Source organism: Bacillus sp. FSL R9-9530 (assembly GCF_038008145.1).
Taxonomy (GTDB): Bacteria; Bacillota; Bacilli; order Bacillales; family Bacillaceae_G; genus Bacillus_A; species Bacillus_A mycoides.
Genome location: NZ_JBBOYO010000001.1, coordinates 1 through 57,671, shown reverse-complemented (window position 1 = coordinate 57,671; position 57,671 = coordinate 1). Strand labels below are relative to the sequence as shown.

Here is a 57,671-nt window from a genome sequence, read left to right as displayed (position 1 = left end):
GGTCATCTAAAACGACAGCTTTCTCTTGCATGCTCTACACCTCCAAGTTTTTTTCTTGCGTGAGAGTAATGGTATAAAAAAAGTCCTCTCAGCGTGTGCGAGAGGACTTTTGAAAAAAGGGTACAACATACCCTAAGTATTTCAAACCGTTACCTTCTCAACCTCACGGGGCTGTGTTAAAGGATCATTATTTAACTGTTGTCAGTATCTCAGTTTTCTTATGATTTGTCAATACTATTTCCGTAAAATATTTAGCGCTTCTTCAAACACTTCTGGAATCGGTGCCTCAAACTCAATATATTCACCAGTACGAGGGTGATCGAAACCTAAAATCCCTGCATGAAGTGCTTGTCCATTCATATCTAATGTTTTCTTCGGACCATACTTTGGATCCCCTGCAAGTGGATAACCAATATATTTCATATGAACACGAATTTGGTGTGTACGTCCCGTTTCTAAGCGGCATTCTACAAGTGTGAAATCCTTAAATCGCTCTAACACTTGGAAATGTGTAACTGCATTCTTACCATTTTCATCAACAGTCATACTTTGACGTTCTTTTTTATCACGACCAATTGGAGCATCAATTATTCCTTTATCATGTGGAATTACACCATGTACAATCGCTTTATAACGTCTTGTTACCGTTTTTGCTACAAGTTGATTTACAAGTGATTCATGCGCCATATCATTTTTAGCAACCATTAATAATCCAGATGTATCCTTATCAATACGGTGTACTATACCAGGACGCATTACACCGTTAATACCTGATAGGTCTGTACAATGATGCATAAGTCCGTTTACAAGCGTACCCTTCGTATGCCCTGGTGCTGGATGTACTACCATGCCACGCGGCTTATTTACAACTAGTACATCGGCATCTTCATAATAAACTTCTAAATTCATATCTTCCGGTTGAATATCTAACTCTTCTGGCTCGGGAATTGTTACTGTAATTTCATCATTTCCTTTTACTTTATAATTCCCTTTAACTGATTTCCCATTTACTGTCACAACAGCATCTTTAATCCATTGCTGCACTTGTGAACGTGACCATTCACTGTTTATTTCTGCAACGAATTTATCAATTCGCTCGCTTTTTTGTTCTTCTGCAACTGTTACTTGTACTACTTCACTCATTCAATTACTCCTTCGCTTTCTTTCCTTCTAATACTGTTTGAATAATAATTAATACAACTCCAATACATAATGCTGAGTCAGCTATATTGAATACCGGATAGTTGTACGAGAAAATATACACGTGAATGAAATCCACTACTTCTTGTCTAAATACACGATCAATAAAATTGCCAATTGCTCCGCCTAAAATTAGACCTAATGAAATACCTAGAAGCTTGTCCGTTTTCGCATATTTTTTCATATAAAATACGATAAATGCTACGAAAATGACTGTAATAATGTAGAAAAACCACATTTTATTTTCTAAAATACCCCAGGCAGCTCCTCTATTTCGATGAGATGTTATGTATAATACATTATCGATAATCGGAATGCTCGTACCCAATTCCATGTTCTTTACAATTAGCCACTTCGATATTTGATCGATGGCAATGACAAATAACGCTATTACATAATATATCATTTTCATTTCCCCCACAAAGACAGTGTACCTCAAAATTTTAGCATAGCTGCTACCTTTTCACAATGAACCTTTGTAGAAGAATAAAATAAATTAAAAAAAGGTAACATAATATCGTTGTGCGTATTTCATACATTTACCTTTTCATAGAAAAATTCATGAATAGTACGAGCAGTCGGCATTGTTTTCATTTGTTTTGTAGAAATCGCTCTTCCAGTTTCTTCACAAATACCGTACATATCTATTTCCATTTTAAACAATGCACGTTCTACATCTTTTAAATCCTCTTTTATATCATGTAATAGCAATTTTTTCTTTGTCTCTTCCTTTATTTCGTATCCAAGTTCTTGCCCAAATTCCATATAGTATGTGTGCATTACTTCTTTCGCCAATCTATCTTGCAACTCTTTTCTCATCAATTGTAATTCTTCTTTTATTTCCATATAAATTTCATTCACGTGTACATTCCTCCCAGCTGCAATGTACAATTAGTGTGTCCGAAATTTCCACGCTTACCTCACACACATTTTTCCTTCATAGGAAAGAGAGTGAAAGTTATTTTGATATATCATCAACAAAAAACTGACTGCTATTATGAGCAGTCAGCTTTTTTTCATTATTTTACATAATTTTCTTTAACAACCGTTGCACAACGCTCACATAATGTTTCATGTTCTGCATCTTTACCAATTGTTTCTGAAACAACCCAACAACGTTCACACGTCTCACCTGTCGCCTGTGCTACAACTACAGCTGTATGCTCATACTTTGGTGCATCTGTTGGTGCTTCTTCAATTGTACCACCAAGTTTATACTCAGAGACGATGAATAATTGCTTTAAGTCTTCGCTAATAGACTCTAACATAGCCTTCATTTCTGCAGTCGGATATAGCGTAATGCTCGCATTTAATGACTTACCAATTACTTTCTCATTACGAGCTACTTCTAACGCTTTTAAAACGTCATCACGTAATGTCATAAATGCATCCCATTTTGCTCTTAACGCTTCTGAACCCTCTACTTCTGTAGCTTCTGGCATATTAGTTAACTGTACGCTTTCTTCTTCTGCACCAGGAACATATGGCCATACTTCATCAGCTGTATGAGGTAAGATTGGCGTTACAAGTTTCGTTAATGCAACAAGAACATCATATAATACAGTTTGAATTGCACGACGATCCGCGTGATCTGCACCTTCAATGTATAAAATGTCTTTTGCAAAGTCTAAGTAGAATGAACTTAGATCAATTGTACAGAAGTTGTGAATTGCATGATATACAGCAGCAAAGTCATATGTTTCATATGCATCTTTTACTTTTGTAATTAAGTCATTTAACTTCACTAACATGTAACGATCTACTTCACGAAGTTCAGCTACCGCTACTGTATTTTCACTTGGATTAAAATCATCTAAGTTTCCTAATAAGAAACGGAATGTGTTACGGATTTTACGATACACTTCTGCTACTTGTTTTAAAATATCATCTGAAATACGTACATCAGATTGATAGTCAACAGAAGATACCCATAAGCGTAAAATGTCTCCGCCTAATTGATCCATAATTTTCTTCGGTACGACGATGTTTCCAATCGACTTACTCATTTTACGTCCGTCACCATCTAGTACGAAACCATGGCTTAGTACGCCTTTATACGGAGCTTTACCAGTTACAGCAACTGCTGTTGATAATGAAGAGTTAAACCAACCACGATACTGGTCAGATCCTTCTAAATATAAATCAGCTGGACGTTGTAAGTCTTCGCGCTCTTCTAATACCGCTTGGTGAGAAGAACCTGAATCGAACCATACATCCATGATGTCTGTTTCTTTACGGAATTCACCATTTGGGCTACCTGTATGTGTAAATCCTTCTGGTAATAAATCTTTCGCTTCACGCTCGAACCATACGTTAGAACCGTGCTCACGGAATAAATCTGCTACATGATTAATTGTTTCATCTGTAATAATTGGATCACCATTTTCTGCATAGAATACAGGAATTGGCACACCCCATGCACGCTGACGAGAAATACACCAGTCACCACGGTCACGAACCATATTATGAAGACGAGTTTCTCCCCATGCTGGTACCCATTTTGTTTCCGCAACAGCTTCTAATAATTCTTTACGGAACGCTTCAATAGATGCAAACCACTGCGCTGTCGCACGGAAAATAATTGGTTTTTTCGTTCTCCAATCATGTGGGTATGAATGCGTAATGAATGTTAGTTTCAGTAACGCGCCTACTTCTTCTAATTTTTCCGTAATTGGCTTGTTAGCTTTATCATAGAATAAGCCTTCAAATCCAGGTGCTTCATTTGTTAATACACCTTTATCATCAACTGGGCAAAGTACTTCTAAGCCATACTTTTTACCAACAACGAAGTCATCTTCCCCGTGTCCTGGTGCTGTATGAACACAACCTGTACCTGCATCTGTTGTTACGTGCTCTCCTAGCATAACTAATGAGTCACGATCGTAGAATGGATGTTTTGCAACTGTATACTCAAGTTCGCTACCTTTTACCGTTTTCACAACTTCAGCATTTTCCCACTCTAACGTTTTTGCAACTGTCTCAAATAGTTCAGAAGCGATGATATATTTCTCATCATTTACTTTCACAATAGCATATTCAAGTTCTGGGTGAACAGAAATACCTAAGTTTGCAGGTAACGTCCAAGGCGTTGTTGTCCAAATAATGTATTTCTCATCACCTTCTAATACGTTCTTTCCATCTTTTACAGGGAATGCTACGTAAATAGATGCTGATTTTTTATCTTGATATTCAATTTCAGCTTCTGCTAAAGCTGATTCACTTGTTGGAGACCAGTAAACTGGTTTTTGTCCTTTATAGATATAACCTTTTTTCGCCATGTCACCAAACACTTTAATTTGTTGTGCTTCATAAGCTGGCTCTAAAGTAATATATGGATTATCCCAATCTGCACGTACACCTAAACGCTTAAATTGTTCACGTTGACGTTCTACTTGCTCATATGCATACTCTGCACATAACTTACGGAACTCAGCAACTGTCATTTCTTTACGCTTTACACCTTTATTTGTTAAAGCTTGCTCAATTGGTAAACCGTGTGTATCCCAACCTGGTACATATGGTGCACAGTATCCAGTCATTGATTTAAAACGAACAATAAAGTCTTTTAACACTTTATTTAGTGCGTGTCCCATATGAATGTCACCATTTGCATATGGAGGTCCATCATGTAGTACAAATAAAGGACGGCCTTTCGTATGTTCTTGTACCTTTTCATAAATATTCATTTCAGCCCATTTTTCTTGCATTGCAGGCTCACGTTTCGGTAAATTCCCACGCATCGGGAATTCTGTTTTTGGCATTAGTAATGTATTTTTGTACTCCATGCTCAATTCCTCCTTAAATATATAAACGACAGACCTTAAAAAAGGGAATAAAAAAGAGACCTCTCATCCCCAAAAAGGGACGAGAAAGTCTCCCGCGGTACCACCCTAGTAGACCATATACAAATGCATAAGGTCCTCTTTATATTCTTAACGCGAATATACGCCTACGCTTACTAAATTTGTTCAGCGCGGAACTCCAGGGTGATATTCCCATTATCTCCTTATCCTGAGCTTACACCATCCTCAGTTCGCTATATAAGGTATGAAAAAGGTACTTATCCCTATCTTCGTTTTTCTTAATAAATATGCTGTTTAAAATTATATGTAATAATGAGAAAAACGTCAAGCTTACACTGTTTCTTCTTTTTTCAACAGTTCGTCCACTTCGTCTTCTAATTCAATTAGTTTATCCCAATCATCGTTGTTTAACATTTCAAGTTGTGTTTCTAATAACATACGGAAACGAGTTCGGAATACTTTCGCTTGTTTCTTCAACTCTTCAATATCAAAAGCAACTTTTCTTGATTTCACTAACGCTTCATTAATGATACGATCTGCATTTTTTTCTGCTTCACGTACAATTAATTTTGCTTCTTTTTGTGCATTACGCTTCACTTCTTCAGCAGCTTCTTGTGCGACAATGATAGATTTGTTCAGCGTATCTTCAATATTAGAAAAATGATCTAACTTTCCTTCTAATTGTGCAACCTTTTCTTCTAAAGCTTTTTTCTCACGAATGACTAATTCATAATCTTTGATGATTTGATCAAGAAACTCATTTACTTGATCTTCATCGTAGCCACGAAACCCGCGACCAAATTCTTTGTTATGAATATCTAATGGTGTTAACGGCACAACGCCACCTCCAAGTAGTTATCTAAATTTCCTCTTTCAATTATATCTTTTCTTCGACAAAATAAGAGAATTTCCTTCTAAAAAACCAATCATTTTAGTATACCATACAAAACTCTCCATTTGTCGCGCTTCGTTTTACCTTCTACAGAAAATAATTTACTTCGTCCATACCCTCTAACCGAGAAAACATCCCCTGGAAAACATTCATACGAAGTTTGCTCTACTGTTTTCCAATTGACTTTTACTAAGCCACCTTTTATAAGAGGCTGTACCTTCTGCCTAGATATATGTAGCATTTCAGCTAATAAAACATCTAGACGAAGTGACGAAACAGTCCCAGATTTTTCTCCCCATTTTTCACCTACACGCAAAATTTTCTCTACTTGTATAGGAGAGAGTGTGACTTTCATTTTCCCTATTGATTGTAAGTTCATTTCAATATACGATACAACTTCTTTGGCAACTGCAATTTGGGCACGGTCTTCTTGAAGCAAAATATCACCACATTTTTCCCTTGTTAAACCAAGCGACATGAATGCACCTAATATTTGCCTATGTTCTAGCGTAAAAAACTTGGAAGGATAGTCAATTTCTAATACTTCTACTTGAAATTCCTCTTCATTTAATTCTAGATAATCTGGATAAATTAGTGCTCTTTTCCGTTCGGCTTCAGGCATCGCACCATCAAACCGTACAGCTACATCTCCTTGCCCTATTACCATAGAAACAATTTGTTGCTGTCTTGGATCAAGAAAATCTGTTAACTTGACTTGATGGTACTCAGCAGCCTGTTTCCACTCTAATACTTTATCCACAAAGACCTCTTCATCAGGTCTAAAATGCTCATAGATGCTCATGTATTTAACCTCACACTATAAAAAATAGTTGAATAAACTCACTAAACCACCTCTAGCAAGTTTCAAGGCAACAATAGCAACAAGTGGAGAAATATCAATCATACCAAATGGTGGAATAAACCTCCTAAACGGCTCTAAATACGGTTCGCAAATACGCGCAAGAAAATCTCCAAAAGCTGATTCCTTTGCGCCAGGAAACCATGATAGGAGAATGTAAATAATTAGTGCCCACGAGTAAATCTCGATAGCAGTAAGTAACACTGTTAAAACTGTTGTCATGGCGTATTACCACCTCTTTATATTTGTCTCTTCTTCTTCACCGAATAACTCTGAAATCGCACCAACGATATCAACATTTTCAGGTGTACACATAAATGTTTTCGGGCCTATTTTTTGAATATCCCCGCCTATAGCGTATACAGTACCACTTAAAAAGTCAACGATACGTACAGCTTGATCTGTAGACATTCTTTGCAAATTAATTACAACAGCTCGTCTACCTTTTAAGTGATCCGAAATGCCTTGCGCTTCCGAATATGTACGTGGTTCTAGTAAAACAACTTTTGAAGATTGCTTCGCTGTTTCAATACTCACTACATTTTGCTTCGGTTGCACTTTCGCAAACGGAACATCTTGTTGTTCTGGGGGATCTTGTTGCTTTGTCATGTCTGTTTGCTCCTTTTCATAACTATATTGAGCTGCTTCTTTTTCTTCCGGTGTGTCAAAAAAGAAGTATTTTACTTTTGACCAACTCATAATAACTTTCTCCTTCCTCCTACGCTTTTCCTACTAAAACCGTTCCCAAACGAATATATGTAGCGCCTTCCTCAATTGCAATCGTGTAATCATTTGACATTCCCATTGATAATTCTTTACATGGTGCATGTAATAATTCTAGCTCCTGCACCTCTGTTTGTAGCATGCGCAATTCCTTAAAGCAGCGACGAATCTCTTCCTCTTCTCCTGTAAACGGAGCCATTGTCATTAATCCTACCACTTCAATCTTATCCAATTCTTGCAAACTTTGAATAAAAGAAATTGTTTCTTCTATCGCCAATCCTTGCTTTGATTCTTCAGATGATGTTTTCACTTGAATGAAGCATTTAACTTTCTTATCAGCACGTTTTTGAATTTCTTTTGCAAGCGAAAGACGATCTAATGAATGTAAATAATCAATCTCATTAATGATTTCTTTTACTTTTCTCGTTTGCAATGATCCAATAAAATGCCAATTCACTTTTGAACCGAAATGCTCGTATTTTTGTAAGAAACCTTCATTTCTATTTTCACCTAAATCAATAATTCCTGTTTCAATTACTTCGCTTGTTTTTTCAATCCCTACAGTTTTTGTAACTGCAACGAGCTTAATATCTTTCATCGAACGTCCAGCTCGTACACAAGATTCTTTAATTACTTCGTTTACATCTGCTAAATTCCCTTGCACTGTCACTTACTTCACTCCTCCTTAAAACCTATGAAACTCAACATTCTCCCCGTCTTACCTTGATCACGACGATGAGAGAAAAATAATTGTTCTTCACAGCTTGTACAAAGAGATGACATTACAATATGTTCTTCTTTTATGCCTGCTTGTACACATAATATACGATTAACTTCTTTTAAATTAATTGCATACTGACCATCAGAAATTACTTTATGAGGAACAGATCCGTTTACTACTTGCTGTGCTGCTGTTAATACACGATCATCAACAACATAACAACATGATCCGATTGCAGGACCAATTGCGACATGAATTTCATCACTTGAAACACCTTCTGCATTCCACTTTTGAATCATTTCTTTCGCAATCTCTGTTACAGTCCCTTTCCACCCAGCATGCGCAAGTCCTATCATATCATGTGATGGTGCATAAAAATAGAGCGGAACACAATCAGCGTAACAAGATGTTAAGAGAACATCTTTGTTAGTCGTATAAATGCCATCCGTTTTTGGAATACCGTCTTCATATGAATAAACGCCTTTCCCTTTTTCTTGCAGTCCTACTTTCTCAACATGATGGTCATGAACTTGTTCAGAGCAAATCCATTTTTCTAATGGTTTTTGTAACTTATTAGCTAAAATGCGTCTGTTTTCATGAACATTCTCCACGATATCATTCACATGTAATCCTAAATTCATCGCATGAAAGGAGCCTGTACTTACTCCACCATCTTTTGTCGTAAATCCAACAGTAATGTTTCCAAGTTCTTTCCACGCTTGTAAATACAGTATACCGTCCGCATATTTAAATGGTTCTCTCATAAAGCGACTCCTTTTAATTAAAATAACAGAAAAAAGTATGGTACTTCCTGTCTATTTTACCATACTTTTATTTTTTCATAATGACAACAGAAAAAAAAGAGGAATTTGTAATATTCTTTATGAAATTGTCGGTGTTTGTATTGATTCTGTTACAGAATTAACATGATCTACTTTTACAAGTATGACATCTTCTCCAATTTTCATAATTTGCTCCCAAGGAATCACAAATTCTACTTCCTTCCCAAAGAGTCCAAGCATTCGTGCCTGCTTAGAAATAATAACCGCCCTAATCTTTCCTGTGTCTATATCAATATCAATATCTCCAATATTCCCAAGCCTCTTTCCATCTGAAACATTTACAACATCCTTCATTTGAAACTCCGAAATCCGTATCATATTCATCCTCTCCCTTATATCATGAATCGTAAGTACGCTCTCAAATAAAGTGAAACCTTAATCAGTGGGATTATCCCCATCCCTACTGATTATTAACCCATGCCAATCGGACTTTTACGGGCAGTCCCGCTTCCATCTAACTTTTTACTTCAGCCTAATTTCGAAGCGGATAAACAGTATATAACCGCTACTAATAGAACATCCATTTTATTTTCATTATATGAACCTACCCAATCTACTATGAGCGCAAAATATTATATATAAAAAAGACCTCACCATAACTGGTGAGGACCTTATCCTTGAATCGTCTTATTCATTTGCTTAATAGCAGACTTCTCCAAACGTGATACTTGCGCTTGAGAAATCCCAATTTCTTCGGCAACTTCCATCTGTGTCTTTCCTTGAAAGAAACGTTTTCGAATAATCATTTTTTCACGATCATTTAAACGCTTCATTCCTTCTTTCAACGCCAGTTCTTCAACCCACTGCTCGTCCTTTTGTTTTTCATCCTTTAATTGATCCATAACAAAGATAGGATCTCCTCCATCGTTATAAATCGGTTCAAATAATGAAACCGGATCTTGAATCGCATCTAGTGCAAAAACAATCTCTTCATGTGTCACTTCAAGAACTTTCGCAATATCCATTGCTGTTGGTTCTTTTGAATTTTCAGCAATCAATTTTTCTCTTACTTGCAACGCTTTATACGCAATATCTCGTAATGAGCGAGATACACGAATTGGATTGTTATCACGCAAATATCTACGTATTTCTCCAATAATCATCGGCACAGCATACGTTGAAAACTTTACATTTTGGCCTAAATCAAAGTTATCAATGGATTTCATAAGTCCAATGCAACCAACTTGAAATAAATCATCAACATATTCTCCTCTGTTATTAAATCTTTGGATGACGCTCAGTACAAGACGTAAGTTTCCATTCACTAATTTCTCTCTGGCGCTTATCTCTCCACTTTGCATTTCACGAAATAATTTACGCATCTCTTCATTTTTTAGTACTGGAAGTTTAGCTGTATCAACACCGCAAATTTCTACTTTGTTTCTCGTCAAAGTGTTCCCTCCTATCGGGAGTTGCTGTACAGTGTAAAGTATTTCCTTTGAAGGGGATTTTATGCATACGGTTTTTCCATCATTTTTCACAAATATCATATTTCCTAATGCACAAAAAAAGAATAAGACCAGTCTAGATACCGACTGGTCTTATTCTTCACACCATTTTATTAAATTCTTTTCGTAATCTTTTTATAATTCTTTTTTCCAAACGAGAAATATAAGACTGTGAAATTCCAAGCATATCAGCCACATCTTTTTGTGTCTTCTCTTCACCACCAGCGAGTCCAAACCGAAGCTCCATAATTTGTTTTTCACGGTCATTTAATTGATGCAATGCTTTCATTAAAAGATGACGATCTACAGTAGCTTCTAAATCTTTTGTAATAATGTCATCATCTGTACCTAAAACATCTGATAGTAACAGTTCATTTCCGTCCCAATCAATGTTAAGCGGTTCATCAAAAGAAACTTCCGAACGATTTTTATTATTTCGACGCAAATGCATTAAAATTTCATTTTCTATACAACGAGATGCATATGTTGCTAATTTAATTTTCTTTTCTGGATTAAATGTATTCACTGCCTTAATAAGACCAATTGTTCCTATACTAATCAAATCCTCAATATTAATCCCTGTATTTTCAAATTTTCTTGCTATATATACAACAAGCCTTAGGTTACGTTCAATAAGCATCGACCTCGCAGCTTGATCTCCATTTGGTAATTTATTCAAAAGAACTGCCTCTTCTTCTTTCGTTAACGGCGGTGGCAACGCTTCACTTCCACCAATATAATAAATTTCATCGGTCTTAATTCCTAATTTCAGCAATACTTTATACCAAAGGTATACCAAATAAAATTTAAATTTCACCATATTATCCCGCCTCTCATAATTAAGCAATTACCATCTTTTGCGAAATCAACATTTTCGGATGTACAATGCATTGATACTCACCATTAGTAGATAATTGTTGTGTATTTAATCCAATCAGTACTTTGTTTACAACAACCGAACTACCTTCATGATAAACTCGCACACAATCTGGCTTAATTGCCCATAAAAATTGATTCTCTACTCCTACTGCTCGGAAAGGAATTAAACGTAGTTTCGTCGCCCATCCAGAATCATTTTCTGGTATTTGAGGAATTTCTGTTTTGGAATAAATTTGTTCTGTTAACCAAGCTGGCAAAAAATGTTCTAATGATGAAATATGCATAATCATAACGGGTGTTTTCGTTAACGGGTCATAAAGTTGGTTCCCACTATCAATTAGACCTGCTAATTCTAGTTCCTCTCCAGCTAATTGAATTTCCACTTTCACGATTTGATCATAGTGTATCTTTGTGACCTCTACGCTTTCTATACGCTTTTTAGAAAAATAATAAATTACTGGAAAACCAAAAATAACAAATACCCAACTAATTGGATCACCGTAAGAAACTGATTTAGATTGAACTAATCCATTTACCATTTCGTTCGTTTGCAAAAAGTAATGCGTTCCAATTAATCCTCCACCAACCATAAAGGTTACAAAATAGAAAGTAAAAACAGTTTGTGTATAATTTCTAAATGTCGAAAACCCAAATGCTGTATACACAATAAGTAACGAGTACAATAGTTTCATAATTGGATGTGTCATCATAGAAGCAAAAGGCGTAAAGGCGAAAATAACAATAGTTGAACCTATAAATGCCCCTAACACAAGCCTCCATCTTTTGATTCTCTTTTTTAACACGGTGGCTGTTAATAAAAGTAAAAGAAAATCAATGCAGGCGTTTAACAACCAGACAATGTCGGCGTAAACAACCAAACAATTCACCTCTTTTTTTAAGTTGAGACTAGTATAATGCATATCCAATAGGAAAGTGTGTCAATTGGTGGAGGGATTTTTTTGTTATTTTGTGATTTCTAGACATAATCTGTCGGTAAAAAATAAAAGTGTATTTTTCATAGAATAATATAAATTTTTTACTTGTATACATAATAATTGAATTATATATATACAAAGTTTATCTTGCTATTTGCGGGCAGTAAGACCTTGCCTCAAAATTCAGCTATAAAAAAGGACAGAAGTTAAGTGGGAGTCGGGCTAACAATCATTTTTGGATGAACACCCCCGACTAATTAAAGTTTCAATTTATCACAGCTTATGGCTTAAAAATAGGACTGGGCTCTCCATATGCAAAATAGTAAAAAAAGATCTGCTTAGCAGATCTTTTCCATTTAGACAACAAAAAAAAAGGAGCATGAAAGCTCCTTTTCTTTTATCGTCTACGACGGTTACGTAAGAATGCTGGAATATCGATGTCATCTGAATCTGTATGACGATCATGCACAACCGGCTCTTCACGTTTCATTTCACGCTTAACTTCACGTTGTTTTGAAGGTTGAGCTACTGGTTGTTGTTGCTGTTGTGTGTGATTCGCAGTCGGACGGATAATTGGTTTTGGTGGTTGTGTCGAAGCACTATCATCAAAACCAGTTGCAATTACAGTGACAACGATATCATCTTTTAATCCTTCATTAATAACAGAACCGAAGATCATATTTACTTCTGGATCCGAAGCTGAAGCTACAATGTCTGCTGCTTCTTGTACTTCATATAAACTTAAGTTTGCGCCGCCCGTAATGTTCATAATAACACCTTGAGCTCCATCAATAGATGTTTCTAGTAATGGACTAGAAATCGCTTTTTTCGCAGCTTCAGCAGCACGATTTTCACCATTACCAGAACCGATACCCATTAAAGCAGAACCTCTATTAGACATAATTGTTTTGACGTCTGCAAAGTCTAAGTTAATTAGACCTGGTGTAGCAATTAAATCAGAAATACCTTGAACACCTTGACGTAATACGTTATCTGCTTCACGGAACGCTTCTAACATTGGCGTATTTTTATCAACAATCTCTAATAAGCGATCATTTGGAATTACGATAAGTGTATCTACATTTTCTTTAAATGACGCAATACCAGATGCAGCTTGAGTTGCACGTTTACGCCCTTCAAATGTAAATGGACGTGTTACAACACCAACTGTTAACGCGCCTAGTTCTTTTGCAACTTGAGCAACAACTGGAGCTGCACCAGTTCCAGTTCCGCCGCCCATACCAGCAGTTACGAAGACCATATCCGCGCCACGAAGCGCTTCTTGAATCTGTTCTTTACTTTCTTCTGCAGCTTTTTTCCCTACTTCAGGGTTTGCGCCTGCACCAAGTCCACGCGTTAATTTTCCACCAATTTGCATTTTCGTTTCAGCTTTTGATAGATTTAATGCTTGTGCATCAGTATTCACAGCGATAAAGTCTACACCTTGTACACCGTGTTCAATCATACGGTTTACAGCGTTGTTTCCGCCACCGCCGACACCGATAACTTTTATATTCGCTAATTGATCTTGAGTAGTATCAAACTCTAACATGTCGAAATCCCCCTAGAACCTCATTTTTCGTGTCCAATTTTAATCCCATAAATAACGGAATGCACGTTTTACTTTTGACATCATGCGGTCATCATTTTGATTAGTATTGTTTTGATTACGAGTTTTTTGTTTCGCAGGTTGCTGTTGTACCGGCATTGGTGCTGGTACTGGTTCAAAATGTTCTTGCTTTTCCTGCACATTTTTCCCACGTAATTTAGCTTTTTGATAAGAATGTTTAATTAATCCAACTCCACTTGTATATTGAGGCTCACGAACACCAATATAATCAGGAGTTGCTATACGAACATTTTCATGTAAAATATCGTATGCAAGATCAAGAACACCTGGCATAGAAGCTATCCCACCAGTTAGTACATATCCAGAAGCAGCTTGCTTTACTCCTAACTTATGCACTTCATCTTGAACAAACATTAAAATTTCCTCTACACGAGCCTCTATTATATCCGATAATTCCAACTGAGAATATTGTTCTGTTTGATCGCTTCCCATAATAGGAACCGTAAACATCTCTTCTTCAGATGCTGTATCATAAAAAGCATGTCCATATTTCAGCTTAATTTGATCTGCATTTTCTGTTGAAGTTTTCAGCCCAATCGCTATATCCTTCGTTATATGATCTCCACCTAATGGCAATACGCTCGTTGCTTGCAACTCTCCATCTTTAAAAATAGATAAGGTTGTAGATCCTCCGCCCATATCAACAAGGGCTACCCCTCTATTTCTTTCATCCGAAGATAACGCAACTGTCGCTGCCGCTAAAGGTTGCAGACAAATATCAACAATTTCAAGACCTGCTTTTTCTACACAACGAAGTAGGTTATGTAGTAAAGTTCTCGAGCCTGTAATAAGTGTACCTTCCATTTCTAATCTTACACCGATCATCCCGCGTGGATCGTTAATCTCGTCAAGACCGTCTACAATGAACTGTCGAGGTACCACATCAATAAATTCACGTTCAGGAGCAATTGACACAACTTGCGCTGCATCTAGAACGCGTAAGACATCTTCATTCCCGATTTCACGATCTTCATTTGAAACAGCGACTACTCCGTGACACGGGAGCAACTGTACCTGGTTTGCATTGACACCTACTACAACTTGCTCAATGTGGATACCCACCATGCGCTCAGCTTGTTCAATTGCTTTTTTAATTGATCGAACAGTTTCATCTATATCAACTATCGATCCCTTTTTCAAACCATTTGATTTTACGTTTCCAACACCAATAATGTTTAAGCTATCATTAACCATTTCACCAATGATGACTTTAACATTGGATGTACCGATGTCAAGACTAACATATATTTCATTGCTGTTCATTCTTTGGCACCTCCTTCTTTATTTATACCATACAACTCAATATATGGAACAACAATCGCAACTTTACTATTTATAAGAAAAATATTCAACGTCTTTGTACGTTTCCCTTTTTTAACCCTATATTTTTCTTATTTTTATTTAACATTCATTTAAGAATATCGCAGTAACCTGTGAATAACTGCTCTATCTTGAAATAATTATATTTCAAGTGTAAAGATTACCGCCAAGTATAAGTCTACACTAAGATGTACTTGTAGAAAAGTGAAACTTGTACCAATCCTAGTATGAATCTAAGAAAATTTACATTTTTTTCATCAAATTAAGCATTCTTGCAAATTAGCATCCATATAAAAGAACGTTTGTTTCATTTCATACGTAATAACGCAGTAAAAACTATCATTCTATTCTTTCTTTTCTTCAGCACCTAGTTCCTTCGTATATGCACCCACTTCTAAGTCAATTAAAACCTTCTTACCAGGTTCAATTGTTTTTAAAATAAGTGGATAAGCTTCCATTCGCTTTGCGAAATTTTGAATAGTGGTGCTCACTTCATATCCTTCATTCATATATAAAGTAAGATGATCTTCATTTGCGTTCGTTGGTGTATAACGGATTTCAGAAATAGACCTTAAAATAGTTGGCGTTAATTTTTCTAGTTCTGCAATTAATTCCTTCATTTTTTCCTCTTTAAATGGTTCAAAAATTGGTGCTGCAACTGGAAGCTTTCCGTTCGGAAGTACATCGAGTGTTTTCCCATTTTCTAATAACGGTTGTAATTTCCCATCTTTGTTTATATAGCCAATTGTTAAATATTCTTCGATATGAACATCAATTTTGTTTGGGAAACGTTTTTTTACATTTACCTCTTTAATTTCTTTTCGTTTCGTTAAGTTTTCTTCTGCTTTATGTGCTGTTACTCGGAAATAACTCGTATCATATGTCACACCTGATTCCTTCATAACTTGTTCATCTGTCATATAATGATTTCCAAAGACACTTATCTTTTTTATATTACTAAGCGGAGACCGAAAATAAATTAAAAAGAGTACTAATAAAAATAAAATCGATATGTATAAAATTAACCGATGATTAACAGGTTTCTTATTTTTTTTATTTTGATTCTTTAATTTTGGTACACGATCTTGTAGTTTAATCACTTTACTATTTTTCATGTACGATCCCCCTATGTAACATAAAGAACGGCATGTTCCTCATGCCGTTCTTATCTTCTTATTATAACATAAATGATAATGAGCGGAACGAACAACCGTTATCTTCCAATTATTTCTACTTCTGTATGCATATCAACACCAAATTTATCTTTAATTGTACGCTTTACCAATGCGATTAAGTCTAATACATCTTGCGCTGAGGCCACACCAGTATTAACAATAAAATTCCCATGCATTTCAGAAATTTGAGCTCCACCTATTGTATAACCACGAAGCCCTGATTTTTCTATTAAATCTCCTGCAAAATAGGGGACTGGATTTCGAAATATACTTCCTGCACAAGGGTGATTCCAAGGCTGCGTTTCACGGCGATACTCTTTATTCTTTTGCATGCTTCTTACAATTCCCTCGCGTTCGCCTACCTCTAATTGGAATTCAGCTTCCAAAACAATACCAGGGCGTTTCATTTGCAGTACAGATGTGCGATAAGAAAAGCCCATTTCGGTATTCGTCAACCAATTAATTGTTCCATTGTCAAACAAAATACGAGCTTTCGTTAATACACTCGATATGTCGGACTTATGAGCGCCTGCATTCATATACACTGCACCGCCAACACTTCCTGGAATACCACTTGCAAATTCCAGGCCCGCTAATCCCTGTCGACTAAGTAAAGTTGACAATTTAATAAGGGGATATCCAGCACCGACTCTTACTCTATGTTTTTCGACTTCTAAATGGTCTAATCCTTCTCCTAAACGAATAACCACACCTTCTATACCTTGATCAGATACGAGAAGATTTGAACCACGACCAATTGCAGTCCACCTTGTCTTGTACTTCTTTACTAACTCTAGAGTCTTCTCAATACCAGCAACATGCTTTGGTACAATTAAAATATCAGCTGGTCCGCCTATTTTCATAGTCGTGTAACGCGCTAACGGTTCATTAACTAACACGCGACCAACATTTGCTTCTAAAAGCTCTTTTACTAATTGTTCCATAGACAATCTCCCCCATATCAAGTCTCCTTATTACAGTAATATGCGGGGCGTTCACCTAATGTTATTTTTTAATAAGCTTGTTCATTACTTCATATAGCTTATTTGCTGCATCTGGAATACCAAGTTGCTTAGTAGCCAGTTTCATATTTTGTAATGTTTGTGTATCCAATAAAATCTCATCAATGTCACGAATAAGCGTTTCAGATGTTAAATCTTTTTCAAGTAGCATTTTAGCTGCTCCTTTATCAACAACTGATCGTGCATTTTTTTCTTGATGGTTATTTGTTACGTACGGACTTGGAATTAATACACTCGGCTTTCCTAACGCTGTTAATTCTGCAAGCGTTGTAGCCCCTGCCCTTGAAACAACAAGATCTACACCCGTCAGCACCTCTGGCATATTATGAATAAAAGGTTTAATAATAACATTATTCGGATTCCCTTTTTGTTTCACGGCTTCCATAACTTTATCATAATGTACTTCGCCTGTTACATATAATACTTCGTAACTTTTATTCCCAAATTGTTCAATCGCTTCTACAAAAGCATCGTTAATCGGTCTAGCCCCGCGGCTCCCACCAAAAATAAGCACGGATTTTTTAGAAAGGGATAGTCCTACCGAACGTTTTCCTTTCATTCCATTTTGGTCCATTACTTCTGATGCACGTGGATTACCTGTCATAACCACTTTTGACTGTGGAAAATGTTCTGCAGCTGCTTCAAAACAAACTGCAACTTTATCGACATAACGACTTAAAAATTTATTCGTTACACCAGGTACACTATTTTGTTCATGGACAATAGTCGGAATACCTAATTTAGCCGCAGCATATACAACTGGCCCACATACGTATCCACCCGTACCAATCACAATATCAGGGTTAAAACGACGAATATATCGTTTACTATCTTGAACACCTTTTAGGAAACGCATCACGGTTTTTACATTATCAAGAGATATTTTTCGTTTAAATCCACTTATAACAATAGATTGGAACGGAATACCCGCTTTCGGTACGATGGTACTCTCTAATCCATTCTCTGTACCAATGTATAAAAATCTTGCTTCCGGATTTAGTTTTTTTATTTCTCTAATTAAAGCAAGAGCTGGATAAATATGTCCTCCAGTACCCCCACCACTTACTAATACTCGCACTACTGATTCCTCCACTTCCCTGTTCTTATTCAATCGTATTTATTTCTATATACATATTGTATTTTCACACACACACGAAAAACCCTGTCTTTTAAACAGGGTTTAATAGCGAGAATGGCGACTTATATTCAATAATACACCTACTGCCATTAACATTAAGGTCAAACTTGATCCACCATAACTTAAAAATGGCAAAGTAATACCGGTAACAGGCATCAGTCCTGTTACAACACCAACATTAATCATTACTTGAATCGCAATCATCGCCACAATACCTACTGCTAAAAACGTACCATATAAATCTGGCGCTCCTAATGCTATACGAATCCCACGCCATAATAATAGACTAAATAATAATAACACAAATGAACCACCAATAAAACCTAATTCCTCGGATAAGATTGCAAATATAAAGTCTGTTTGTGGTTCAGGTAAATAAAGAAATTTTTGTCTACTTTGTCCAAGTCCAAGCCCAAATAAACCACCAGGTCCAATTGCGAGTAACGATTGGATAATTTGAAATCCACTTCCGAGCGGATCCGACCACGGATCTAAATATGATGTGATGCGTTTCATTCGATATGGCGCTGATGCAATTAACCCTACAAATCCCGCTGCACCAAGCAAACCAAACATTGCAAAGTGAAAGACCCTTGCTCCCGAAATAAATATCATAATAATACATGTCCCAATCATTACCGTTCCCGTACCAAGATCTGGCTGTAACATAATTATCCCAAAAGCAAGAAATACAAAACTAAGAGCCGGTAGTAAACCTCGTTTAAAAGATGTAATTAATTTTTGTCGTTCCGCTAAAAATTTTGCTAAGAAAATAATCATCGCGAATTTCATAAACTCTGACGGTTGGATAGAAAATGCCCCGATTCCAATCCAACTTCGCGCCCCTCCACGAACGAGACCTACTCCAGGAATAAGAACGAGAATAAGAAGAACGAAACAAACTAGTAAAATTACTTTTGAATACGTACGCCATACCCAATAATCAATTTTCATCAGAAAAAACATAGCTACTACCCCAAGACTTGCAAATAACAATTGTCTTTTTGCAAAAAAGAATGAATCCCCCATTTTATAAGAGGCCCAAACCGCACTCGCACTATAAACCATAATCATTCCGATTGTTAACAACGCAAGTGTAACGATGATGAGAATAAAATCAGGCGTTTTCTTCATTACCCATGAACACCACCTCTTTGGGCAGAACCTTTGCCCTATGTAACAAAACATCAGTAGGTGTTAGCCTACTGATGTTTTGATTTACTTTATATAAGTTTATGCACAGCTTGTATAAAAATGTCTCCTCTTTCTTCAAATGTTTTAAATTGATCCCAGCTTGCACATGCTGGTGAAAGAAGAATTACATCACCATCGGTAGAATGAGCATAAGCTTTCACTACTGCATCATCTAAAGTATCGACACTTTCAATTACATCTAATCCTGCTTTTTCTGCCGCTCTTACTAATTTTGGTGCAGTTTGTCCAAATGTCACAATCGCTTTGACATGTTTAAAATATGGAATTAAATCATCAAATTCATTACCACGATCAAGTCCACCAGCCAATAATACAATCGGTTGTGTAAATGCAGATAATGCTTTTTCTGTCGCTAGCATATTCGTCGCTTTTGAATCATTATAAAATTTACGATTATTAATCGTTGTTACATATTCTAAGCGATGTTTTACACCTGTAAAACTTTTTAACACAGCAGTAATTGCTTCATTAGAAACACCTAGTAATTTAGCAATACTCATTGCTGCTAAAATATTTTCTAAATTGTGCTTACCAGGTAAAACAATATCACTTACTTTAACTACTTTTTCGCCTTTAAAATAAAGAGCGTTATCTTTTATATACGCACCATCTTCAATTTCTTTCGTCGTCGAAAATAATACTTTCTGTCCTTTACTATATGCCGATAACGCCATGACATCTGCATCATCTGCGTTAATTATACTATAATCTGCTTCAGTTTGGTTTTTGAAAATATTCGCTTTCGCCAAACCATACTCTTTCTTCGTCCCGTGATAATCTAAATGCGCTTCAAATAAATTTAAAAAGGCTGCAATTTTTGGTTGGAACGATTCCACTCCCATCAATTGAAACGATGAAAGTTCCGTAACGACAACTTCATTTTCCTTCGCCAATTGTGCAACTTCACAAGCTACAGTACCTATATTCCCCGCAATAACTGGGTGCTTTTGTCCTTCTTTTAACATTTCAAACGTTAACATTGTCGTTGTTGTTTTACCGTTAGATCCCGTAATCCCAACAAACGGTGCTGCTGAAATGGAATATGCTAATTCAACCTCAGTTACAATTGGAATTTGTTTTTCTTTCGCCGCCACTAAGAGTGGATTAGAATATGGAATTCCTGGATTTTTTACGACAAGTGAAATGTTTCTCTCCAGCAATTCTAATGGATGCCCACCACACACAACATCCATTCCTTCCGCTTGTAACTCAGCTGCAAGCACATTACCCGCTAATGGTTTCCCATCATTTACAATGACGTTTGCCCCTAACTTTTTTAATAAAGTAGCTGCTGCATAACCACTTTTAGCAATACCTAATACAAGAACATTTTTATTTTGATATTCAGTTACAGTTTTCAATTACATCCACACCCCGATATAAATTCCTAGCACAGCTAATAAAAATCCTACAGACCAAAACGTTACAACAACGCGCCACTCTGACCAACCACATAATTCATAATGATGATGTAATGGACTCATTTTAAAGACACGCTTTCCTGTTGTTTTGAACGAAATAACTTGGATAATAACAGATAAAGTTTCCGCTACGAATACACCGCCAATAATAACGAGTAACAATTCTTGTTTTAACAAAATCGCTACAGCTGCGATAGCACCACCTAAAGCTAGAGAACCAGTATCCCCCATAAATACTTTCGCTGGATTCGCATTGAATACTAAAAAGCCAAGTACAGCTCCTACGACTGCCATACAGAAAATCGCTACCCCAAATTGTTCTTGAGCTACAGCAATAATACTAAATGCTCCGAATGCAATAGCAGCTGTTCCTGATAATAAACCATCTAAACCATCTGTTAAATTAACCGCATTTGATCCACCAATAAGCATAAATAATACGAGAACAAAATACGCCCAGCCTAATTCAAATTTAACATCAGTTCCTGGAATCATGATATACGTGTGAAATGCTTGCCCTTTTCCAATTAAAAAGAACGCAATAGCAATTACAAGCTGACCAATCAATTTTTGTTTTGATGTTAAACCAAGATTTCTTTTCTTTACTACTTTTATGTAGTCATCTAAAAATCCGATTAATCCGTACCCAAATGTAACTAATAATAACAATGATACTTCTGCACCTAAATTGTTAAATTTAATCGCCATAATAAGCGTAGTCACCATCATAGATACATATATGACAATACCACCCATCGTTGGTGTCCCTGATTTCTTTTGATGTGACTTCGGTCCTTCGTCACGAATACTCTGTCCGAACTTTAACTTTCTTAAAAATGGAATAAATAATGGCGAAAGGGCAACAGAAATTAAAAATGCTACCCCAGCCGTTACTAATAAACCTTGTTCAAGCACATGTAGTCCTCCTCTCATGCTGTTACACTTCGTTGTTTAAACGCTCCGTGATTGCTTCTTTAGCAACTTCACGATCGTCAAAATGATGAACTTCTTTACCAATAATTTGATACGTTTCATGCCCTTTACCAGCAATAATAATAATATCTTCTGCTTTTACTTTCGAGATAGCGGAACGTATCGCTTCTTTTCGATCGACAATTACTTCATAATTATTCCCATTCACATCATTTACCATATCATCTAAAATAGCCTTCGGATCTTCACTTCTTGGATTATCTGATGTATAAATTGCATGAGTTGCATATTCGGTTGCGACACTTGCCATTATTGGTCTTTTCGTTCTATCTCTATCACCACCGCAACCAACGATACAATATACATCGCCTTTTGCAAACTGTTTTGCTGTTTTTAGTACGTTCTCTAAGCTATCAGGTGTATGCGCATAGTCAACAATAACTGTGTAATTTTGTCCACCATCTACAACTTCAAAACGTCCAGGAACGCCAGCAAGCTCTTTAATTACATCAATAATTGTTTGTAAGCTCACTCCTGAAACAAGACCTGCTGCTGTAGCAGCTAACACGTTGTATACATTAAACTTACCAATTAATTTCATCGTAACATTTACAGTTTCATACGGTGTTACAAGTGTAAATGTTGTACCGCCACTCGTCATTACGATATCTCGTGCCATAATGTCGCTTGCAACATCTATACCGTATGTTACAACAGTAGCTGCTGTACTTCTCATATACTCTTCTGCTACTGGATCATCACTGTTTAATATAGCGTATTTTTCACGATTATGATGATAACTATTGCCAAGCTGTGCGAAAAGCAACCCTTTCGCATGTTTATATTCTTCCATCGTTTTATGATAGTCTAAATGATCTTGTGTTAAATTCGTAAATACTGCAACATCATAATCGCACCCGTGTACACGGCCAAGATCTAAAGCATGAGACGAAACTTCCATTACTGTGCTATCCACACCTTGTTCAACCATTTTTGAAAATGTCTGTTGAAGTGTTAGTGCATCTGGTGTTGTATTTTTCACCTCAAATGTTTCATCACCGATTTTCATATTAATCGTTCCAATTAGCCCTGTTTTATGACCATGTGCGCGCATAATTTCATCCATAATATGCGATGTTGTTGTCTTTCCATTTGTACCTGTAATACCGATTAAATGTAACTTGTGTGTTGGTTGGCCATAAAAATAATCAGCTAAAACCGCTAGCGAACGAAAAGTATTTTTCACAAGTACAACTGGAACGTCAACATCAATTGGTCTTTCCGCAACAATAGCAGCCGCTCCTTGTGCGGCTGCTTGCTTAGCAAAGTCATGGCTATCAACCGTATATCCTTTCATACATATAAATAAGCTTCCCTCTTTCACTTTACGTGAATCCGCTTCAATAGATGTTATTTCTGGATTTTCTGTTGGAACAACTGGAAAATCATGCAAACATGATACAAGTGTATGCAACTTCATTTCACTAAACCCTCTCTACATTGTTTATTTATCTCTTATTTTAGCAAGTAACACGTTACCTCCTAGTTATATAAAAATAGGAGGTAAGTGCTACTATAGTCTAATCAATAGATTTATTTATTAATGAGACACTTATCGTCTCAAGTAAAGCAATTTTTCTATAAAGAACTCACTTCCACCAATTGTACCATAAAACACAATCAGTTACCTTTAATTCCCGAAGTAAATTCTAACTTTTGAACCCTCTTTTACTTTAGCTCCTGCTTCTGGCGATTGTTTAATTACTTTCCCACCATCACCACTTATATCAAGCTTCAAGTCTACAAGTTGCGTTTGTAAATCTTTCTTTTTCATACCAATTAAATTAGGAACTTCCACAGTTGGTGTATCGCCCCATTTATATTCTTTCTCAACTTGCTCTTTTCTCGGTTCCACTCCCATTACAGGAAGTGCGTCACGAAGAATATTCCCAACAATAGGTGCTGCTACAACTCCACCAAATTGAGTGACTCCTTTTGGATTATCCACTGCTACATAAACAACAATTTGCGGATCGTCAGCTGGAGCAAAACCGATAAATGATACAATATAGTTATTATCTAAATATTTTCCATCTTTCACCTTTTGAGCAGTTCCAGTTTTTCCACCTACACGATATCCATCAATATAAGCCCCTTTACCCGAACCTTTCGCTACAACATTCTCTAATGCGTAACGAACTTTCTCTGAAGTTTCCTTGGAAATAACTTCCCTTTTCGCAACAGGTGTCTTTTTGCTGACAACTTGATTATTCTTCGGATCAATAAATTCCTTCGCTATATATGGCTGATACAAAGTTCCACCATTTACAGCGGCCGCTACAGCTGCTACTTGTTGAATTGGTGTAACAGAAACACCTTGCCCAAATGAAGTCGTCGCTTGCTCGACTGGACCAACTTTATCTAAATTAAATAAAATCCCGCTACCTTCACCTTGTAAATCAATTCCGGTCTTCTGTCCAAACCCGAAATTGCGAATGTATTTAAACAATCGATCTTTACCAAGACGATCACCGAGTTCAATAAATCCTGGGTTACAAGAGTTTTGAACTACCTCTAAAAACGTTTGGCTACCATGGCCTCCAGCTTTCCAACACCGCAATCTAGCTCCACCAACTTCAGCTGCCCCATCATCATAAAATGTATCTTTCTCTAAGTCTACTAAATTTTCATTCAAGGCTGCAGCTAATGTAATAATCTTAAATGTTGACCCCGGCTCATACGTACTCCATACAGGTAAGTTTCTGTTATATACTTCCGGAGAAACACTTTGGAAATCTGCTGGATCAAAACTTGGTCGACTTGACATACCTAAAATTTCACCATTTTTCGGATTCATTGCAATTGCTATCATACCATCAGGATTATACGTTGATTCCGCAATATTCATTTCTCTTTCCATAATCCTCGTAATGCGTGAATCAATTGTTAATCCTAAATTCAAGCCGGCTTCTGGTTTTTTGAAATCATCTCCAACGTTAGGCATTCTCTGTCCTTTCGCGTCTGCAAAAAATCGCACATGACCTTTATCACCATTTAGCTCTTTATCATAATATTTCTCTAGTCCCATAAGCCCTTGATTATCACTGCCCGCAAATCCTAATACGTGTGATAAAAAATTACCGAATGGATAGTACCGGATAGAATCCTCTGCGATGTACACACCCTTTAAACTTAATCCGCGTACTTCTTTCGCTTTGTCATGCGATATTTTCCTTCCGCCTTTATCAAGCCTTACAATCGATTCTTTTTTTGTAATCCGCTTATAAACATCATCTTTTTCCACACCTAATACTGCAGCTAACTTCTCTGCAGTCTCTGCTGGTTTTTCAATTTGCCTCGGCACAACAAAGACGGTCGGTGCACTTTTATTCGTAGCAAGCTCCACACCATTTCGATCTAAAATTTTCCCTCGCTCTGGTTCAAAAGTAATATTACGACTCCATGAATCCTTCGCACGATCCGTTAACATATTTCCAAGAAAAAATTGCACATATCCAAGACGAATATCGATAATGGTGAAAATGAGTATACCCGATATAAGTATAAAAATAAGTCGTTTTCTAACTGTTACATTTGATACACGCATATTGGAACAAGCCTCCCTTACGCCTAGCTTGTTCCAATATATGCTTGTACTTATTTAATTAGAACTTCTTCCCTATTACCATTATGGCTTTTCTGCTTCTTGCTGCGGTTCAAGTGGTGGTACGAGTGTTACACCTAATTCTGTACCAGGTTGCAACAATGTCCCTTCCGCTACACTTTGCTCAGTTACATATCCTGTACCAGAAGGTTTTAAGTTAAGCTTTAATGTTTTTGCTAAATTCATAACATCACGCAGTGCCCATCCCTGTATATTTGGCATTGTAGGTTTATCTCCTACTAAGAAGACTCGATCACCCTTTAATGTTTGTTCAGTTGCTTTTGGCACTTGCTGCTGCACTTTACCTTCACCTAATACGATTGGACGAAGTTTTGCTTTATCAATTGCTTTTTTCGCTTCTTCCATCGTTTTTCCGGTTACATCTGGAACGACAGTTTGTTGTTCTTTCACATATTTTTTCGGGTCTTTTACTTCATTCGGCTTAATCTTTAAGTACTCTAAGCTATTTTTCGTTACATATTTAAAGATATCTGCTAAAGGTTTAGCCCCGTTTTCATCATCTTTTAATTTTGGTTGTTTAACGGACACATACACAACAAGTTGCGGATCGTCCATCGGTGCCATACCTAAGAATGAGAATATATAATTCTCTCTTCCCGTCATATAGCCACCTTTCCCGTCAGGAATTTGTGCTGTACCTGTTTTCCCCCCGACTGAGTACCCATCAACTTTATATGCAGTTCCTGTTCCTTTCGGTGATGTAACAACACGTTCTAGTAATTGCCTTACTTGCGCTGCTGTATCTTTGGAAACAGGTTTCCCTACTTCTTCTGGCTTATGCTCTAGCTGTACTTTACCTGTTATTGGATCCACAATTTTATCAATTGTATAAGGTTTCATCATTTTCCCATCATTTGCAATCGCTGTTGCAGCTTGTACAAGTTGAATTGGTGTAACTGTAGAACCTTGTCCAAACGCTGTTGTTACTTGTTGTATTTGTTGATCAAATAAAATTGTATTTGACCCTTCACCAAGTAAATCAATGTTTGTTTTTTCATCTAATCCAAAATTATGAATATATTTCCGGAAACGATCTGGACCAAGCTTTTGATCACCTAAAATTGCAAACGCTACGTTTGAAGAGCGCTCTACCCCTTCGTCAAAAGTAATAGAACCCCATCCAGCGCCGCCGTTATGATCTTTTATTTTGCGATTACCTACTTGATATGTACCAGACTGATAAAAGTCTTGTCCCTTGTATACACCTTCATTAACGGCCGCTGCTAATGTGAAAATCTTCATTGTTGATCCTGGTTCAAATGCATTTGCAATGGCATCATTATAAAAATATTTATTATTCTCTTGGTTCGGATCATAACTAGGTTTACTAGACATCGCTAATATTTTCCCTGTTTTGGGGTCTGCAACAATTCCTATTAAACTTTCTGGTTCATAATGTTTACTCGCTTCTTTCATTGCGTCTTCTAAATAACTTTGAATACGTTGGTCAAGCGTTAAATACACATTATCTCCATTTTTAGGTGCCTTTACATTCACTTTTCCACCGTCAAGAGATACTCCTTTACGGTCACCTGTATAAGCTACCTCACCATTAGAAGCCCCTAAATACTTATCCAAACTCTTTTCTAAGCCAAATTCACCTACTGCGATTCCATTATCATTAGGTCTGGCATGACCTATGACGTAAGATGCGAAATCACCGTTTGGATACACTCTCGCATTTTCGGTAATAAAAGTTATTCCCGGCAATTTCAATGCTTCTATTTGTTCTTTCTTTTCTTTCGTCAAGCCCTTACCCAATGTTCCAAATTCCACTTGACTTCTATCTTTATTTAAAGCGGCTAAGATCGCGTCTTCGCCCGTTCCGAGTACTCCAGCGATTTTCTTTGCAGTATCCTCTTTATCCTCAACAGGCTTAGCACCTTTTAATTCCGCTACCATTCTATAGGAATTTGCGTCTTGTGCTAGCACATGACCATTTTGATCATAAATTGTTCCTCGATTCGCTTCGAGAACTCCCTTTTTACTATGTTTCTGCTCAGCAAGTTTCTTCAAATCATGATTGTCCACTGTTCCTGTTGCTTGTATGTAAAAAAATCGGGCTAATAACAGCAAAAAGAGCAGGAGGAAAAATATCATAAAATAACCTGCTCCCTTATTGGTATGAAATTTGGTCATATTTCTCTTCATCTTTTCTTCACACCTATTTGCCTTACTTTAGGCCTTTCACATTATTCGCATTAATTTCTAGCCCGTGTTTTTTTGCAACTTCAGAGATACGTTCATAACGACTTAACTTCTCTACTTCAGCCTGCAATTCTTGATTTTCCTTTTGTTTTTTCACAATTTGTTCTTCTATCGTCGCTGCTTCTACATTAACTTGATATAGACCCGCTTTATTCCCAATAAAAGCTACACAAGCATATAATAAAAACCCAATAAACGTTACGTACAATAGCTTTTCAATTCTTGTAATTTTCGTTTTAACTTTTGGCTTAACCATCTGCTGTGGCGGCGCTTGAATTTGTACCTCTTCTTGCGCCTGTTGTTTATACTTTACAGCTAAATTAGTCATACCTCTCTCTCCTTTTTATCGTTTTTCAGCGATTCTCAACTTCGCAGAACGCGCTCGATTATTTTCTTCTAATTCAATGTCAGAAGGTAAAATCGGTTTCCTTGTAATAAGCTTTAATTTCGGCTTAAATTCATCCGGAATAATCGGTAGTCCCTGTGGTAATTGCGGCGTTGTGCTATTTCGCTTAAACGTCGTTTTACAAATACGATCTTCTAAAGAATGGAATGTTATAACACTAACTCTTCCACCAGGCTTGACCATATCAATTGCAGATTCCAACGCTTCTTCAAATACTTTTAATTCATCATTTACAGCAATACGAATCGCTTGAAATACTCGCTTCGCAGGATGTCCACCTGTTCTACGTGCCGGAGCTGGAATACCTTCTTTAATTAATTCCACTAATTCTCCTGTCGTTTCAATAGCCTTATTCTCGCGATAAGCTTCAATTTTCCTTGTTATTTGCTTTGAAAATTTTTCTTCTCCGTATTGGAAGAAAATTCTTACGAGTTGTTCATATGACCAGCTGTTCACAACATCATATGCTGTTAATGGGGCATCTTGATCCATCCGCATATCTAACGGTGCATCATGATGATAACTAAAGCCACGCTCTGGTGTATCTAATTGTGGGGATGAAACACCTAAATCGAATAAAATCCCGTCTACTTCTGTGATACCTAATTCATGTAGTTTTTCAGATAAATAACGGAAGTTGCTCTTCACTGTTACAAATTGTTCACCATAAGAAGAAAATTTTTCCTTCGCATTTTGAATCGCTATTTCATCTTGATCAAATGCTATTAACTTTCCACCATCTGTTAGCTGAGATAATAAATAAGAACTATGTCCTCCTCCACCCAGTGTACAATCTACATATGTACCACTCGGTTTTATATCTAAGCCATCTACTGTTTCTTTCAAAAGTACTGTTACGTGTTTGAACATTGCTGCACCTACTCTTTTTCCAATTAATTATGTTAAATACATTTCTCACTCTACAAACACAATTTACTACTAGAGGATGAAATGCTACTAAAGAACGACTCATTTAACTTCCAACAAGGTAGTACGCTATACAAATCGCTATTTTATTTTATTATATACTAAATTTTATCATTTTTTGCGGGAATTTAAACAAAAACCTGTCGAAAAAGATATTAATCCGTTTACATTTTGTGCTATTTTGTCATATATATATACCTAATACATAGCGATTCATTACATTAACATAAGATGGATAATTCAGAAATATTTCACTTCACAGTTAATTCAACAGAATAAAAATAAAATCCTGCTCAAAAGAGCAAGATTCTATAGTTTTATTACATGATGTTTTCCATCCCACGAAAAAGATTGTTCCATTACCCGGTCAACAAAATTAAGGCCGAACTGATTTAAATAATAACACACATTCCACACACGTTCTTGCGGTGCTCCTAATGGACGAAGCGCGAATTGTAAACGGCGGAATTTATTCAGTTGAACCTCATGTTTCTTCTCAACATTTCTTTTCAACATTTTTTCTAACAGTTCAATTTGCTCATTAATTTTCAGTTCATTTTTCCCCGCAAACTCATTTAACCCTGGATCTATTTTTTTCACGAATTGTTGTAATGATGTATGAATATCCATTATTTCTTTTTTCGCTTCTATAAATCGCTCGTCTATCGGTTCCTCTATTTGATTAGAAAGCCAATTGTCACGCAGATTATCTATATTATTTAGAAATGGATCAATTTCTTGCAAATCTAAATCATATAAATCTGTCGCTATATCTCGCTCCATATAAGTAATTGTAAGCCGCGGAACAACAGGTGGCATTTGGAAACCTGCCGTATGAAACACTTGTTGCAATTCACTCCAATAAGCTAACTCCCCTGGACCGCCAATAAACGCTAACGTAGGAAACACATATTCTTGCATAAGAGGGCGCGTTACAACATTATTACTAAAACGTTCTGGACTTCTTTCCATCTCTTCCATCAATTCTTCATACGAAAATGAATGCACTCCATCTTTTCCAATAAACTTCCCTTGATTCTCTTCAAGCAATACTCGCTCATTATCAATTTCCATAAATATATGCACTGCATTTGTCTTCGTTTCAATAATCGGTTTAAATCCTAATTCCTTAAGTACTTCCTGTTGATTACGAAGCCCTACTTGAATTTCTTTATATTTACTTATAATTTGTTGTAAAAACGGCACTTCTAATTTTCTTAATGCAGGATGATGTGAATCTACAAGAATTAAACCAGAATTTGCGAACATTTTCGTAATAAGGTGCGCAAAGAAATCTACATATGTATGCGATTTACCTAAAGCATCATCAACAAATTGTAATACATCCTTTGTAAAATTCGTTTCCGGATATGTTTTAAAAATCTCTTCGACCCATTTTCTACAGTCTTCAATAGAAAACTCAGACTCAGAAGCACTCGCCTTTTTCGGATAACGATCATGAAAAATGGTCTTTTTTATTTTTTTATTTTTCGTTACAAATGTATGATTAATTTCATCCATATCATGGTCTTCACCAGCAATCCAAAAGACAGGAACAACCCGAACCCCTAAGCTCTCTTCTTTTTCTTTTGCAAGCTGTAAAATTGAAATGATCTTATGAACTGTATAAAGCGGACCAGTTAATAACCCAGCTTGTTGTCCAGCTATAACTACATATGTATTTTCATCTTCAAGCGCTTTTATATTTTGAATTGTAAATTCTCCCGCTTGCAATTGTGTATTATATTCTAATAAATGCGTTACTAAATCTTGACGGAAAAACTCTCTCTCACGTAAATCATGTAAACGCTGTTTAAAAGCATCCTCTGTTAACAGATAATCAAAACATGACTGTATCTCTTTTTTACCGTTCATATAGTCCGCTACAACACCTTGTAGTGGAACAGAGATTTCTTTTATCTCCATATAATTCTTCCTTTCGTATCCTGTTCTCTCACCAACCCACATTGTATTCAATGTTTCACGTAAAAGCAAAGAAAAACACTTATAATTCCATTCCTTTTATTGCATTGAACAAAAATTGAAGTGTCGGAACAGATTGTTGTTGTTCCTTAGCTTCTTCTAATACATATCCAACAATCGCATTAACTTCCGTTTGTCTATTCGCTCTTACGTCCGCTAACATAGATGAAGTATTATGGGATGTTTTTTCACATACTTGGCATACCATTTTCCATAGCATTTCCTTATCTTCTTCTTTAACAAGAAATGCAACTTCCTGAAATACTTGCTCCATCATTTGATAAAAAAGCGGGTTTGAAATTAACTCCCCGTTCTCAACCCGCAATAATGCCGTCAACGGATTAATACATACATTGACTACTAATTTATTACGCATAATCCCCTTCCAATCATCTTCTATCTGAATCGGAAAATAATCAAAAGGAAAACAATTAAATACCTTTTTAAAACAACTAGATTGACCACGCACTACACCAAACTTTGTAACACCTATTCCAGTATGACGAACTGTATGTCCATCCTCTTTTTTTGCACCATGCTCCACAATCCCGACTGCTATACGTTCATTTCCTATTTTTTGCATAACGTGAAGATGTGACATTCCATTTTGCAAAAAGATTAATGACGATTCTCCCTGCACAAAAGGTAATATATCAGTTACATGATATTGCTTTACAGCAATAAATATATAATCTAACTGTTTATCCAGCATACTTTCTATCGGTAAAATAGATGGAAATACCGTTTCACGTTCTCCATTCCTAATACAAGTTACACCCGTTAAGTTTAATTCTTCTGCTTGTTTATCGTTTCTTGTAAACAACGTAACATCTTGATTACTTTTTTGTAAATAAAATGTATATAGGAGACCAATAGCTCCCGGTCCAACAATTCCAATTTTCATCTTCACACAAAGAACTCATATTAACAAGTGATATAAGTTCCCTTGCCTTTCCCCCTTTATATCTTATTAAATTACAATTACATAGTTGAGGATTCAATTACCTTTTAACAAATGCAACCTCTTCTTTCACTACGTATATACTACCTATATACATAGTTCTATTCTTAGTTTAGCAAATCCTCAAAAAAATAATGAAAGAAATATTCTATCTTCTTCATAAAAATTTAAAAATGAGTTATAATATTATTATAAATATTTTAACTTTTCTGCATTCAACAAGATAAGAAAAGGACGTGATGTAATGGGATTCCCAAAAGTTGAACGCTTGCTCATCAATTATAAAACATTAGATGAATTTAAAAAATTTAAAGGGTGCGGAGCTCAAGAACTATCCATGTTGGAAGAATTACAAGCAAACATTATTGAAAATGATAGTGAGTCTCCATTTTACGGTATTTATTATGGTGGATCGTTAATCGCACGTATGAGTCTATATATGAAAAGGAACGGTGGAGAACCATTTGAAATTACAGGTACTTACCTAGAACTTTATAAACTTGAAGTATTGCCGACTTTTCAAAAACAAGGATTCGGACAAATGCTTGTCAATTATGCGAAACAACTACAATTCCCAATTAAAACGATAGCACGTATCCAGTCATCTGGTTTTTGGGATAAATTAAGTTTCCAGCCAGTATCAGTAACTGATGGTGATTTTTATATTTGGCATCCAGAAACAAATTCGAATGCGATTACAAACGAAGAATCTGCATAAGAAACAAAAAAAACAGCTGTTACGCAGCTGTTTTTATTTCTTTAATTTTTCTAATTCTCCATTCGAGCGAGCGCCATTTCTTTCCGCTACCATTACACTTCTTTTTTGATCGATATAATCAAGTAATGTTCTATATTCTTCCTCATATACTGATAATCGCTCCAGAAGACGTTCTTTCTCTGTTTGTAACGATTCAATTTGTTGTTGCAACACCATTAAAGAGCTTTCATCTTTATAATTTCGCAAAAATTCAATAACATCATTCAATGTAATTGATGTAGGCTCTACTACCTTTGTCTCTTTCACTTCATAATTTTCTACTTTACGAAGTTGCTTTGCTTCTTCAATACGTTCTTTGTATTGCTTTCTAACATAAGAATTCCACCTAAATCCACATGCTGCTGGTGTGCGAGACAAATGTCTCCCCACTTCTTTAAAGGCAGAAAGTTGCGTTCCACCTTCTTGAATATGCCGGAGTACTACTTCTGCCAGAAGCAAATCTTCATCATCAGTCCAAGCATCTTGTCTTGTTGTCGCCATCTCTCTAGTCCTCCCTATGCATTTTTTATTAAGCATATGCAGTTACTAGAAAAGATAGAATACAACAAATAAAGAATAAGACAAAAAAAAATAAACGTAGAAGATATCTTCTACGTTTATTTTCCCGCAATTACTTGCTGATTACTTCTTTACCTTTGTAAGTACCGCATGCTTTACATACACGGTGAGCTAATTTCGCTTCACCACAGCTTGGGCACTCTACCATACCAGGTACTGATAATTTGAAATGCGTACGACGCTTTCTTTTTACTGTTTTAGAAGTTCTTCTAAAAGGTACAGCCATTCTTCCCACCTCCTTAAAAGAAATAGTTATTTTCATATGAAGGCCTAAACCAGTCTTCCGATTATTTGTCAAAAAACTTTGCAAGTCCTGCTAATCGTGGATCAACAGTCTTTTCTTTGTTTTCTTCCGAAATCACTTGCCAGTCTTGACCTTGCATCGGTGCTCCACCAGAAACATCATCACTGAAAATTTGCATTGGAATCTCCAAAAGTATATTTTCCTTGATTACGGGCAGTAAGTCAAGTACTTCTCCTTCTAAACAATGAATTTCAGCTTCTGTTTCAAATTCTTCTTCCGAAGTTTGGAACACCTCAGTTGTTTTAATGTCAAATGGTAATGTCACATCTACTAAAGAGCGAGAACATGGTAAAACCATGCTTCCAGTTATATGTAGATGAAACGTAAACTTACCGGAGCCAAAATCAACTCTTCCTGTTACATGAGCAGGATTAATTTCACGAATATCTTTCTCGACCTCTTTTAGCTCACTTACATCTACCATTTCATTTAATGTCAATCCTTTATTTCTCAATTTATTCAATTGATGGATGGACCATTTCATATCATATCACCTCAAGGCAACAAACAAAATTATAGCTAGCCATTTTATATTTGTCAATGTTTTTTCTTTACACCTCTAAAGAGGCATTGCGTCCATTATGTGTTAAAACGTGTGTTTTTGTCCAGCTATATTTTCTATTTTAGACAAAATGGACATAAAGTAAATAATAAATGTGGTACAAGTTGTGGTCAATGTGGTCTGCGTGGTCAAAAGAGAGTGGTCGTTTGCGATCACTCTCTTTTATATATATTCCCATTTACTATTCCCGTTAACGCCTATAGAATTAAATTTCTTGAATTACATATACTTTTACAAACAAATCATATTTTGCTGCCAGTTGCTCCAATTTCTTTTCTCTATATTTTGTTATGGTGAAGAAATGGATAACTGGCACTTTTCCTTTATATTTTTGCTTATATATTTTAGTAAGCTCCTCATAACATTTTAGTTTCTCATCATTGACCACCATCTTTTGGGTACGGTCTATTTCTACTGCATGAAGTATCCTATCCTCATCACGAAACTTCACATCTGGAACAATCTTCTTTTTCTTATCATTTTTTATATATCTTATTTCCGTTTCAATCTGCCAATCATCTGGACAAAATAAATGTAACCATGCTTCATTACGTAAAATAGCATGCGCTACTCTACTATGATGAACTACTTTCCCTTCACCAAATAAATTATGCCCCGATTGATTTAGATAATAAACATACTCTTTGTTGTGAGTTACTTTACTCGTGTAAGAAGAGAGGTCTTTCATAATCCGATTTGCATTTCTTATTCCACCCATGTCATGAACACTCATTAAATGCCTTCTTGTTGCAAACTGTAGCTTTCTAATCGTCGCAAGTATCGCCATTTGACGGTTGATCTGCATATGTGTTTGCATTCTCATGTTTCTCCACCTCATATTGTTTTAAATGGTCCCACATCATTTCATTACTAATGTAAGGCACCTGAATTTCAGTAAGCCTATCTGTTTTGAAAATCGCACGTCCGGGAATGCTTTTTATCGATTCTAATCCCGGTTCATCTATAACTACACATGAAGCTGTTTGGGTAGGTAGTCTAAATCCTAATTTCGCATCACTATTCTGTTTTACTTGACGTGGCAATGTATCACCCGTCGGGTATTGTGTACAAAATATTAACCTAAAACCTAGTGCCCCACCTATACGCGCTATATGAGAAAGCATTTGCTGGCATGCTCCTAATAATTTTTGTTGCTCTTTTTTCATACTTTTATCAGGACAAAGTTCTGCGCCTTCATCCACAATGATAAAATAACGCTCTTTGATATTTGTTTCTACAACGTTTGTATAATGTCTATCTTTCATGTATTGCATTTTCTCTTCCATTTTCTCAAGAATATCATTTAATACCATAAAGGCCTCTGTGGGCTTCTCAGCAATGGAAACTATTTGTTTTAAGTTCTTATACGGTCCGAACTCCAATCCACCTTTCAAATCAATAACGTATAAATGAATATTCTCTGGTTGCGCTAAAGTAAGTGACGTAACTACATTCTTTAGAAATACCGTCTTACCCATTCGTGTGAGACCACCTAGTGTCATATGTGGTGTTTTATCAAAATCATGATAGATAAGTTTTTCTAAACTTTGGCCCATTGGCACACGCCAATTTCCTTCTGTCACTAAATCAGTAGACCATGACCATTTTTTCGGTATATCCTTATGAAACACACGAATATTTAATTTGTAATTATCGTAAACAATTCGGACAGGCTTATTTAACCCTTCAGAGACAACATCTTCGACCTTCTGAATAATTTTACTCGGCATCCCTACAGGCAACCGATATACATAAGTTGTGCTTCGATCATCCTTTTTTCGCTCAAGAAAAACAGGATACTGCAATCTATCCTCTCTCCGAATTGCAATTCCACTTACTTCGAAAAATACTTGTATCTTTTTACGGTCATCATCTTTACTTTTAAACTTATCACCGAATATAGCGTAAATTAATCCAGCGACCGGTACCGATAATAGCTCCAACATAAAATCACTCCCTATATCCCTCTTATAGAGGGTATATATCCCTGTTTCAAAGAATACATGCATACAAGCTAAACCCCTTATGACATAAAGAATGAAAAATTTCCACATCGTATTCCTTCATAGAAATGCAACGAGAACATAACGTAGAAGGTATAGAAACGAGCCTATAAGGGTTGTGTACAAGGTGACACGTGGAAGCCAATGTGGAACACTTCTCCCCATTTTCCCTGCTACTTTCATAGCAACTACAGATATTCCTGTTGCCGTCCAAATAATTATCGCTTCCCCTGCAATAGTCATGCTTATTCCTCCTCTTCCTTTTCACGAAACTTAATCCCTGACTTAGTAAGTACAACATCATAACAATCCATTAGAGTTTCCCATTTTAAAATATCTTCTTCCTCACCGTATAGATCCTCTTCGATAACTTGGGATAAACTGAAATATCTTTTATACTCCTTGGTATTAAACACTTCATAATTTTTCATATGATTCATAATTGATTCCGTTTCTGCTCTTGATCTTGATTCATTGTACATATCCCTTAGTTCTTTTGAAGGATGTAAATATGGAGTTGTGTTCAAATGATTATACTGCCAACGCATGTAACCCTCTCCTTCTTGATGTCTCTGCTTCCTTGTGGGCTTCTAAGTGGAAGTAATATAGGTATATGAACTAGAAAGAAGGATTTTGCCTGTCCAAGCGAAAAAATAAAAGAAAGACCTAGTACTTTTTTTGTTAGGGGGAGAAAATATTATGCGAAGTCGTTTGAAAGAAATTTTAGACAGTAAAGGTTTCAAGTATAGTTTTGTTGCAAAAAAAGCATCAATTTCAAATTCAACTATGACAAACTTAATTAAAGGAGCTACTCCTACATTGCCTGTTGCATATCGCATTTCAAAATTTCTCGAATTACATATAGAGGACATTTGGTTTGAAGAAGATCAAAAAAATATGTAAGTGCGGCGATAATAAATAATCCTTCTAAAACTTTACATTAATTGGTATGATTTACTTAATTTAAGGGGGAGATTTTATGGAGCTACGTAAAACTGCGGACGGGGAAACTTTTATTATTGATTTAGAAAAAGTAAATATTGAAAAAGGTAAACAAATAAAAAAATCTATATTTCGTTTTCTAGGACTTTTCGGAATTGGAATTTCATTGATTCTATGTATTACTATAGTCGGTATAATACCTGGATTTGGTTTATTTCTAATATCATTATTGTTTTTATATGGAGCAAGACATAAACAAATGGCCGAGTGTCCAAATTGTAATCACGAACAATTTGTCTATCACAATACAGGAAATTTCATTTGTGATAAATGCAAGAAGCGAACAGTAATTGAATGGAAAAAGTAAAAAAAGCCGCCCAACAGGACGGCTCTTGTTTTTGTTAATCAAACTATTCTTTTGTTTTATTTCTTAATATAATCGTAATACCACTTCCCATCTGGTCGAGTATCCATCCACCAAGTGATTTTATCTAATTCAGTATTAGGTAATACTTCTGTTTCTAAGTACGCCACTCCAGTTAAAGGATCAGAGACAACCTTTCCTTTAATTCCACGCTCATTCATGGCGTTTAGCACTTCTGGAACCAATGAAATGCCGAAACCACCAGATTTAACATATTGATATCCAACATTGGTAACAGTTTGTTCTGGCTGCTTCTCTTCTGTAAACCAAGATAATGGTTTGCTGCCAATTAATTCGTTCAAATCACACTTTCCGATACCAGGTACATTACCTGTTTCAGTGTATTGCCAGATATCGCATGGATAAGCTGGTTTGTTACCACCATAACGTGGAATCCACACGAAGTTACTTTTTACATTCGCCATACCGAATGGCGCATACATATGATGACCAACATATAAACCGACTTTCTGAGCACCTAATCGGCGTAATTCATCGATAAATGCTTGTGTACCCGCTCTCATATCATCCATTGTTTTTACTTCTACATCAGCAACCCAAACTGTAGCGCTCTTGTCGCCGCGATTCCAGAAGTCTTGCGCTTCTTTCTTTGCGTCATTGATTGATACAAATCGACAGAAAGCATAGTTTCCGAAAGGGATACCATGTTGTTTCATAGATTGTACGTAACCTTTGTATAAAGGATCAACATAATTTGAGCCATCTTGTACACGAGCGATTACAAAATCCAAATACTGTTTTGCTACAGGCCAGTTAATATTACCGTTCCATTTTGAAATATCTACAGTGTAACCCATTATTGAACATCTCCTTTTTTATCTTCTTGTTTTTGTTTACCACCCAAAATCTCAACTGCATTTGTTAAAGCTTGTGGAAGTGGAATACCCATTCGTCCAGCATTTTCTAAAAGTGAAAGTAACTCATTACCCATGAAGAAGAAAATAGTCGCTTCACGAATTGCACTGTTACTTCCAAGTGCTGAATCTAGTTGAGCGGCCGCTCCGACCAAAAGAAAAAGCACCACCTTTTTGGCGATGCCTTTGAAACCAACTTTGCTTTTTAATTCTCCGTTGTATCCTGCTGCTATCATGCCAGTTAAATAATCAATAACTGCCATCGTTACTAAGATTTTCAATGTTGCATCCCATCCTCCTAAGAAATACCCACAGAAGCCACCAAACGTAGCTACAAATGCTTTCAGTAATAAATCAATACGATCCATCTTTTCCTCTCCTTTTTAAGCTGCAAAGCAACTTGGATCCATTCCAAATATCTCTGCAATATCTTCTTCACTTCTATCTTTTAGATAAGATTCAGTTGTGGAAATATCCGAATGGTTTGCCAACGACTTTAACTTTTCTAGTGGTACACCTTGCACTTTTAAATTATCTAATCTGCTATGACGGAAACAATGGGGATTGATTTTAAAATCCTTATCTTCTTTTTCGTTCAGCATCTTAGCGAATATCTTGCACCAATAATTAAATACACTTTTGTTTAATCGTCTTCTCTCGCCATTCTTATAAACACGCACAAACAAATCTGGAATAGTATCTTTACCTCGTTGATTTATATATAAACGAATACATTTCTGTACTCGGGGGTTGTAATATAATCTAAACTTTTTACCACGCTTACCGCGGACTACATTGGTATAATATTGTTCTGTCAGTTCCTCTTTTTGAACTTGGTAAACTTCATTTTTTCTAGCTGCACTATAATACGAAAGTGCTAAATACATAGCTAACATATATCTTTTTTGTGCTATTAACTCATCGATTAGCCATTCAATTTGTTCTTCAGTTATAAAGGTAATTTCTCTTATTGGATTTTTAGGTAATCCTCGGACCCGTGAACCAACATTAAATTCATACTCATAGTCATCATCATCAGCGCAAAATTCAAGAGCTGAACGTAATGCGCTCATTAATCCATTCACACGTGCATTTGACATTCCCATATCTTGAAAAATAATAGATAAATTCCGAATGTCTTTACGTGTTAACTCAATCAGATTTTTATTTTCGAAGTGTTGATGTATTAGAAACAAAATAATACGTAAATCCCAATTGTATTGCTGTAAAGTGCTTGCCGCTTTCCCTTGTGCTTTCTTTTCAATAAGAAAATCTTTGACTAGGTTTTTGTTTTCTTGGCTAACATGCTTTTCATAAATTGCTTGGTCTACTATTCGTTTCACACTGATCATCTCCTCAAAATAAAAAAAGAAGCGAAGTCACTCCTCTTGATCTATGAATTGAATTTTTACTCAAAGCCGTATTTTATGCAAAATAAAAAACAGCCTATAGCTGCTCTGGTTTCTTATCAATTAAATTTTGAAGTAACAGTTGTTCTAAAACTTCAATTCTACTGTTCATTTGTTTATTTTCTTCTTTTAACTCTTGAATTTCAGCATCTTTCGCTTGTTTTTCTTCTTGAAATGCCTTTATTTGAATTGCTACTGAAGAATATATTTCAGCTGCATTTCTTGTTTTTGTAACAAAACACTCAGGAGTATTTTCATCATCTGCAATCCACCCATAGTGAGTTTCTATATCGTTTGTTGTAAGAATTGGGTCCCCTTCAACACGATTCATTCGCTTCTCATATAAATCTTCTATATCTGTTTTCAAGTTGTATTGTTGGATTTGAAGTGCCATAATTTTTTCTATTGCGCTAAACTGCACGTCACGAATATTTGTCTTGTACTCACGTTTCGATGCCGTTTGGAATGCCGATGCCGTAACAGCGTTATATGCACTTCCTGACCCGTTTTTAACTTGAAGTGTTGTATATCCATCGATGATACCATTACGTAGAGTTACTGTTTGGAAACGAAGATCAGTTTCGTTATTTGGTGTCGCGACCACATCAAGCATGTTTTTACCGTTTAAATTGAAAACAATAGCAGACTGGCTATCTAACGATACGGATTTAGCTCCTCCTTTTAATGCAATTCCACCTGTTGCTTCCACCCAATAAGACCCGTTAGCGATTGTTGCGCTTAATCCAGCTGCAGATTCAAACGACATTAGGCTATCGCTTTTTAACCTTGTCGTTCCATCTTTACCTAGTGAAATGTAACTTACAAATTTAGGGTCACCATTTGCATCTTTACCTTTTACCGTACCTAGAAAACCTTGCGTTGGTTGTTGACTGAGAACAACAGAACCATCTTGAAAACCTGCATCTCCGCCTAATACAATCGTTGGTTGGAGTTGTTTTACGGAATTTGTATAGTAACCAAGATACATTCTGTTTAAATTTGATTCCATTAAGCGTATAAATTGCTTTTGAATGTGAACATAATTAGAACCATTGTCTGTACGTATAGTTGTACCTTTAAGTTCTTGTGCTTCTAAATACTTTGCTATTGTTGTTCCATCTAATTGTATTTTACCTGCACTAATTTTAACTGCTTCTGCTGTTTGATTGATAGATGAAATAATATCGCCTTTTTTGACTGTTGAATTAATTTCATTAGACATTAATGTAATAGAGCTTTCGTGCTTTTCCACCATTGCCTTACTTCCAAATTGACCGTTCGCTTCTGTTTTGGTGTATACATCATTTTTCTCTGCCTTTAAGTCAATACGGTTAGATTGCTGATTTATGCTTGTTTCAATAGTGGATACTTTAGAGTTAAAATCAGAAGTGGCCACTTTCTTGCCAATCTCACCTACAAGCTGGTCATAGTTGGCGTAATCTTTTGGATTCTCCATGAATGTAGAACGAGTAGATCCTTGTTGTAATTGCGGTTGAGATACCCAAATTGTACCGTTCTGTCTAACCCATATATCACCTTGTAAATGCGTTATCGCTACGTTAGGAGAAGTGATTTTAACAGATACTAGTATCCAAGAATTGTTTACTAATAAATCTTTAAACTCAGTTTGTACAAATGTTGCAACTGCATTTGCCCCATTAAAGAATTGAAGTTTAATCGCTCCACCATTATCAAGTGTATTCTTATCCTGGACGTATACCCAAGCGGAGAATACATAGTCACCACCATTTTGTACAGTTGGGACCTTCTGCATGATACCAGACCACTTACTAGCAGTTTGACCTGTAGCTGTAATTTTGACAGAATTGTAACCTTCATGATGCCTAGCACTCTCAGGAACTATTGTAATCCCTGAACCTGTACCTACGACGCTCCATTTCGTGGTACTTGGGGTTCTATTTGTTACAGCTCCTGTAGAAGCGTTTATTACTCGATCTTCAAATGCAGCATTAAATAGTAAGTTTGTACTTCCTAGTCCCCCTACATATTCCTGCATTTGTGTGTCAGACACTTTAGACTTGATTTGATTATTCAACTGTGTGATATCGCTTGTGTTTTGTTGAATGATCGCCCCTTGTTGCCCTTGCGTTTGGGATAACGTCGCAATGGTCTGGGAATTAGAATCTGTTGTTTGTTTAACTTGATTCAGAGTTGATTGCATTGTACCTTGATCTTGCTGTACTTTTGAGATTGTTTGAGAGTTCGTATCTAATGTTTGTTTTATCTCGTTAGTTGTTTTTGTGAAATCTGATTTAGAAGTGATTTCTTCATTAGCTGTTTGCCATGTAGTTCGTATGTTTCCTTCTTCAAACTTTGCATGGTGAGAATTAAGGTTTCCATCTATGTTCCGACCTGAGTAGTAAAAAGTAATTTTTGTAACATCTTTGTCTTTCGTTTTGAACGTTACGTATAGGGGCTCATCTTTGTATTCAACATTAAGTGATAATTTACCATCTGCCCGTATAGACTTCCACTCTTGCTCTCCATCTGCATACGTTATTGCTGTTTCTACGCCAAACCAACAATTGGTGTTAAGTTTTGTCATTTTCCCAGTAAATAAGAATGAGACAGTAAATATCTTGTTTCTATAGTTTACCTTATCCGAGACAGTCATTTGTTTATTATCTGCCCATGTTCCAGTCACATTCGGTTTGTTCAATCCCGTTTCTGAACCACTGGCCAGATTGATTGAACCTACAGAAATGTTATTTACAGTAGTTTGTAAATTTGTGATAGTATTAGTGTTTTCCTCGGCTGTCTGTTTAGCGGTATTAGCAGTTTGGGTTACTTGTTTAAGGTTATTATTTAGAGTAGTTATCTCCGTCTTCTCAGCTTTATTAATAATCTCTTTGGCTGTTCGCTCTGCAATCGTCGTTGTTTCAGTAAGTTTCTCTATATCACCTTTACGGTTAGTTTCGTATACTTGCTTTCCGATAAGGTTATTATTTACCCAATCTTTCGTATAAACGCCTTCCTTATCCGCTTTCCCTTCAAATTGTTGATTTAACCAAGTCTTATCAGGCATATCTTTTACTGTCTCTTTTAAAGTATTAATATCTTTTTCGGCATCCTTAATACTTTTTTGTAATGGAGCTGTATCCGGAACAACCGACTCCCAAGCTGTACCTGTCCATATTTTCAAGATACCAGGCTTACCGTTACTAATATCTCTCCATAACGTTTTGTTTGGTTTAAGACCTGTTGTCGGTGGATTCTTTGCTTCGATAATGTCCACCATGTTATTTTCTATGTTCTCTTTTAGTTTCTCTGAGATATCTTTAGCTACTTGAGATTCTTTAATGGCTTGCTGAGATTCTTTCTTTGCTTCTTCCGCTAACTTTTCTAGTTGTTCTAGCAATTCTTTATTAGCTTTGTTTCCTAAAGAAGCAAGAACTTTGTTATATAATTTTCTTAATTCCTCATTCGGATCAACAATCTCACGATAATCACCAAACACATATTTATCTTGTGTAGGATCAGTAAAGGACTCATCACCAGCAATAACTCGAGCTTCTAAGTACAATTTAGGTGTAAAGCCTGTATCTTTGATTTTGATTGTATCGCCTTCATTAATTAACTCGTGAGCTAATCCGAATACACGACCAATCGACTGCGCTTCAACTTCATAAGCAACAGAAGTATTAACACGTTTTTTAAGTTCTGTTTTCATGAGAGTCATTAAACGTTGCGGAGTCATATTTTGTTCTTCTGTTTCTGGAGTATAGAAACCAAATTTGTGTTTTCCGTACTCATTCCAACGCTGGAAAGCATCACTATCTGTGATATAAGGAAGACCGTTGTTTATACTCTCAACAGTAATGACTTTCTCCTCTTCACCGCGTACAAAACCAACAAGAGCTGTGCAAATGTCTCGTGAATGTTCGATACGTTTAACGCCAACCAAGTCTTTCCCAAGCTCTACTTCTTTTCCGGTTTCTCGTCCACGTTTTTCAACCATATCTACATACCAGCCGACAATCCGAGAGCCTACCACTTCTACACGATATTGAATTTCTAAATCGAATAACGAAGCGATTTTCTTTAAAAACGTAAGCGGATCTATAAATTCATCAATGGTCATGGTATGGAATCCAGCGTATTCGGTATTACCACGTTTCCACTTCATTCCCAAGAGTGCCATATCTATAAACTCATTAACCGTTTTACTCTCTATCCGTTGTGGATTTATAATTCCTGACTTAGCAATCTGGACCCAAGCGCCAGAAGAATATGTTGTAATAGATCTGTTATCGGAATTCTTTTCAGTCTCAGTAATAACATATGGAATAATACGACCATCACGTACTTCTTTTAAAACTAGATTTTGCTGTTGTAATGTAATTGCGTGTTTTGTTCTATCGAAAGTTGTAAAGTCTAGCATATCAATATTATTTTTAATTTCCCAATGACGTTTATCATCCCAATAATCTTTTGATTGGATAGCGGATATAATTTGATCTGTCTTAAAATCCACAACATGAATTATTCCGCTTGGTGTCCTCATCTAAATCGCTCCCTATACGTTACTTTGGCTGTTCCGACAGTGGAAGGCATGATTTCTAGTTTATTTAAACCCTTATGAACAACAGGATAATCACAAAATATATCTTTTAGATTAATAGCATTTTTACCGTTTATCGTTACAAGACTTCGCTCTGTATCAATGGCTACTTTGTCCCCAACATCAAAAATATAAGGAGGATTACTTTGCGTATTCATATTAACTTTCCAAATCTTTAAATCATCAATACTCATATTTTGAGAAAACATATTGTTAGAGAATTGACAGATACTAATTTGAACCTGTGCGACTTTAGCCATATTGACATTATTTTCATCTATCCACACGACAAAGCGTTCTGAGTCGTCGATTTCTGTACCATCTTTAAATCTTGAAATATAAGCTTCCCACCTATTACCTGTTCTCGCTAACCACAATCGACCGCGATATTGATTCCACGTATTCGGATGATCACCTGTTTCATTAATAAAGACTTGCCCACCCGGTTTTTTACTATTTCCAACACTAGCAAATCCACTATTCTGCTCGGCTTCCCATTGAACATCACTCATAGATATACGAGCAACATAATCGCTATTTTCGTCAAGAAGCCCAATTTCTACGCGTCCCATTTGATCCCAATGTAAGCTTCTTACTCCAACATACGCTTGCATAATAAAATCCTGTAATGGCCCTTGTGGAATATTCTTTTTGGCTATGCAACCATGCCACCCTTTTACCTGTGGATCACCTAAGTACTCCGGTATCAATCTAGAGCCACCATCTACCCTGAATTTCCCTCCACCAGTCATATCTTCTGTTTTAGGAACATTTGTCCATCCCACAGTAGTTGACATTTCATCCCACATCACACGTTGATTTCTTTCAACAGGTACTTGATCTGCTTTAAGCGGATATCCAATGCGAAAGTAATTCATTTCATTCCATACATCAAGAAATGTGGAAGGTTTCGATATTTCAACCTCTACAATTGGATTAGATTCCACACTTCCTTTATTTTGGACATTAGCTATAAGCCCTCGACCATCTAATTTAAAATCCTCTGTTTGGGTAGGTCCTAACTTATAAGGCATAGGGCAAACGAATGTTAATACACCTTTCCCTCTACTCACTAATTCATCAAGGTCTAACTCTCCATCGATTACAGCAAGATACGTTCTATCTATCTCATCGTCAAAAATGAGTTCAACAGGTTCTTCTGTAACTAACCAATTCGCTAAATCCTCTTTAAGCTTTTGCAAATCAGCCATATCTTTTTTTGCCTTAATAACAAGAGGAACGTCAATACGACGCTCCTCCGTTTCTGTATTAATAAAAAAAGCCCCTGGACGATGAGGAACTCTGACAAGATTTCTTTTAATTGGAGCCCATGAAGGGCGTTTCCTCCCTACAAGCATTTGAATATAATCTTTGCGAATATTATTAAATGTAAAGCTTAATTTACCCAAAAATATCACCGTCCTTAAAATTGCTCTTTTCGTTGTCGATCACGATCTTGAAGTTCTGTGGTATACCTATAAGTTCCACCTGCTAACTCTTTCCCATCTAAAACGTTTGTCATATTCAATGTAAGATTTAGTTCTTTTTCTTCAGGTCGTCTATTTGGGAATACCTTTTTACTAGTAGCCGAGTTATTAGGAATATTAGGCTGCATATAATTCGTTAAACCACTTACCGCATCATTCGGAACACTATAATGAGAAGTTTGGAATCCAAAATCAAAAACAGATGGCATATTTCCCATTTGCTTCTTAACGGTTCCAACTACATTTTTTGCTGCATCCACAACAAACCGTTTCCCTCGATCCATACCAACTCCAACACCTTCTGGAACCGCACTACCGACTGGAATCATTACTTTTGATGGACTGTTTATTTCAAGCGCTCCAGAAATAGTCTTTTTAATATCGTTTGCTATTCCTGCTGCTTTACTAAATAAACCTCCTGAGGCATCATCTATTCCTTTGCCAAGACCTTCTATAATCGATTTTCCAATTGAACGTAAATTTATGGTACTGAAGAATTTTTCAACTGTGTTCCACTTCTCTTCGATATCACTTTTTATCTCGTTCATTTTATCTGTAACGGCTTTTTTCTGTTCCTCAAATTTTCTCGAAACAGTATTTTTTATTTCTTCTACTTTATCGCTAGCTGATTTTTTCATATCCTCATATTTGTTGGAAACATCTGATCCCATTTCTTTCATTTTTCGAACTACGTCATCTTTCATTACTTCATACTTAGATTTCACTTGTCCAGTTTCCCAGTCAACTTGATTCACATGTTCACCAGCTTGGGTTTTAGCTTCACTTACAATTTCAGTGTGCTTATCTTTTGCTGTAGAAACTGTGCTGTCATACTGTCGTTTGGCTTCTGCAATAATTGCATTTGCCTCTTCAGCATTAATCGTTTTATTTTCATCTCGTTGTCGAATAGCCTCTGCAATTTTATCATCACGAGTTTTCTTCGCATCTGCGATGACCTTATCTCTAGTTTCAGCACTATGTTGAACAACTTCAGCTGCTTGTCTAGCTGATATCTCACTAGCTTGCACTCGCATATTTTCCAGGATAACCTTTTGTTCCATTTGGTTTTTAGACATATGTTCAACAGCAACTCTGTCCATTTCATCTTGTAGAGCTTGTAAGGATATTCGTTCTGATGTTGTTAACTCTCTATTTTCCCTAGCTGCTGTTTGTAGGATTTCTTTGATTTTATTTTCTTTTTCTTGTGTTTTAAGTTTTTCTTGCTCGTAACGTTGATTCAGTTGTTCCATCCTCTTGTTTTCTTCTTCAGAAGTTAAAACATATGAATCAGCAAAGAACTTTTTAAGTCCTTCAATTTCTTTTTGTTGTCTTGCGTTTGTTTTTTCTATAATCGTGTTAGCCAATTTGTCATACTGTCCAATGAGCTTTTGCGACTGTTCTTCTGTTATTACTTCATGGTTTAGTCTAATTTCAGTTAACTTTTGTCTAATACCATCAGATAACTTGAAATACTCACTAAGAACTTTCTTTGTGGAGGAACTAACTTTTCCTTCTGTATTCGTAGCAAAGCGATCTACTGAAGCAATACTATCTTCAGTTGCTTTTTGATATGCTTTATATGCGACAACTCCAGTTCCAATGAGAGCGGCTGCTATCAATCCGACCGGACCAAGTAATAAACTTATTGCACCACCTAAGAATCCAACTGCAGCACTAGCAAGACCTGCAGCACCACCAACAATTCCTAATGATGTTGCTAATGCTCCAATCCCTGACATGATCATTCCAACCGCTGCTAAAACTACACCTATTACTGTAGCCACCGCTGTTAATGCAAGAACAATACCAGCTGTAATTGAAATAGCTTTTTGTACCGGACCTGGCAATGCGTTAAATCCATCCACAAGCTTTTGCAATCCAGCAACAAAAGCACTAACCACAGGGGCAAGCGCATCACCAATTGTCTTTTTCATTGTGTCGAACGCTCCACTTAGCTGTTCAATACGACCTTTCAAAGTGTTCATTTTCGTTTCAGCTGTTTCTAAAGCTGTGACTTTAGACATCTCGGTATACATTTTATTTACACCTTGTGAGCCTTCATTAAACAAAATCGTTGCGCCACGAACTGCATCTGAACCAAATAATGTCTCTAAAGCCATACTACGTTGTTGGTCTGTTAAATCTTTCATGGATTCATGAAGAATTCCAGATATGTTTTCTAAACTTTGAATATGACCCTCTTGATCATAGAATTTCGATGATAAGAAAGCGGAGCTAGTTGCTAACTCACGGAATGTAGTATCACACTTATCATTCCATTTCTTTACACCTTCAGTTTTCATTACATATTTTTCTAATGCAACTTCAATATCTCCCACACTTCTAGATGCTGGTGTGATTCCGTTTTTAACCAAGAAATCAAATCCAGCCTGCGCATTATAAGTGATAAGACCCAAATCTGCCATCTTGTTATACGCTTCTTTAGTTGAAGGATTTAACCTCATAAGCATTGTTTTTAGTGAAGTACCTGCATCAGAACCTTTTAATCCATTCTGTGCAAATACCGCTAAAGCTGTTGCTGTATCTTTAAATGTCATACCAGCCCCTGCTGCAACTGCTGCGGTTGCTGATAAACCATATTTCAGTTCATGTACATCAGTAGCTGAAGCGTTAGCGGCTCCTGCAAGTAAGTTGGCGGCATCTGTAACACTTAAACCATCTCTTTTAAATGCATTCAAAGCGGTTGAAGCGATTTCTGCTGCTTCTCCTAGTTCTAGTTCACCAGCCGCCGCTAGGTTTAGAGCTCCTTCTAATCCACCATTGATGATGTCTGTTAAACCAACACCGGCTTTTATTAATTCTTCAATCCCTTTTCCAGCTTCTACAGAAGAATATTTCGTGTCTTCCCCATATTTAACAGCTAATTCGGAGAGTTTACCCATTTCTTGTCCTGTCGCACCAGACACCGCTTTTATGTTAGCCATCTGTTGTTCAAAATTCATTGATTCTTCCACAGCTGATTTTAGACCTCGGCCAATTGCATAAGTCATACCACCAAATACCATACCGATTTGCATGCCAGCATTTTGTAGGTGGTTTCCCATTGCCTCCATACGATTCCCAAAGTTCAATAGACGATTTCCTTGCTGATCCAATTCATGATTTGCCTGTTGTAATTGTGATTCGAATCGATTTAATTCACTTGTGGCTCGATGAATTTGTTCAGCATATCGTTGCGCTGACTGGCTTGCTTCACCTTCTTCTGTTTTAGCACGGTTATAGGCTTGTTGAAGTTCCCTAATTTTTTCTTTTTGTTTATCTACCGTACGAGACAAAACATCAACTTTAGCTCTTGTTTGTTCAGTCGCATTAGAAAAACCGCCCATGCCTGTTGTAATAGACTGAAATTCAGCCTGTAGAGATTTTAAAGAATTATTTAATTTATCCATCCCTTTTTGTTCAGCTTGCTTATTTACTTGCTTTAATTCATTTTCAAATCTATTTAAATCAGCAACAGCTTTATTAACTTGTGAAGCGTATCGCTGAGTTGCTGCATCATTCTCACCTAATTTAGCCTTATTTTGATCATATGCTTGCCGTAACGCTTTAACTTTCTCTTTTTGTGCGTCAATGAGCCTACTTAGAGTATCCATTTTCGCTTGTGTTTGTTGGCTAGCACTAGCGAAACCGCCCATCCCTGTACTTACAGATTTCAATTCGCTCTGTAGTGTCCTTACCGCACGTCCTGAATTTGCTATACCTTGACGGAAATTTACATTATCAAGGGAAAGCTTAACTACCAAATTATTCATTTCATTTGCCAATGTCTCACCCCCTCGTTAGATAATGTTTTCAGCTGGAACTTCTATTTCATTTGAATTTTGATTTTCACTATTTGAATTACCTTGTTCACGATGCTTTCGATTTAGCCTTAAATAATGCCAAATATCCATTTCGTTATCGATATGATGATGTTTATATCCTTGACGTAATAAAGAGAGGTAGAGCTCGTCCATAAACTCACTGAACGTTATCCCTCCCCCCTCTACGCGTTTGGGTTTTCTTCTTCTCCAGTTCCAGGTGTACCACTAGCTGCTTCCACAGTTTCATTGATAACAGTGTTAATTACCTCTGAAGTTGTCGATAAAAACTTACGAGCATCCACACCATCCCAATATTGATCTAACGTAAATTGTTCATCGAAAACATTCACTGCAAATTGAACCATTTTATCCATATCCTCTGGACCAGGATTATTTGGAATGTCAGCAAGCTCAGGTGCTTGACGGATTAAACGAGCTGGAATGAACCCCGGTAAATTAAAAGTTTTATTTTCCTTATTGATTCGTAATGTTAGTTTCATAGTTTATTCCTCCTTAATTAATAAAAAAGAGAGAGCTTTTGCTCCCTCTTATTGACCTGATGGTGGTTGAGTAACTGCTTTTTCGTATACCTTTTTAAACCAGTTATCTCCGATAGCTTTTGTAAATGTAGGTTCATCAGCATCAGCCGTGAATTTGGGTCTGTCATCAAAATCACGCTCAATGAATGACCCTTTAAGTTTTGTTGTTTGGAAGTTAGGCTTGTCTTTTTTCGTTTCGGCTTCTTCTTCCTCTTGTGAAAGTTTTCCTTTAAGTAACCAAACATAACGATACTTACCGTTAGCCTTTAAAAAACGGTATCCAATCGCTAAATATGGTTTTTCTCCCTCCCGTTTCTCGTCTAATACACCATCCTTAACTTCTGGATATCCTTCAATATCTGCTTTCGTGGATAGTGAAAGTCCTCGAACTTCAATTTCAACTTCGACTTCACCGTCAGACTCAGCGATTTCTGATTTCTTGTTATCGCTCCACATAATCTCAGAAGCTACCTTTTTAGATGTTTTAACCTTTACGGCACCTTCCATTTTCTTCACGTCTGAATACGAAACTCCTGTCGCATCATCTTTTAATATTTTTGAATATACAAGACTATCTACACCGACAGTCGAACTAATTGTAACAATCTCTCCAGCCATCTATAACTCCACTCCTTTCGCGAATCGCATCGCGTAATGATAAATTTGTGTATCATCTTCATATAGATCAGCAACCGCATAACGTGAGAAACCAATGCTTTTCATGACTTCATTCACTTTTTTATGGATTGCTGTTGTACTACCTTTTGACCAAATATCGATTTGGAATAAGATTTCACTTTCAATTTCTTCATTATCCGCAAAGCCATCTGGCCTATTGTCTAATTCGAAAAATGTAATCCGTGGAAACTCTTCTGCGTTTTTGGCTTTACGATAATAAACACGCTTGCCACCCAATAAAGAAACAAGCTCCTGATTATTCTCAAGAACTTGTAAAATATCCGGGCGTAAATTTATCACAGGTTTAGCCTCATTTCATTTTTTAAAATATCTGTCATAGCACGAATTGCGGCTTCCTTTGAAGAATTAAAACCTGGTTCTATAAATGGTTCAGCTGGCATTTTTGACGTTCCCCATTCATGAAACTTTAAATAGAACCACGGGGAACGATCTGCTTTATCGATTCCGATTTTAACTGTTTTAATACCACCTTCAAGTTTAGCTTTCGTAACTTTTATATGATCAGCACCATGTTGGCCAGTACGCCACGGTTCACTTTTAGACGGTTTCTTAGGACTATCACTTCTTGGTGCTCGCTCGGCAATCGCTTTTCGAATAGGTTCGCCGCCTGCTGCAAGAGCTTTATCTTCAATCTTTTCTCCACGTAATCCCATTTGTTCTAATTCGGAGACTAAACGGTCAAATCCTAAGAAATCAACACCATTAGCCATTCATTCCACCACGCTTCCACATGATTGATAACGTGTGTTTTTCAGTTGGAATAACTGAAACAATGTCATAAATCGTGTTCTTATATTTGATTTTCATATCAGCATTCATACCATCACGGTATCGAATTTCTGTTTCACCTTGCACTTCACTGTTGGCTGCTGCCGCCTCAAAGTATTTTCTGCCCTTTAAAAAAATGAAAGAACCCCATACAGTAAAAGAATCTTTATAACCATCTATTGGTTCACCGTCTGGGCCCTTTGCATCTTCATCTTTTATTTGAAATACAAGACGTTTATCTAATTTCCCTGGATTCATTTGGAATCACCTACACAATATTGCAATTGAACTAATATTGACTGCAAACTAAATGCTAGTTGTTCAGCTTTTCCAACTGCTTCACGGTTTTCATGCCAATGAGCAATTAAAATGCGAGCCGCTAGTTTAGCAAGCTCGCTCTTTAAATCTACATTTTTACTTGTTGCATTCTTAATATATATTTCAGCTGCTTCTATGAAGGATGTAATGAGCATGTCCTCTTCATTACCATCCACACGAACATACCTTTTTGCTTCTTCTAATGTCAGTACCAAGAAGGACACCTCCTATATCATTAAGCTCCAGGTTTCGCCACAACTGTAATTTGTCCATATACAACCGCTTCTGTATCCCATGGTGTAACATCTTCACGCTCAATTGCTCGGAACTCAGAAGTATTTGTTCTCCAAGCGTTTCCACCTTCTGTAGTCATATCGATAGATAATTGTTTTCTATCCCAAAGAATAATGGCTTCTTTTAAATTACCAACAATGAAAGGCGCTTTTCCATCTTTATCTGTAGCAATTGTCTTATTTGATAAAGGAATAACCGGTTTTCCTGACAATAACTTACGAGTTGGATTTGTTGGATCTGGTTGAAGAAGTGGACGGCCATCTTTATCTTCTAATTGATCTAAGTAATTGAATCCATCTTGGTTTGTGAAAATATTAGCTCCATCTGCAAAAGCCGGGTCTAATGTAACATTTAATGCTGTTTTAATGCCTTTATAATCCTTAAAATCAACCTTTGTCAATTTGTTAAGTTCTTGCAAAATTAGATAGTTACGAGTAGCAATAGATTTCTTCGCGATCCATTGACGTAAATATTCTTCTAAAGCTTGATCAGTATCATCTAATAAATCATTCGGTACTGGTAAGAATCCTGCATAATCTTCAATAGCGTAAGATAATCGTTCGAATTCAGGAGAAGCAATTTCTTGCATTGCATTCGGTTTACCATACTCAGATAACGGAGCAAATGGTGTTGATGCCGCTCGTTTTTCTAATGTACGAGATCCCTTATTTGTTGAAACAGGCTGCACATTTACATATTGCTCTAAGTTATCAACCGTTTGTTTTAGTTGATTAATAGTTGTAGTAATGTCCTCTGGAACAATATACCCACCATCTTTTCCTGCATTCTCAGATAATGCTGCTTTATATTCATCCATAACACTTGCTTCTTCACGACTTAAATTTTGACCACGGATAGCTTTCATAAATACTTCTTTGTAAGATGGATCTTCATTGTTAACTGATGCTGGAGGTAACGCTCCTGTTTGTGAATTTACAGGTTCAGGAACTTGGATTTGTTTCATTGCTAAATAGTTATCTAGTTCATTTTTTGCGTTTTTCGCTTCCTCAATTTTTGCTTTTGCATCTTCATATTTACCACTGTTATTAAACTCTTCTGCCTTCGCTTTTAAATCAGCAACCCTCTGACGTAATTCTTGTTCATGTTTATCCATTCGGTATTTCCCCCTTGTTTTGGCACAAAAAATAGACCTATAGTTCTAAAAGGTCTAGTGCATTTTGTATTTTTAATTGTTCATTATTATCCTTCTTTGGAATAGAAGGAGCTTTTGCTACTATTTTACTTGGTGTTTTTTGATATTTATCAAAGTAATCACTCATACATGCTGCGACTTCTTTTGCTTCCACAACTTCGATGTTGAAGTATTTTTCAGCTTGTTCACCACTTAACCAGGTCTCTGCATCTACTAATTGCTGTATTTCTTCAATTTCAATACCTTCTTTTAAGTTTTCCTTATATACATTCATAATTCCAGACTCAATGTTATCCAGGTCTTCTGCTGCTTTTCGGAAATCAATTGCATTTCCAGCTGCATAAGTCCAAGGTTTATGAATCATTAAGAAAGCATTAGAAGGGACAACAACACGATCACCAGCTAGGGCGATTACAGAAGCGATGGAAGCTGCAACACCGTCCACATAAACAGTTTTTTGAGCCTTATTTCGCTTTAACATATTATAAATAGCTAAACCAGCAAATACTGAACCCCCACCGCTATTTACATAGATATTAAGGTTACTTTTATCATCCAATTGCCCTAGTATATTTTTCACGTCATCAGGCATAATATCTGAATCGTCCCATTTCCATCCCGAATTATTGATGATGTCACCATAAATGTACAAGTCAGCTGACGAATTTGTTTGATTTTTGATAGTAAAAACGTCTTTAATTGTCCTCACCTCCTTTCTGAGAAGCACCAGCTTTCGCTAGTTGATAATCATCTGCAATTTCAATCGATACATGGTTTAAATCTACTCGGCTCTTATCACCTAACTCGCCGATACCGTCCATATCTTCTAGTTCTAAAACTTTATTTATAGAAAACACACCTCTATCTAACATAATGTTATAGAACTCGGCTCTTGATTTTTGATCTGCTCTTAATAAGCTTGCTAAATTGAATTTCAGATAATAACGTTTTTGTTCATTAAAAGAAAATGCTTTATAGGAAAACTCTTCTTCATACTGTATAAGTATCGGGCTCAATGTATTTTGAATAAAATCAAGTGCCTGTTGCTCAATATTTGAAAAGGTCGCACGATCTAACTCATTAATCATGTGCAATGGAATGTTGAAAATATTCGCAATTTCAGCTTTATCGAACTTCATACCTTCAATAAATTGAGCATCTTTTAAAGGCATTCCAACTTTTTCAAATTCTAATCCAGCATCCAAAATCGCTATCCTTTGAGCATTATTTAAACCTGTATTTGCTTCTTCCCAAGCATCACGGAGCACATCTTTTGCTTCTTTACCAAGTGCTTGTTGAGTTTTTAATAAACCACTATGGGCGGCCCCATTCGTATAAAATTTACCCTTAAACTTTTGAGCTGCCTGTGAGCTACCTATAGACTCCCTTGCAATTTGAATAGGTGGTTTTCCCTTCAATCCATCAGTAGACAATGTAGTAAGATGAATAATATCATCATCAGGTATTTTTACATATGTACCGTTTGGTAAACTAGTAAAATACCATAATTTATTCGTATTTAAATCCAAAGTGGGAGTAGTAACCGCTGGGTTCAATACCCATAATTCTTTCGGTCTGCCATCCACACCCCAATGAATATTGATGTAAGCATTTCCCCATGTATTACGATGTGTTTCGATTAAATGTTTGAATTTAAATGGGCTTTGGTAAGGATTTGGCCGTCTTTCTAAAACAAACGACACTTGGTGCATCTTATCTCGTTCTCTTCCCTTTGATGTCTTTCTAAAAACCTGAAAAGGAAGCATCGCAACACTGTTTGCAAGGATGTTAATGCATCGATATACTGTCGGAACACCTAAAGATGATTCTACTGTAACCTTTTCACCACTTGCGGCTTGATAACCAAATAGACTTTTAAACCAGGGGGAAGGATTTTTTAAATCTGTCACATCCTGATTTCTAAATAACTGCCGAAAAATCAAAAGTTTCACCTCCTTTCTATCTTCTTATCATCACCACCCCCAGAATTGTGAGAATGAGTCCTAGTAAATACCATCCGTAAATCGGATTAATAAAAAAAGTCGTCCCAACAATAATGGACAACCCCAAAATAAGTAAAATATCTTCTAAAATACTGATAAAGAACATTAAAAACCGCATGTAATTCCTCCTAGAATGAGAAATCTTGACTTAAAATATATGAATTTAAGTCCATCTCACCAGAATTGAGTATACAACGAACATGTGAGTTTATTACAGCCGCAATCGGATCAATTCTTTCTGTTGCTTTTGACTTGTCCAACATAATGTTTTCATTAGCATCCTGCCTCGTTATAGCATTACTAGTTGCCCAATTTAATACAGGGTTGTTATTGTGGATGACTTTCTTTAGATACACTTGTTCTCTAAAATCTTTTGTAGGGCCTGATAAAGTCGCCATTCCTTGGCGTATCTCTATCATCGTATAGCCTTCAGCTTCCATATCTTGCATAAACTGTGTTGCATTCCATGGATCAGCACATATTTCTTTAATTTTGAACTTATTCTCTTTCTCCATGTTTCTAATATGTGTTTTGATAAATTCATAATCAACTACTGCACCAGGCGTTGTCGTGATCCATTTTTGTTGTACCCACAGATCATAAGGAACTTTATCCGTTTGTCTCTTCTCAGCTAAGGTATCTTCCGGCATAAAGCTATGACTTAAAACAATATACTTATCATCCTTCTTGAACTCAAATGAAATGCTCGTTAAGTCAATTTTGGCTGATAAGTCGACTCCTACTGTACATTCCAAACCTTTTAATTCAGATAATTCAACAGTTCCATCACAATCTTTCCACTTTTTCATATCCATGTAGCCATTTTCCTTCATATCAACCCATCGATTCATATTTTTAGTAAGGAAATTCCGCATTTTCTCTGGCACATCTAATGCTGATTGTAACTCTCCTTTTAAAAAAGAGCACCCTTCTTCATAACTACATAAAATAGGATTTGCCTTCTCCCATACATTTTGGTTTGTAATTTCATCATCCTTATCTAATTCATTGACCATTACAAAGTATTCTTCATTTTCAATATCAATATTTGGATCTAGAATTTTAGAAACATATTGATATTCCACACGATAGCAAGGGTTACTCAAATTAAATCCTGCTGTCGTAATAATCATCATTAATGGATTAGGACGAGCTCCCGAACCAGATACAAGAACATCATATATTTCAGAAGTAGGATGTGCATGGTATTCATCGATAATACCGCACTGAACATTCAATCCATCACCAGATTTACCAGCATCTTTTGAAAGTGCGGAAATAAAAGAATTTGTCTTTAAGTGTTCAATTTTCCCATAAGCAATATTAAATTTATCTTTTAGATCGTCACACCCATTCATTTGGGCCTTAATCTCATTCCAAACAATTTTACTTTGCTCTGTTTTTGTGGCACCAACATATACTTCAGACATATTCTCACCAAGGGCCATTGCTTCATATGAGCCAACGCACGCTAAAGATTGTGACTTTGCATTTTTACGTCCTACTTGCCAATATGCTTTTTTGAATCTTCTTAATCCTGTATTTCGGTGAACCCATCCATAAATATTACTAAAAACAAAGATTTGTATAGAATGCGGTTCAATTCTTTGTCCAGCCAGTTTCCCTTTTGTATGTTTAAATAAAGACATCCATTTTAAAAAACGAAGTGCCTTTTCTTCATTGAAAACATAAGGGAAATCTTCAGAACCTTCACGCTCAATATCTCTTAAAAATCGTTTGCAAGATTGTTTATGTTTCTGACAGGCAATGACCTCACCACTTAGTACATCATCACAATAGTCCAACATCCATTGTCTAATCAT

58 protein-coding genes and 1 other annotated feature (1 of these 59 running past the window's edge) are annotated in these 57,671 nt (G+C 36.3%); of the genes, 3 read left to right on the top strand and 55 right to left on the bottom strand.

Going from position 1 to position 57,671, the window contains the following annotated elements; all coding sequences use genetic code 11:
• The 30 genes from pyrR to panE all read right to left on the bottom strand — a co-directional run.
• Positions 1-31: the 5' portion of a bifunctional pyrimidine operon transcriptional regulator/uracil phosphoribosyltransferase gene (gene pyrR / locus MKX66_RS00290; protein WP_001156489.1), read on the bottom strand. Its footprint begins 512 nt before the window's first position; only the first 31 of its 543 coding nucleotides appear in the window; its start codon is at positions 29-31; the stop codon falls past the left edge of the window.
• Positions 32-234: 203 nt separating this feature from the next.
• The gene (locus MKX66_RS00285) at positions 235-1,143 is read right to left on the bottom strand and encodes an RluA family pseudouridine synthase (RefSeq protein WP_002033761.1); all 909 of its coding nucleotides are present in this window, start codon (positions 1,141-1,143) and stop codon (positions 235-237) included.
• 4 nt (positions 1,144-1,147) lie between these two features.
• On the bottom strand, positions 1,148-1,606 hold the full coding sequence (gene lspA, locus MKX66_RS00280) for a lipoprotein signal peptidase LspA (protein ID WP_002128849.1): 459 nt from the start codon (positions 1,604-1,606) through the stop codon (positions 1,148-1,150).
• A gap of 125 nt (positions 1,607-1,731) precedes the next feature.
• A complete protein-coding gene (locus MKX66_RS00275) occupies positions 1,732-2,061 on the bottom strand; it encodes a hypothetical protein (protein WP_002014715.1) in 330 nt (109 codons plus the stop codon).
• 158 nt (positions 2,062-2,219) lie between these two features.
• Positions 2,220-4,985 (bottom strand): isoleucine--tRNA ligase, encoded by a 2,766-nt coding sequence (gene ileS2 / locus MKX66_RS00270; RefSeq protein ID WP_061689331.1) that lies wholly within the window; start codon positions 4,983-4,985, stop codon positions 2,220-2,222.
• Positions 4,986-5,057: 72 nt separating this feature from the next.
• Positions 5,058-5,282 (bottom strand) — a binding site (T-box leader).
• 51 nt (positions 5,283-5,333) lie between these two features.
• Positions 5,334-5,840, bottom strand: coding sequence for a septum site-determining protein DivIVA (gene divIVA / locus MKX66_RS00265; protein ID WP_001131609.1), 507 nt, complete (start codon positions 5,838-5,840; stop codon positions 5,334-5,336).
• 89 nt (positions 5,841-5,929) lie between these two features.
• On the bottom strand, positions 5,930-6,697 hold the full coding sequence (locus MKX66_RS00260) for a YlmH family RNA-binding protein (protein WP_002033759.1): 768 nt from the start codon (positions 6,695-6,697) through the stop codon (positions 5,930-5,932).
• Between the two features lie 15 nt (positions 6,698-6,712).
• Positions 6,713-6,976, bottom strand: a complete 264-nt coding sequence (locus tag MKX66_RS00255) for a YggT family protein (protein WP_002014720.1) — start codon at positions 6,974-6,976, stop codon at positions 6,713-6,715.
• A 6-nt stretch (positions 6,977-6,982) separates the two neighbouring features.
• Complete coding sequence (locus tag MKX66_RS00250; protein ID WP_193651963.1) at positions 6,983-7,453, bottom strand: cell division protein SepF; 471 nt, start codon at positions 7,451-7,453, stop codon at positions 6,983-6,985.
• A 19-nt stretch (positions 7,454-7,472) separates the two neighbouring features.
• The gene (locus MKX66_RS00245) at positions 7,473-8,147 is read right to left on the bottom strand and encodes a YggS family pyridoxal phosphate-dependent enzyme (RefSeq protein WP_002033757.1); all 675 of its coding nucleotides are present in this window, start codon (positions 8,145-8,147) and stop codon (positions 7,473-7,475) included.
• A gap of 5 nt (positions 8,148-8,152) precedes the next feature.
• Positions 8,153-8,962, bottom strand: coding sequence for a peptidoglycan editing factor PgeF (gene pgeF / locus MKX66_RS00240; protein ID WP_002128855.1), 810 nt, complete (start codon positions 8,960-8,962; stop codon positions 8,153-8,155).
• 117 nt (positions 8,963-9,079) lie between these two features.
• Complete coding sequence (locus tag MKX66_RS00235) at positions 9,080-9,358, bottom strand: YlmC/YmxH family sporulation protein (protein WP_012261605.1); 279 nt, start codon at positions 9,356-9,358, stop codon at positions 9,080-9,082.
• 293 nt (positions 9,359-9,651) lie between these two features.
• The gene (gene sigG, locus MKX66_RS00230; protein ID WP_002014725.1) at positions 9,652-10,431 is read right to left on the bottom strand and encodes an RNA polymerase sporulation sigma factor SigG; all 780 of its coding nucleotides are present in this window, start codon (positions 10,429-10,431) and stop codon (positions 9,652-9,654) included.
• Positions 10,432-10,588: 157 nt separating this feature from the next.
• On the bottom strand, positions 10,589-11,308 hold the full coding sequence (sigE, locus tag MKX66_RS00225; protein ID WP_002128857.1) for an RNA polymerase sporulation sigma factor SigE: 720 nt from the start codon (positions 11,306-11,308) through the stop codon (positions 10,589-10,591).
• A 19-nt stretch (positions 11,309-11,327) separates the two neighbouring features.
• Positions 11,328-12,245: a sigma-E processing peptidase SpoIIGA gene (gene spoIIGA, locus MKX66_RS00220; protein WP_033709394.1), complete on the bottom strand. Its 918-nt coding sequence runs from the start codon at positions 12,243-12,245 to the stop codon at positions 11,328-11,330.
• Between the two features lie 454 nt (positions 12,246-12,699).
• Positions 12,700-13,854 (bottom strand): cell division protein FtsZ, encoded by a 1,155-nt coding sequence (ftsZ, locus tag MKX66_RS00215; protein WP_002014730.1) that lies wholly within the window; start codon positions 13,852-13,854, stop codon positions 12,700-12,702.
• Positions 13,855-13,893: 39 nt separating this feature from the next.
• Positions 13,894-15,195 (bottom strand): cell division protein FtsA, encoded by a 1,302-nt coding sequence (gene ftsA / locus MKX66_RS00210; protein ID WP_002014731.1) that lies wholly within the window; start codon positions 15,193-15,195, stop codon positions 13,894-13,896.
• A gap of 401 nt (positions 15,196-15,596) precedes the next feature.
• On the bottom strand, positions 15,597-16,367 hold the full coding sequence (divIB, locus tag MKX66_RS00205) for a cell division protein DivIB (RefSeq protein ID WP_002014733.1): 771 nt from the start codon (positions 16,365-16,367) through the stop codon (positions 15,597-15,599).
• A 98-nt stretch (positions 16,368-16,465) separates the two neighbouring features.
• On the bottom strand, positions 16,466-17,371 hold the full coding sequence (gene murB / locus MKX66_RS00200) for a UDP-N-acetylmuramate dehydrogenase (protein WP_002033752.1): 906 nt from the start codon (positions 17,369-17,371) through the stop codon (positions 16,466-16,468).
• Positions 17,372-17,432: 61 nt separating this feature from the next.
• A complete protein-coding gene (gene murG / locus MKX66_RS00195) occupies positions 17,433-18,527 on the bottom strand; it encodes an undecaprenyldiphospho-muramoylpentapeptide beta-N-acetylglucosaminyltransferase (RefSeq protein ID WP_002088269.1) in 1,095 nt (364 codons plus the stop codon).
• Between the two features lie 102 nt (positions 18,528-18,629).
• The gene (gene spoVE, locus MKX66_RS00190) at positions 18,630-19,721 is read right to left on the bottom strand and encodes a stage V sporulation protein E (RefSeq protein ID WP_002014736.1); all 1,092 of its coding nucleotides are present in this window, start codon (positions 19,719-19,721) and stop codon (positions 18,630-18,632) included.
• 89 nt (positions 19,722-19,810) lie between these two features.
• The gene (gene murD, locus MKX66_RS00185) at positions 19,811-21,163 is read right to left on the bottom strand and encodes a UDP-N-acetylmuramoyl-L-alanine--D-glutamate ligase (RefSeq protein WP_002142942.1); all 1,353 of its coding nucleotides are present in this window, start codon (positions 21,161-21,163) and stop codon (positions 19,811-19,813) included.
• Positions 21,164-22,138 (bottom strand): phospho-N-acetylmuramoyl-pentapeptide-transferase, encoded by a 975-nt coding sequence (gene mraY, locus MKX66_RS00180; RefSeq protein WP_002014738.1) that lies wholly within the window; start codon positions 22,136-22,138, stop codon positions 21,164-21,166. It abuts the gene before it with no gap.
• Positions 22,139-22,160: 22 nt separating this feature from the next.
• A complete protein-coding gene (gene murE, locus MKX66_RS00175; RefSeq protein ID WP_002014740.1) occupies positions 22,161-23,636 on the bottom strand; it encodes a UDP-N-acetylmuramoyl-L-alanyl-D-glutamate--2,6-diaminopimelate ligase in 1,476 nt (491 codons plus the stop codon).
• Between the two features lie 210 nt (positions 23,637-23,846).
• A complete protein-coding gene (locus tag MKX66_RS00170; RefSeq protein WP_002014741.1) occupies positions 23,847-25,763 on the bottom strand; it encodes a stage V sporulation protein D in 1,917 nt (638 codons plus the stop codon).
• 81 nt (positions 25,764-25,844) lie between these two features.
• A complete protein-coding gene (locus MKX66_RS00165; protein WP_434087977.1) occupies positions 25,845-27,992 on the bottom strand; it encodes a penicillin-binding protein in 2,148 nt (715 codons plus the stop codon).
• Between the two features lie 22 nt (positions 27,993-28,014).
• A complete protein-coding gene (ftsL, locus tag MKX66_RS00160) occupies positions 28,015-28,377 on the bottom strand; it encodes a cell division protein FtsL (RefSeq protein ID WP_002033744.1) in 363 nt (120 codons plus the stop codon).
• A gap of 15 nt (positions 28,378-28,392) precedes the next feature.
• Entirely contained in the window at positions 28,393-29,325 is a 933-nt protein-coding gene (gene rsmH, locus MKX66_RS00155) for a 16S rRNA (cytosine(1402)-N(4))-methyltransferase RsmH (protein WP_002014746.1), read from the bottom strand.
• Positions 29,326-29,691: 366 nt separating this feature from the next.
• Positions 29,692-31,308 (bottom strand): bacillithiol biosynthesis cysteine-adding enzyme BshC, encoded by a 1,617-nt coding sequence (gene bshC / locus MKX66_RS00150; protein WP_215590122.1) that lies wholly within the window; start codon positions 31,306-31,308, stop codon positions 29,692-29,694.
• Between the two features lie 79 nt (positions 31,309-31,387).
• Positions 31,388-32,275, bottom strand: a complete 888-nt coding sequence (gene panE, locus MKX66_RS00145; RefSeq protein ID WP_033709393.1) for a 2-dehydropantoate 2-reductase — start codon at positions 32,273-32,275, stop codon at positions 31,388-31,390.
• Positions 32,276-32,570: 295 nt separating this feature from the next.
• On the opposite strand from panE, the gene MKX66_RS00140 reads away from it, so the two are divergent.
• Positions 32,571-33,044: an N-acetyltransferase gene (locus MKX66_RS00140; RefSeq protein WP_002014751.1), complete on the top strand. Its 474-nt coding sequence runs from the start codon at positions 32,571-32,573 to the stop codon at positions 33,042-33,044.
• A 33-nt stretch (positions 33,045-33,077) separates the two neighbouring features.
• Here MKX66_RS00140 and MKX66_RS00135 read toward each other — a convergent pair whose 3' ends face one another.
• From MKX66_RS00135 to MKX66_RS00105, 7 genes are all read right to left on the bottom strand, one after another.
• On the bottom strand, positions 33,078-33,584 hold the full coding sequence (locus MKX66_RS00135) for an RsfA family transcriptional regulator (RefSeq protein WP_002185042.1): 507 nt from the start codon (positions 33,582-33,584) through the stop codon (positions 33,078-33,080).
• Positions 33,585-33,714: 130 nt separating this feature from the next.
• Complete coding sequence (rpmF, locus tag MKX66_RS00130) at positions 33,715-33,888, bottom strand: 50S ribosomal protein L32 (RefSeq protein ID WP_001984764.1); 174 nt, start codon at positions 33,886-33,888, stop codon at positions 33,715-33,717.
• Positions 33,889-33,949: 61 nt separating this feature from the next.
• Positions 33,950-34,450, bottom strand: a complete 501-nt coding sequence (locus tag MKX66_RS00125; RefSeq protein ID WP_002014753.1) for a YceD family protein — start codon at positions 34,448-34,450, stop codon at positions 33,950-33,952.
• Positions 34,451-34,733: 283 nt separating this feature from the next.
• Positions 34,734-35,351, bottom strand: coding sequence for a replication-relaxation family protein (locus tag MKX66_RS00120; RefSeq protein ID WP_078204498.1), 618 nt, complete (start codon positions 35,349-35,351; stop codon positions 34,734-34,736).
• Complete coding sequence (locus tag MKX66_RS00115) at positions 35,293-36,474, bottom strand: FtsK/SpoIIIE domain-containing protein (protein ID WP_341085267.1); 1,182 nt, start codon at positions 36,472-36,474, stop codon at positions 35,293-35,295. The genes MKX66_RS00120 and MKX66_RS00115 overlap by 59 nt, the downstream gene beginning before the upstream one ends.
• Positions 36,475-36,591: 117 nt before the next feature.
• Positions 36,592-36,774 (bottom strand): hypothetical protein, encoded by a 183-nt coding sequence (locus tag MKX66_RS00110; RefSeq protein ID WP_215559940.1) that lies wholly within the window; start codon positions 36,772-36,774, stop codon positions 36,592-36,594.
• 2 nt (positions 36,775-36,776) lie between these two features.
• Positions 36,777-37,079, bottom strand: coding sequence for a hypothetical protein (locus MKX66_RS00105; RefSeq protein ID WP_341085265.1), 303 nt, complete (start codon positions 37,077-37,079; stop codon positions 36,777-36,779).
• Between the two features lie 151 nt (positions 37,080-37,230).
• Here MKX66_RS00105 and MKX66_RS00100 point away from each other — a divergent pair, with 151 nt between their 5' ends.
• Positions 37,231-37,434, top strand: a complete 204-nt coding sequence (locus tag MKX66_RS00100) for a helix-turn-helix transcriptional regulator (RefSeq protein ID WP_128853643.1) — start codon at positions 37,231-37,233, stop codon at positions 37,432-37,434.
• A 76-nt stretch (positions 37,435-37,510) separates the two neighbouring features.
• Positions 37,511-37,840 carry a TFIIB-type zinc ribbon-containing protein gene (locus MKX66_RS00095; protein WP_078204494.1) on the top strand — a complete coding sequence of 110 codons (330 nt, stop codon included), beginning with the start codon at positions 37,511-37,513 and terminating at the stop codon, positions 37,838-37,840.
• A 56-nt stretch (positions 37,841-37,896) separates the two neighbouring features.
• Here the strand turns inward: MKX66_RS00095 and MKX66_RS00090 are convergent, their stop codons facing one another.
• From MKX66_RS00090 to MKX66_RS00005, 18 genes are all read right to left on the bottom strand, one after another.
• Positions 37,897-38,715, bottom strand: a complete 819-nt coding sequence (locus tag MKX66_RS00090) for a GH25 family lysozyme (RefSeq protein WP_341085263.1) — start codon at positions 38,713-38,715, stop codon at positions 37,897-37,899.
• A complete protein-coding gene (locus MKX66_RS00085; protein ID WP_341085261.1) occupies positions 38,715-39,140 on the bottom strand; it encodes a phage holin family protein in 426 nt (141 codons plus the stop codon). Before MKX66_RS00085 ends, MKX66_RS00090 begins: the two co-directional genes overlap by 1 nt.
• Before the next feature lie 15 nt (positions 39,141-39,155).
• A complete protein-coding gene (locus MKX66_RS00080) occupies positions 39,156-40,115 on the bottom strand; it encodes a tyrosine-type recombinase/integrase (protein WP_078204490.1) in 960 nt (319 codons plus the stop codon).
• Between the two features lie 103 nt (positions 40,116-40,218).
• Positions 40,219-44,706, bottom strand: coding sequence for a phage tail spike protein (locus tag MKX66_RS00075; RefSeq protein WP_341085260.1), 4,488 nt, complete (start codon positions 44,704-44,706; stop codon positions 40,219-40,221).
• Positions 44,703-46,172 carry a distal tail protein Dit gene (locus tag MKX66_RS00070; RefSeq protein WP_341085259.1) on the bottom strand — a complete coding sequence of 490 codons (1,470 nt, stop codon included), beginning with the start codon at positions 46,170-46,172 and terminating at the stop codon, positions 44,703-44,705. The genes MKX66_RS00075 and MKX66_RS00070 overlap by 4 nt, the downstream gene beginning before the upstream one ends.
• Positions 46,173-46,186: 14 nt before the next feature.
• Entirely contained in the window at positions 46,187-50,035 is a 3,849-nt protein-coding gene (locus tag MKX66_RS00065; RefSeq protein WP_341085257.1) for a phage tail tape measure protein, read from the bottom strand.
• Between the two features lie 15 nt (positions 50,036-50,050).
• Entirely contained in the window at positions 50,051-50,227 is a 177-nt protein-coding gene (locus MKX66_RS00060; RefSeq protein ID WP_157404892.1) for a hypothetical protein, read from the bottom strand.
• A gap of 29 nt (positions 50,228-50,256) precedes the next feature.
• Positions 50,257-50,574: a phage tail assembly chaperone G gene (gene gpG / locus MKX66_RS00055; RefSeq protein WP_215559945.1), complete on the bottom strand. Its 318-nt coding sequence runs from the start codon at positions 50,572-50,574 to the stop codon at positions 50,257-50,259.
• A gap of 48 nt (positions 50,575-50,622) precedes the next feature.
• Positions 50,623-51,231: a major tail protein gene (locus tag MKX66_RS00050; RefSeq protein WP_085308818.1), complete on the bottom strand. Its 609-nt coding sequence runs from the start codon at positions 51,229-51,231 to the stop codon at positions 50,623-50,625.
• Positions 51,232-51,591 carry a tail completion protein gp17 gene (gene gp17, locus MKX66_RS00045; RefSeq protein WP_147740089.1) on the bottom strand — a complete coding sequence of 120 codons (360 nt, stop codon included), beginning with the start codon at positions 51,589-51,591 and terminating at the stop codon, positions 51,232-51,234.
• A complete protein-coding gene (locus MKX66_RS00040) occupies positions 51,588-52,022 on the bottom strand; it encodes an HK97-gp10 family putative phage morphogenesis protein (protein WP_050000547.1) in 435 nt (144 codons plus the stop codon). Before MKX66_RS00040 ends, gp17 begins: the two co-directional genes overlap by 4 nt.
• Positions 52,015-52,338: a phage head closure protein gene (locus MKX66_RS00035; protein WP_078206877.1), complete on the bottom strand. Its 324-nt coding sequence runs from the start codon at positions 52,336-52,338 to the stop codon at positions 52,015-52,017. Before MKX66_RS00035 ends, MKX66_RS00040 begins: the two co-directional genes overlap by 8 nt.
• Positions 52,335-52,613, bottom strand: a complete 279-nt coding sequence (locus MKX66_RS00030; RefSeq protein ID WP_098649157.1) for a head-tail connector protein — start codon at positions 52,611-52,613, stop codon at positions 52,335-52,337. The genes MKX66_RS00035 and MKX66_RS00030 overlap by 4 nt, the downstream gene beginning before the upstream one ends.
• 20 nt (positions 52,614-52,633) lie before the next feature.
• Positions 52,634-53,806 carry a phage major capsid protein gene (locus tag MKX66_RS00025; protein WP_341085253.1) on the bottom strand — a complete coding sequence of 391 codons (1,173 nt, stop codon included), beginning with the start codon at positions 53,804-53,806 and terminating at the stop codon, positions 52,634-52,636.
• Positions 53,807-53,843: 37 nt separating this feature from the next.
• Positions 53,844-54,554 (bottom strand): head maturation protease, ClpP-related, encoded by a 711-nt coding sequence (locus tag MKX66_RS00020; RefSeq protein WP_341085251.1) that lies wholly within the window; start codon positions 54,552-54,554, stop codon positions 53,844-53,846.
• The gene (locus tag MKX66_RS00015; RefSeq protein ID WP_341085249.1) at positions 54,541-55,788 is read right to left on the bottom strand and encodes a phage portal protein; all 1,248 of its coding nucleotides are present in this window, start codon (positions 55,786-55,788) and stop codon (positions 54,541-54,543) included. Before MKX66_RS00015 ends, MKX66_RS00020 begins: the two co-directional genes overlap by 14 nt.
• A gap of 16 nt (positions 55,789-55,804) precedes the next feature.
• Complete coding sequence (locus MKX66_RS00010; protein WP_341085248.1) at positions 55,805-55,966, bottom strand: hypothetical protein; 162 nt, start codon at positions 55,964-55,966, stop codon at positions 55,805-55,807.
• Between the two features lie 10 nt (positions 55,967-55,976).
• Positions 55,977-57,671 (bottom strand): terminase large subunit (locus MKX66_RS00005; RefSeq protein WP_215596152.1); only part of this gene is annotated, 1,695 nt, incomplete at its 5' end.

What these genes read in the sequence shown, in the direction of transcription:
- MKX66_RS00285 (WP_002033761.1), bottom strand. Translation starts at nt 1,143, where the DNA reads ATGAGTGAAGTAGTACAAGTAACAGTTGCAGAAGAACAAAAAAGCGAG.
- lspA (WP_002128849.1), bottom strand. Translation starts at nt 1,606, where the DNA reads ATGATATATTATGTAATAGCGTTATTTGTCATTGCCATCGATCAAATA.
- ileS2 (WP_061689331.1), bottom strand. Translation starts at nt 4,985, where the DNA reads ATGGAGTACAAAAATACATTACTAATGCCAAAAACAGAATTCCCGATG.
- MKX66_RS00260 (WP_002033759.1), bottom strand. Translation starts at nt 6,697, where the DNA reads ATGAGCATCTATGAGCATTTTAGACCTGATGAAGAGGTCTTTGTGGAT.
- MKX66_RS00255 (WP_002014720.1), bottom strand. Translation starts at nt 6,976, where the DNA reads ATGACAACAGTTTTAACAGTGTTACTTACTGCTATCGAGATTTACTCG.
- MKX66_RS00250 (WP_193651963.1), bottom strand. Translation starts at nt 7,453, where the DNA reads ATGAGTTGGTCAAAAGTAAAATACTTCTTTTTTGACACACCGGAAGAA.
- pgeF (WP_002128855.1), bottom strand. Translation starts at nt 8,962, where the DNA reads ATGAGAGAACCATTTAAATATGCGGACGGTATACTGTATTTACAAGCG.
- MKX66_RS00235 (WP_012261605.1), bottom strand. Translation starts at nt 9,358, where the DNA reads ATGATACGGATTTCGGAGTTTCAAATGAAGGATGTTGTAAATGTTTCA.
- sigE (WP_002128857.1), bottom strand. Translation starts at nt 11,308, where the DNA reads ATGGTGAAATTTAAATTTTATTTGGTATACCTTTGGTATAAAGTATTG.
- ftsZ (WP_002014730.1), bottom strand. Translation starts at nt 13,854, where the DNA reads ATGTTAGAGTTTGATACTACTCAAGATCAATTAGCGAATATAAAAGTT.
- ftsA (WP_002014731.1), bottom strand. Translation starts at nt 15,195, where the DNA reads ATGAACAGCAATGAAATATATGTTAGTCTTGACATCGGTACATCCAAT.
- divIB (WP_002014733.1), bottom strand. Translation starts at nt 16,367, where the DNA reads ATGAAAAATAGTAAAGTGATTAAACTACAAGATCGTGTACCAAAATTA.
- murB (WP_002033752.1), bottom strand. Translation starts at nt 17,371, where the DNA reads ATGGAACAATTAGTAAAAGAGCTTTTAGAAGCAAATGTTGGTCGCGTG.
- spoVE (WP_002014736.1), bottom strand. Translation starts at nt 19,721, where the DNA reads ATGAAGAAAACGCCTGATTTTATTCTCATCATCGTTACACTTGCGTTG.
- murE (WP_002014740.1), bottom strand. Translation starts at nt 23,636, where the DNA reads ATGAAGTTGCATACACTTGTATCATGTTTGCATGATTTTCCAGTTGTT.
- MKX66_RS00170 (WP_002014741.1), bottom strand. Translation starts at nt 25,763, where the DNA reads ATGCGTGTATCAAATGTAACAGTTAGAAAACGACTTATTTTTATACTT.
- MKX66_RS00165 (WP_434087977.1), bottom strand. Translation starts at nt 27,992, where the DNA reads ATGAAGAGAAATATGACCAAATTTCATACCAATAAGGGAGCAGGTTAT.
- ftsL (WP_002033744.1), bottom strand. Translation starts at nt 28,377, where the DNA reads ATGACTAATTTAGCTGTAAAGTATAAACAACAGGCGCAAGAAGAGGTA.
- rsmH (WP_002014746.1), bottom strand. Translation starts at nt 29,325, where the DNA reads ATGTTCAAACACGTAACAGTACTTTTGAAAGAAACAGTAGATGGCTTA.
- bshC (WP_215590122.1), bottom strand. Translation starts at nt 31,308, where the DNA reads ATGGAGATAAAAGAAATCTCTGTTCCACTACAAGGTGTTGTAGCGGAC.
- MKX66_RS00140 (WP_002014751.1), top strand. Translation starts at nt 32,571, where the DNA reads ATGGGATTCCCAAAAGTTGAACGCTTGCTCATCAATTATAAAACATTA.
- MKX66_RS00135 (WP_002185042.1), bottom strand. Translation starts at nt 33,584, where the DNA reads ATGGCGACAACAAGACAAGATGCTTGGACTGATGATGAAGATTTGCTT.
- rpmF (WP_001984764.1), bottom strand. Translation starts at nt 33,888, where the DNA reads ATGGCTGTACCTTTTAGAAGAACTTCTAAAACAGTAAAAAGAAAGCGT.
- MKX66_RS00125 (WP_002014753.1), bottom strand. Translation starts at nt 34,450, where the DNA reads ATGAAATGGTCCATCCATCAATTGAATAAATTGAGAAATAAAGGATTG.
- MKX66_RS00120 (WP_078204498.1), bottom strand. Translation starts at nt 35,351, where the DNA reads ATGAGAATGCAAACACATATGCAGATCAACCGTCAAATGGCGATACTT.
- MKX66_RS00115 (WP_341085267.1), bottom strand. Translation starts at nt 36,474, where the DNA reads ATGTTGGAGCTATTATCGGTACCGGTCGCTGGATTAATTTACGCTATA.
- MKX66_RS00110 (WP_215559940.1), bottom strand. Translation starts at nt 36,774, where the DNA reads ATGACTATTGCAGGGGAAGCGATAATTATTTGGACGGCAACAGGAATA.
- MKX66_RS00105 (WP_341085265.1), bottom strand. Translation starts at nt 37,079, where the DNA reads ATGCGTTGGCAGTATAATCATTTGAACACAACTCCATATTTACATCCT.
- MKX66_RS00100 (WP_128853643.1), top strand. Translation starts at nt 37,231, where the DNA reads ATGCGAAGTCGTTTGAAAGAAATTTTAGACAGTAAAGGTTTCAAGTAT.
- MKX66_RS00095 (WP_078204494.1), top strand. Translation starts at nt 37,511, where the DNA reads ATGGAGCTACGTAAAACTGCGGACGGGGAAACTTTTATTATTGATTTA.
- MKX66_RS00090 (WP_341085263.1), bottom strand. Translation starts at nt 38,715, where the DNA reads ATGGGTTACACTGTAGATATTTCAAAATGGAACGGTAATATTAACTGG.
- MKX66_RS00085 (WP_341085261.1), bottom strand. Translation starts at nt 39,140, where the DNA reads ATGGATCGTATTGATTTATTACTGAAAGCATTTGTAGCTACGTTTGGT.
- MKX66_RS00075 (WP_341085260.1), bottom strand. Translation starts at nt 44,706, where the DNA reads ATGAGGACACCAAGCGGAATAATTCATGTTGTGGATTTTAAGACAGAT.
- MKX66_RS00060 (WP_157404892.1), bottom strand. Translation starts at nt 50,227, where the DNA reads ATGGACGAGCTCTACCTCTCTTTATTACGTCAAGGATATAAACATCAT.
- gpG (WP_215559945.1), bottom strand. Translation starts at nt 50,574, where the DNA reads ATGAAACTAACATTACGAATCAATAAGGAAAATAAAACTTTTAATTTA.
- MKX66_RS00050 (WP_085308818.1), bottom strand. Translation starts at nt 51,231, where the DNA reads ATGGCTGGAGAGATTGTTACAATTAGTTCGACTGTCGGTGTAGATAGT.
- MKX66_RS00040 (WP_050000547.1), bottom strand. Translation starts at nt 52,022, where the DNA reads ATGGCTAATGGTGTTGATTTCTTAGGATTTGACCGTTTAGTCTCCGAA.
- MKX66_RS00035 (WP_078206877.1), bottom strand. Translation starts at nt 52,338, where the DNA reads ATGAATCCAGGGAAATTAGATAAACGTCTTGTATTTCAAATAAAAGAT.
- MKX66_RS00025 (WP_341085253.1), bottom strand. Translation starts at nt 53,806, where the DNA reads ATGGATAAACATGAACAAGAATTACGTCAGAGGGTTGCTGATTTAAAA.
- MKX66_RS00010 (WP_341085248.1), bottom strand. Translation starts at nt 55,966, where the DNA reads ATGCGGTTTTTAATGTTCTTTATCAGTATTTTAGAAGATATTTTACTT.